Below are 57,671 nucleotides of genomic sequence, written 5' to 3'. Positions count from 1 at the left end.
ACAATACTTAGTAGAAAAGAAAAAAGAACCAATCTCGTTTTTATTATTTTAATCATTGTGAACGTGATCTACTTTAAACATCTTCGTTAAGTTATTGGTTACGCTCACCAAATGCTGACTAGAGCCCATCATCATGTCATTGATAGAAGTCAAAGTAAGTGGCGTTTCTCCGCTCAGATATTGATTAAGATCGGCCAAAATGTGGATGGAAGGCGTAATTGTACTCGTAACTCTTGCCGTAGTCGGAAGATTCAACGTAACTTCTCGGTAAAGATCTGGAGTATTATTGGCTGTGGTATTTCCCATGTTTCCGGTGTGATTCATAAATTCTGTAGTAGGAGAACTTGTTCCATATTTCCCTTCCAGTTTTACGAAAACATAACCGGCTGCCCAAGACCACGACATTCCTTTCTGTTTGGCTTTATTCCAGAATTCTGCCTGCCCGTCTTGTCCCAACAGATAAGCATTTTGACTGATTCCCAATCCGAACTTTATTTTTTTATAATTGTTTTTTGGAATTTCATTTAGGTTGAGATAAATAATTCCGGCTACTGCGTCGGCTTGATCTACGATGAAAGCACCTTTGTCAGGATTATTTTCATTGTATTTAAACTCGTTTCCGTTTTCATCGAATAAACTAATGTTGCTCACCACATACTTTAGATTAGAAAACTGATGCTTTTGTCCTTGTGAAGAGGTTTGAATAGTTTGATTTAAAACAATATCTCCCAGATTATTAAACCCATTTTCAAATTTTATCTGAAGATTTCCCGGTGTTTCATTGATTGAATCGTCTTCGTCATTATTTCGACAAGAGCTTAAAGTGAATAAAGTAGCAATACAGAATAATGATAAAAATTTATAAATTTTCATTGTTGATTTTTTTTTAGTGATATAATATGTTGATACGCCCATCGCGATAGGGATGGAAGCGGTTATCCTTTTTTTAGATTCTGACGTAAGGAAGGATCTAAAAAAAGATATGAGCGGACAGCCCGACCCAAGCGGCTGGAAAAGCCAGGGAAAGGGGATCGCCCAAAAAGTTAAAATTATATACTAAAAACCGGTGGTCTGAAAATAGAGGGTAAAAACAGAAAAGAATAGTCTGCTTTGTACGAAAACTTGAAGTCAAAGAGAGATATTTTCTCAGTGTTTTGAATTTCTGCAATTTCAGGAAGAATGTAAATATCCAATAATTTCTGTCCTGAATTTTTTGTTTTGTTTAAAGGCGAAGAATCGGTATCATTGGTTTTTGCAAGCTCTTTGCTTAGGTAACATTTTCCGTTACAGTGAAGCTCGGGTTTACTTTTGTTGATACATAGAACATTCGCGATATAATCATAATTTACAGCATACTCCACCAATGGCACCAGAGGTCTGAATACCACAAATAAAGTGAGAAATATGCTGCAAATTAAGTTCATGAATTATTTCTTGCTTATTGCATCTTCATATCTTTGGCTTACTGATTTCCAATTAAGCACATTCCAAATCGCGGAAAGATAATCTGCTCTTTTGTTTTGATATTTCAAATAATAAGCATGCTCCCAAACATCAATTCCTAAGATTGGAGTTCCTTTTTCTTCGACAACATCCATTAAAGGATTATCCTGATTTGGCGTTGAAGAAACGAATAATTTTCCGTTTTTATCTACAGAAAGCCAAGCCCATCCAGAACCAAAACGGTCTGCTCCCGCCTTACCCATTTTTTCTTTGAATGCATCCATACTTCCGAAGCTTTCAGTAATTGCTTTCGCTAATTTTGCTGAAGGCTGTGTATTTTTTTCAGGCGTAAGCATTGTCCAGAAAAGCTCATGGTTGTAATGTCCACCCGCATTGTTTCTTACAGCAGGAGTAGATTTCGAAACCTGAGAAAGAATCTGAAATAAGGTTTGTTTTTCCTGTGGAGTTCCCGCAATTGCTTTATTCAAATTAGCCACATACGCTGCTGCATGTTTTGAATAGTGAATCTCCATTGTTTGTGCATCGATAGAACCTTCCAACGCATTGTATGCATACGGTAAAGGCGTCTGCTTAAACTGTGCAAACGCAAACTGCGCCGCAAAAACTGCACTTAGAGCAGCTATTTTCATAATCTTCATAACGTTTTGTTTTATGGTTTATATTTGGCTGGAAGCTGGGAGCTGGAGGCTGGAAGTTATATACTAACTGTTACAACTTCCCTCTTCCTACATCTAACTTCCTACCTTTACTTCAATAATTTCTTAATATCCTCGATCAAAATTTCTCTGTCGGGGTGATATTTACCCGTCAATTTTGGGATCTTTCCTTCTGCATCTTCGTAATTTAAACCGGAATAATATAAAATTGGCATATTATCCTTATTGTATCTGCATCGAATATTACCTTCTTGGTCTACGAGAGCAATCATTCCGCTGTGATTGAGATTTTCGCCTTCATCTTCTTTATCACCTACATAAATATCGAACTGATCTGCAACTTTTCCGATATAATCTCTATTTCCTGTTAAGAAGTGCCAGTTAGGAGATTTCACCCCAATTCTTTTTGCATGCTGTTTCAATAATTCGGGAGTATCATTTTCCGGATCTATACTTATGGAAATAATTCCAAAATCAGGATTATTGATCTCATCTTCGATTGCTCTCATATTGCTGTTCATCACAGGGCAAATTGTCGGACATCTGCTGAAGAAAAACTCTACCAAATATACTTTTCCAAGCATATCTTTATTCGTAATTTTCTTGTTGTTTTGATCGATCAGTTCAAAATTCGGAACCTTCATTACTGTATAAAGGCTCTTTTTAAAATAACTCATTCCTACCCCGATTCCCAAGAAAAGTAAAGCAATAATAGCAAGCGGAATTATTACTTTGCGCTTTGCACTTTTATTGGTCTTATTATTTTTGGACATACTTCTCTGGATTTTTTTTGAACTCGTCCTTACAGTAAGCACTGCAAAAACCGTACGTTTTATTTTTATACACAAATGTATCTTTCATATTTGCTTCTGTTGGCATGTGACAAATTGGGTCTTCAACGTTGGCAAATTTTACTTTTGTTGTATTTGATTTTGAAGAAGCAGAACTCTTTTTATGCTTTACTTTAGGCGTTTCCTGGGCACAAGCCATTAATGAAACAGACAATAATGCTGTTAAAATAATTTTTGATTTCATTTTAAATTAAATTGAAATTAATGTTAGTATTGAATGAAATTGATTGATTTTTTAAACTAAATTTAATATTGAAATTATTTTAAACGCAAAGTTCGCAAGGTTTTTATAAACTTCACACTTACACGTTCGCAAAGGCGTTACACTCAGCAATTGATAGCTAAGTTTATTACAATATTAAATTCAACTAAAAATTCAGTTTAAAAAAAAATTAAGCTAAAGGAGGACGGAATATTCGGGAAGAATATTCTGAAATATGGAAATTATGATAATCCGAATCAGGATTTTTTATTGAAATATCTGATAAGTTTTTATTGGAGAATGAAAATATTTCGTTGGATAAGAAAACATCTAATCCCGCAATTTTAATATTTTGAGAACTGTTCGATTGTTTTTCTGTCTTTGCCAATTCCTTTTCAACATAACATTTTCCTTTACAGGTAGATTGTGGAACGTTTCTGTTTTCACAAAGATTTTTTACGATGTAATCATAGTTTACCGCATAATTCAGCAATGGCAAAACAGGTCGTAATGCAATGGTGAAAATAACGAATATGGAAATGAAAAACTTCAATGATCAATTATGTTCTACAAATATACTACTGAAATTTGTTTTTATGATTGATATATGATGAAAGTCATTTTTCTGGTTGGTGATTGTTTGTTGATGAAAGAATTTGGATTTTATTTCCCCACAGATTACACAGATTTACACAGATGTTTATGCATATTTTTATTTAATTAAACTTAAAGATTATGCGCAAACATCTGTGTAAATCTGTGTAATCCGTGGGAGATAATTTTTAAAACTTCATTTTCTGAATTCTGACCGCATTTAAAATAGCCAATAATGCAACCCCAACATCGGCAAAAACAGCTTCCCACATTGTTGCTAAACCTCCGGCTCCAAGTATCAAAACAACAGCTTTTACTGCAAATGCAAGAATAATATTCTGCCACACAATTTTCTTTGTTTGCTTTCCAATATTAATAGCCATCGGGATTTTACTCGGCATATCGTCCTGAATTACAACGTCGGCAGTTTCAATAGTCGCGTCACTTCCCAATCCACCCATTGCGATTCCGACATCACTTAAAGCAACAACTGGTGCATCATTTACCCCATCGCCCACAAAGGCTACAGTTTGATTTTTCGCTTTAATCTCTTTAACTTTATTCACCTTATCTTCGGGAAGTAAATCTCCAAAAGCATTTTGAATCCCCAATTGATTAGCCACATATTTCACCACTGAAGTTTTGTCTCCACTCAACATGGTGGTTTGTACATTTAAGGCTTTTAATTTATCAATCGTTAATTGAGCATCCGCTTTGATGGAATCGGCGATTGTAAGATAACCTACAAATTGTTTATCATAAGCAATGGCAATCAATGTGTAGACAATATTGTCAGGTTGGATGTCATATTTGATATTGAATTTATCCAATAACTTAAAGTTTCCAACTAATAAATCTTTTCCGTTGATTGTTGCTTTTAAGCCATGACCCGCAATTTCTTCTACATTTTCTAATTGAATAGAATGATCAATTTCTCCCACAAAATCATGAATCGCTGTTGCAACAGGATGAGAACTTTTACTTTCTAAAGCATTGACAAATTTTAGGATTTCATCTTTATTGAATTCAGTTTTAAAATCAACTTCCTGCACTTTAAAAACACCTTCCGTCATGGTTCCGGTTTTATCCATCACCACATTTTGAACATTCGCTAAAACATCTAAAAAGTTACTTCCTTTAAATAAAATTCCGTTTCGGCTGCCTGCTCCAATTCCACCAAAATATCCTAATGGAATGGAGATCACCAAAGCACACGGACAAGAAATCACCAAGAATACCAATGCTCTGTACAACCAATCTCTAAACTGATAATCGGCTACAAAAAAGTAAGGTAACAACGTAATTCCAATCGCCAAAAACACCACAATTGGTGTATACACTTTGGCGAATTTTCTTATAAATAATTCGGTCGGAGCTTTTTGAGCGGTCGCATTTTGAACCATCTCCAAAATTTTGCTCAGTTTACTATCTTTATACGCCGTTGTTACTTTTACCTGGCTCACCGTATTGAGATTGATCATTCCCGCTAATACCGTTTCTCCTTTTATTTTGGTATCCGGTTTACTTTCTCCGGTAAGCGCAGAAGTATTGAATGAGGCTTTTTCAGACAGCAATTCACCGTCTAATCCTAATTTTTCTCCAGATTTTAACTGAATGATTTCTCCAATATTTACCTTTTCTGCTTTTACAGTTTCAGGTTTTCCATCTTTCAAAATCGTAACCTCATCGGGACGCTGATCGAGTAAAGATTTGATATTACTTTTTGCCCTGGTCACCGCCATCGCCTGAAAAACTTCGCCCACAGAATAGAAAAGCATTACAGCAACTCCTTCCGGATATTCTCCTATTGAAAAAGCACCAACGGTTGCAATTCCCATTAAGAAAAACTCTGAAAAAACATCGCCTTTAGTGATGCTTTCGTACGCTTCTTTTAACACAGGAAGTCCTACCGGAATATAAGCAATCAGGTACCAAACTAAGCGAACCCAGCCTGTAAACCAATTGGTTTTAATATAATTATCTAAAGCTATTCCTATTAATAACAAAGAAAAAGAGATGATCGCAGGAAGGAACATCTGAAACGTAGATTGATCTCCTGTATCATGAGAATGGTCGTGGTCGTGACCTTCATGACTATGATTATGCTCTTTTTTTGGTTTTGTACTGCAACATTCTTCCATAACTGAATAATTTTAATCAAAATTAGGTCTAAACTTAATGCAATACTATTGCAAACTTTCCAGACAGTTTTCACAGATTCCTTTGGCGAAAAGCCTGATCTCATCAGTCCTGAAATTCGTCTGAACATTCTCAGGAAAAGAAATATCTTCTTTACAGGTGGTCTGTTTACAAATCTTACAGTAGAAATGAAGATGCCAGTCTTTATGCGTACTTTCATCACATCCATCGTGGCAAATCTTATATTTCGTCGTGGTATTTTCCTGTATGCTGTGAACAATTCCTTTTTCCTCAAAAGTTTTTAATGTTCGGTAAATTGTGGTTCGGTCGGCATTATCAAAATAATTTTCAATTTCTGATAATGACAAAGCAGCTTCCTGAGAACTCAAAAAATCATATACCAAAATCCTCATGCTTGTAGGTTTGGTATTTTTATCTATTAATTTATTTTCAATGTCTTTTTTCATAATATTTGAAAATTAATGTTCGTGTTCTCCAGAGTTTGTGAGTTTAGCATTAATAAAAAATGCTCCTTTTGTTGCGATTTTTGTTCCTTCCGGAATAGATTTCACAGGTGTAATTGCCGTATAACCCATTTCTGAAGTTCCTTTTACCACTTCTATTCTCTCAAAGTTAACAGTTTTTTCATTGTGTTTCTCCTGAGATTTTTCATCTTTATGATCTTCTGCCTTTTTATCACTTACAAGAAAAATATAGTCTTTCCCGTCAGCACTTGTAATGGCTGTGTTGGGAACCGCAGACATTAATTTATTATCTAAACTTATCACCGCGGTGGCATTCATTCCATCAATCAAACCGTTTTTATTTCCTTTTACTTTACAATGAATCGGAATAGTTTTACTTTGATTTTCAAAAGCTGTTCCAATGCTGTACACCTCAGCATCATATTCTTCCACCGGATTATTGGTTAACGTAAAATGAATTTTCTGCCCCACTTTTATTGATGGTAAATCTTTTTCAAAAACCTGTAAATCGAGATGCAAAGAACTGTTATCAACAATTTCTGCAACAGGCGATGAAACATTCATATAACTTCCGATCTGTAATAAAATATTACTGATTGTCCCACTAATTGGTGCTGTAACAGCAAGTCCGGTTCTTAAATTTTGGTTGGAAACATTTCCCGGGCTGATTCCCATCATCTGAATCTGTCTTTGCAAAGAAGCTCTTTTTGTTCTTAAGGTTTTTAACTCTGCATCTGCATTTTGTAGATTTTTTTTCGCTCCGGCATCATTATCGAAAAGTTCTCTCTGTCTTCTGTATTCCTGTTCTGCAAAAGTGATCCTACTTCCTGTTGTTAAATAATCTTCCTGCAATTGAATAAACTCAGGATTAGCAATTGTAGCAATTACCTGTCCTTTTTTTACAAAATCTCCCACCTGAACATTCAATGTCTTAATGACGCCTCCATATAAAGAAGTTGCACTGGCTTTATTATTATTGGGAACACTCAATCCTCCGTTGGCTTTAACGACAGAAGTAAGTTCCTTCATTTCAATTTGTCCTAACGAAATCCCCACCGCATTCATTTGCTCTTGCGTTAGTTCTGCAAACTCCGAACTTTCATGTTCTGAATGTTCTTCGGTTTTTTGTTTTGGTTCTTCTGTCTTTTCAGATTTCCCACAACTCGTTAGAAATAATGACAGAAGAATAAGTATGATGATATTAAATTTGAATTTCATTTTATTTGTTGATTAAAGAATTAATGTTGACAACAGTTTGATTTACCTGCTGAATAGATTGCAAGTATTTCAGTTCAATATTGGTTGCTGTTTGAAGCGCAAACAAATATTCTACATAAGAGATCTCTCCTGTTTTATAGCCTAACTGAGCGGCTTTTACAATACTTTTCGCATTAGGAACCGCCTGATCTGTATAATATTGATACTGTTGAAGATCTTGCTGATATTGACTGAACGAATTCTTTAGTTGAGCATCCAATTGTTGCTGCTGAAACTTCGCGTTCTTTTCTTCCATCTGCTTTTGGTAATCCAACGATTTTATTCTTGCTTTTGTAGCACCGAAAGTCAATGGAATAGCCACCCCAACCGTCACTGCATTGAATCTATTCTCAGATCCATAATATTTTTCCTGTCCATTTAAGGTATGAAAACCTATCAAGGACTGATTGGTATATCCAATACTGAAATCTGGTAATCCCTGTGCCTTTTCAACATTTTTATTCTTTTCCAGCACTTCCATATTCTGCTTAAAGATCTGGATCGACGGATGATTTTCAACCGTTGCACTCTCTAAAAGATATTCAACTTTTAAAGGTTCATATTTTTGAGAATCGGGAATGGAAATATCTTCATCTCTATTTAATAAGGTCTTTAAATTTTTATAAGCATTATTTAGATACACCTTATTCTGCTGAAACAAAAGATTGATCTCTCCTTTCTGTGTTTCCGCGGTGTTGATTTCTATTTTCTTAATATCTCCTGCTTTAAATCTCACTGTTGCAATTCTGATAAAATCGCCATACAAACTATCGAGGTATTGCAGTTTTGATTGATTATACTGCAAATATTCAATCTGATAAAAATAGGTTCTAACCTGTTTTATCAATTCATTTTCGGTAACCTGTTTTTCAATCTTTTTGGTTTTAATTTCTTCCTGAATCAATTCCTTTCTGGCTTTAAACAAAGTTGGAAAAGGAATTGTTTGAGAAATAGAAAAAGACTGGTCAAATTTTGGGCTGTTGTATTGTCCGAGTTGCGCACTGAAATCCAATTTAGGAATTTCTTTTGCGGTTGGCTTCAATGCCTCAGAAGACTGAACACTTAAATCCTTGGCTTTTATGGACGGGTTATTTTCCTGTAACAATTCTATCGCCTGATTCAAAGAAATTTCTCTTGAATTTTGCGCTTTCAAATTTTGACCTAACAATAAAGTCCCTATTAAAATGATTACTGTTAAAGGCTTTTTCAGCAATTTATCTTTAAGATTAATTTTAGAATTAAAAATAATATACAACATCGGCAACACAAACAAAGTAAGGAAAGTTGCGGAGAGCAATCCTCCGATAACAACCGTGGCCAATGGTTTCTGAACTTCTGCCCCCGCGCTTGTACTTATTGCCATCGGTAAAAACCCGAAAGAAGCTACCGTTGCTGTCATTAAAACGGGTCTTAATCTGGTTTTTGTTCCTTCAATTACTCTTTTAAATACATCGGTAACCCCATCTTTTTCTAATTGATTGAATGTTCCGATCAACACAATTCCGTTAAGAACTGCCACTCCGAACAATGCGATAAAACCAATTCCTGCACTGATACTGAAAGGCATTCCTCTTAACAAAAGAGCAAAAATACCACCGATCGCACTCATCGGAATCGCCGTAAATATCAAAGTTGCCTGTTTGAAAGAGTGAAATGTAAAATACAGCAACATAAAGATTAGTAGAAGCGATACCGGAACGGCAATCATAAGTCGCTGACTTGCTTCTTTTAAGTTTTCAAACTGGCCACCGTACGTAAAATAATATCCTGATGGAAGTTCTACCTCTTTTGTGAGTTTTGCCTGAATATCTTTCACTACACTTTCCACATCTCTTCCTTTCACATTAAAGCCAATGACAATTCTACGTTTTCCAGCTTCACGGCTAATTTGTGCTGGTCCCAATTTATATTCAATATTCGCCACCTGAGATAATGGAACCTGAGTTCCGGTATTGGTTGGAACCATTAAATTACTCACATCATCAATATCCGTTCGATACAGGCTGTCTAATCTTACCACCAAATCAAAACGTCTTTCATTTTCAAAAATCTGCCCGGCTGTTTTACCTGCAAATGCTGTACTTAAAACATTGTTAACATCTTCAACATTCAATCCATAATTGGCAATTCTCGTTCTGTCGTACGTTACATTAATCTGCGGAAGTCCGCCCACCCTTTCCACCTGCGGAGAAGTTGCTCCCTCAACATTTTGAATGACTTTGCTCACTTTATCGGCATAAATGGAAAGTGTATCCATATTTTCACCGAAGATCTTTACCGCAACATCTTGTCGGATTCCTGTCATTAATTCATTAAAACGCATTTGAATCGGCTGATTCGCTTCAAAGAAAACTCCGGGAATTACTTCCAGTTTTTCTGTAATTTCATCTGATAATTCAGTGTATGATTTTTTGGATTTCCATTCTTTTTGAGGTTTCAATACAATGATTAAATCGGTAGCCTCCGGCGGCATCGGATCTGTAGGAACCTCAGCAGAACCTGTTTTTCCAACGACCATTTTCACCTCATCAAATTCTTTAATAATTCGGGAAGCTTGCATGGAAGTTTCGATACTTTGGCTTAATGAACTTCCCTGTGGTAAAATACAATGAAAGGCAAAATCTCCTTCCTGCAACTGTGGAATAAACTCCCCACCCATTCTGCTAAAAATCAATGCTGAGATTGAGAATAAAACAACGGTAAGTCCAACAATTACATATTTAATTTTAATAGCTTTCTGTAATAAAGGTTGATATATTTTTTGCAACCAATTCATCATTTTATCCGAAAAATTTTCTTTGTGAGATGTTTTCTTTGAAAGGAAAAGTGCGCACATCATCGGAATGTAAGTCAGTGAAAGAATCAATGCTCCCAAAATTGCAAAACCTACTGTTTGAGCCATTGGTGAGAACATTTTACCTTCAATTCCTACCAACGTAAGAATCGGAATGTATACAATCAGGATGATGATTTCTCCAAAAGCAGCACTTCCACGAATTTTTGAGGCCGATAGAAAAACTTCTTCATCCATTTCGCTTTGCGTTAATCTCTGAACCGATTTTCTTAATCCTAAATGATGCAAAGTAGCTTCAACAATAATTACAGCACCGTCTACAATCAATCCAAAATCGATCGCTCCCAAACTCATTAAATTGGCACTTACTCCAAAAACATTCATCATTCCCAAAGCAAATAATAAAGACAAAGGAATTGCCGAAGCCACAATTAATCCTGCTCTGAAATTTCCCAGAAATACAACTAAAACAAAAATGACGATCAGTGCTCCTTCAATCAAATTCTTTTCAACTGTGCTGATCGCTCGATCTACCAAATCTGTTCTGTCTAAAAATGGCTCGATCACAATATCTGCCGGCAACGATTTCTGAATGGTCGGAATTTTTTCTTTAATTCTGTTGACAACATCATTGCTATTCGCACCTTTCAACATCATAACTACTCCACCAACCGCATCGGTTTGTCCGTTATACGTCATCGCTCCGTAACGCGTTGCATGCCCAAAACGAACATCTGCGACATCTTTAATAAAAACAGGAATATTCCCTGTATTTTTTACCGCAATATTTTTAACATCCTCAATAGAAGTTGCTAACCCAATTCCACGGATGAAATAGGCGTTCGGCTTTTTATCAATATAAGCTCCGCCCGTATTCTGATTATTTTTTTCAAGGGCTGTGAAAATATCGGCAACGCTTACGCCCATTGCTTTTAGGCGATTGGGATTTACGGCAACTTCATATTGTTTCAGCTCGCCTCCAAAACTATTGACCTCAGCAACGCCTTCGGTTCCATACAATTGTCGGGAAACAATCCAATCCTGCATGGTACGGAGATCTTTAGCATTATATTTTTTCTCACTTCCTTTTTTAGGATGTAAAATATATTGATAGACTTCTCCTAAACCGGTGCTCACAGGTGCTAATTCGGGAATTCCAATTCCTTTAGGGATATTTTCTTCCGCCTGTTTCAATCTTTCATTGATTAATTGACGGGCAAAATAAATGTCTACTTTATCTTTAAATACAACCGTAATCACCGATAATCCGAATCTTGAAATACTTCGGGTTTCTTCTATATCCGGAACCGTCGCAATACTTTGCTCAATGGGGAAAGTGACTAATTGTTCTATTTCCTGTCCTGCTAACGTGGGACAAACAGTAATAATCTGTACCTGATTATTGGTAATATCGGGCACGGCATCAATGGGTAATCTGGTGGCACTCCACCCTCCCCAAATGATCAAAAGCAATGTCATTATACCTATAATAATCTTGTTTTGGATACTAAATTTTATGATTTTATCTAACACAAATTGAGATTTAATTTGTGATTGTCTGTTTTTTAATGCTGCTTAATTTTTTAACGCAAAGAGCGCTAAGTTTCTTTGACAAACTAACTGTTTTTAAGTTCACAAAGGCATTTCACTCAGCAAAGTTCTCAGAGAGACAATCGATTAATTTTAATTGAGAATATTTTACATTTCATTTAAAAATGAGACGCAAAAATATCATGAAGCCCTCTGCAACGGTATTGCAAAGTTTCATGGAATATTTAAAATCAATAAATTAAATCTTAGGAGGCTGCCAAATATGGTCGTAAACCTGATAGGCAAAATTGTTTTTCTGAAATAAAATTTTCTTGGAAAAATACGCTTGAATCTTTTGAGGAATGTTCATTGAAACATCCATCTTAAAAGCCGCCACCGTAATCTGACAACAATTGCAAACACATAACGGAGAACAAATATCTCCTTTGTCTTTTGAATGAGATTCGTCGATATTTAATGACAATTCTGTCTTGCTGGAACCCGATTCTTTATGTATGTCTTCGCATGGCATTAAGGATAACACCACGAAATACATCGCTAAAATCAATCTGAATAGGTTCATTATGACAAAGGTAGAGTTTTTTTGTAAAATCAAATTGTATTTTTATATTTTTGAGGATCTCCAATTAGAAATGACTGATATCGCTGATAACAAATTAATGACCGCTAAATCCCAGATAAATAGTAAAGAAGCTATTATCGCTGTGATAATTCTATTATCGAGAGTACCTTTCATATTTAATAGTTTGGGACAGGATCTTGATGGGTGGAGAGAAGTTTATTCCGGCAAAATTTTAAGTGAATATCATATTTACAATGTTTCACGCTTTCCGGGTTATCCATTCCCTGAGTTTGTTTTTTCTTTATTTCATCAACAGCCTTATTGGTATTTGAATTCCTTATCGATCCTATTTACAATGGGTGCCTGTGTATTTTTTTATAGAATTTTAGAATATTTTAAAATTTCACTGTCTCTTTTATTGGCTATCACATTATCTTTTGTTCCCATTATTTATCTGAACAGTACGGTTGTGATGGACTACAATTGGTCGTTATTCTTTATGCTGGGAAGTCTTTATTTTATATTAATCAAAAAGAAATGGATAGCAGTTATTTTCTTTGGTTTAATGATAAGCTGTAGATTAAATAATGCTATTTTCTTCCCTGCATTTGCCTTTTTAGCATATTTTCAGTTGGGTGAAAATCTGAAAAAGACTATTATATTCTCAACACTTTTAGTTTTATCTGCGATTTTCTTTTTCCTTCCTGTTATTGTAAGATATGAAGGCAATTTTCTCCATAGTTACGGTACGGAAAGTGTTTCTCTATTCAGCCTTTTCAGTTTGAGCACATTGTATGTTTATGGCACAATTGGTACTTTGGGAATTTTGACTTCATTAGTTATACAATTTTTTACAGATAGATTTAAAAATATTCAGCTTTTATTGAAAGATCATTTTATTGTTTTCTGCTTTTTAATGATCTTTATCAACTTTATTTTCTTTGTGAAATATCCTTTGGAATCGGGATATTTAATTCCATCTATTCCTTTTGTTTTAATAATTTTACAAAGAATTCTTTCTGATAAACTGATGAAATTTACTTTATTATCATTATTAATTTCGCCGTTTCTTATTAGTGTTAATGCTAAAAATTTTCAGATAAAAGGTTCAATTTTCGTAAATGAAAATTATGAAGATCAGGAATTAAAATACTGTAAAAATTTAATCCAGAAAATAAAATCCGCTCCTGAAAATTCGGTTATTCATGTAGGAAACTTTTATGAGCAATTGGTTTTAATGGGAGATTTCGATTTAAAAAAGATCAAACTTGTTAACCATCTTTCACCGGAAAATATCAATTCGATAAAAAAAGGAGAAAAAAAGCTTTACTATATTGAAACATCTGGCAGTGAAGCAGAAAATGAAAAAACTCATCTTTTTGATGAATTTGGAATGCTGCTTTATCCGAAGTTTGAATTGATGAGATAAAAAAAGAGCCATCACATAATGCAATGGCTCTTAAAAAAATCTAATCTAATATTAAAGGTTAGGATTATTCTCAATCTCCTTCTGCGGAATTGAAAACAAATAATATCTGCTATTCGCTACAAACGCTGACTGATCAGGGAAAGCAAAGATCGTATGACCTCTCCCGTTAACCGTTTTCACGACCCCCGCTGGAGTTGTAATTTGCACCTGAATAGCCTGTCCGTTTGAGTTTGTGTAAGATTTTCTCGCGACAGTTCCCTGCGTTCTGATAATATCTGATAACGAGAATCCTTCTCCGAATAATTCTTTTCTTCTTTCAATTAAAACTTCTTTAATCACATCATTTTGTGCTAAAGATCCGCTGTAAACATTGGCATTTCTTGCAGATTTTAATTGATTTAAAACTGTTACTGCATTCGTAACATTTCCGTTTCTGGCTTCGGCTTCAGCTTCAATTAAATACATTTCAGCAGCTCTCATGAAAACGATGTCGGCAATTAAATTAGCTTTAAATTTAAACTTAGCATATCTCAAAAGCCCTTCTCTTCCGGGATTTCCATCCCATGAAAACAAAGAATACCTAATATCATTCGTATCAAATAAATCTTTGAAATAAGGATCTGCCATAAAGCTGTAATAATAACTTCCCGAAGACGAAACATCCAAAAAGTGGAAAGCATAACTTTCACCGGACTGCTCCTGTGTCTGCCCGTGTCCCCAGATCCATTCTCCGTTGCTGATGTCGTTGAAGCCGTCTTTGTATTTTTCGGCAGTCATTAAAGCATATCCGCTTCTGGCAATTTTTGCAGAAGCTACAGCTTTCGTCCAATCGCCTGTATTTAGATAAACTCTTGCTAACAAACCGTTTACAACAGATCTATCGATTTTATCTTTATTGTTTCTTGTATAATTTTGAAGTAAATTGTCGGCATCTGTCAAATCACTTTTAATTAAAGTATAAATTTCTTCCAGACTTGCTTTTTTCTTTCCGACTGAGCTCGTCGTTGTAGGTTCTGTATAAATTGGAGCCGTCAATGCATTTTTATCTTTAAAATAACTGAATTGATAAAAACTCGCCAAGTTAAAATAACAAAATGCTCTCAACGCTTTTGCCTGACCTTTCACTTGATTTTTCTTGTCTTGACTTCCTTCTGCGGCATCAATTTTGGCGATCACATTGTTCATATTATTGATCACAGAATATAAAGAATTCCAGATATAAAGAGGTCGGCTGCCTGTATTATTCACCAAATCTGTGAAAGCATACGCTCCGGGAAAACCGTATTTGTTGGTCAAAACTGCAACATCACTTCCCATTGCATCACTCGTTCTCAGCACCGTTGAATAACCGATATTGGCGTACGTTGGTCCGTCATCATTGAATTTCGCCCAAGTTCCATTAATTACTGTTTCTGCACTTTCTGCCGTTTTAAAAACCTCCGCTTCATCGGCTTGATTGGTCGGAGCTGTTTCCAGATCATTTTCACAACTTATGAATGAAAATAACGTGATTAAAGCAAAAGATAGATATTTTAAATTTTTCATTGTTTTAATTTTAAATGTTTAAAGAGTTGCCTGTAAACCGAAAGTTATCGTTCTCATCGCAGGATATCTGTAATAGGTTGTTCCGTCTAATGTTTGTTCCGGATCCATTCCTTTATGTTTGTAGAATGTTAAAAGGTTTTCTGCCTGAACATACACTCTGAATTTTTTCAACCCTAATTTTCCAAAATAATCTGATGGAAGCGTATAGCCTAAACTCACATTTTTAATCCTCGCATACGTTCCTGAGTATAAAAATCTTGATGAAGTTGAAGTCCAGTTATTGGTTGTTGTGCTTAAAATCGGAACGTCTGTGTTTGTATTTTCGGGTGTCCATCGGTTTAACATTTCTGCGCTCCAAGCTCGTCCTCCTGAACTTCCGTTATGCATTAACATCGTGTAATCGGTATCTAAAATTTTCCCTCCGATACTGAAAGTCACCAATGTTGAGAAATCAAAGTTTTTATACGCTAAACTTGTCGTTAAACCTCCCATCACTTTCGGAAGTGATGAACCCTGCAATGTTTTTGTAGCTTTTGCATATTCGGAAGTTGTTCCTTCCACGGTATTTCCATTGGCATCGGTTGTAATTGTTTTCCAAAGTGGATTTCCGTTGTTAGGATCTACCCCAACCCATTCCGGAATGAAGAAATCGTAAATTGATCCTCCCACCTGTAACAGTTTTGTTCCGCTTACAATTGAACCTTTTGGAAGTTTCGTGATTTCATTTTTTAAAGTACTTAAATTCACATCAACATTCCATTCAAAATCGCTTGTTTTAATGGGTGTTGTGAACAATGAAAACTCAAAACCTGTATTTTTTAATTCCCCAATATTCGCCTGATAATCAGTAAAACCAAGTGACGGTGCCAAAGGCATTCCAAATAAAAGATCCTTACTTTGACGTTGGAAATACTCTACATTACCTTTAATTCTGTTTTTTAAAATCGCAAATTCCAAACCTACATTTAAGTTAAGATTGGTTTCCCATTTCAAATCGGGAGTTGGTAATTTACTTGCAACCGTTCCTCCTTCACCTAAATTATTGTAAAAAGTATACAAGCTTTGGTAAGCATAATAAGTACTTAATTTATCATTTCCTTGTCCACCGTAACTTGCACGAAGCGTTAACTGGTTGAAGAGATTTAAGTCTTTAATAAAAGTTTCGTTGGATGCTTTCCATGAACCACCGACTGACCAGAATGTACCCCATCTGTTTTCGGGAGAGAATCTTGAAGACCCGTCCGATCTTACTGATCCTGAAAGGAAATATTTATTCTGATAATCATATTCTGCTTTTCCTAAGAAACTCAATAATCCTAATTTATCACTGCTTCCACTAAAACCACCTAACAACGCAGCAGCATCCGGTTCATAATAATACGGAAGTGAAAATTGACTTCTGCTTCCTGAAATCGTCTGATATTCATAATGATAAAATTCCTGTCCACCTAAAATATTAATGTGATGCTGTCCGAATTTTTTATCGTAAGTCAAAATATTACTCGTCGTATAAGAAAGCGTTCTCGAGTTGGTTTTCGTCACTGAACCTCCAATTTCCGCACCTTCTCCTAATAATGGATTGGTGTAATAATGACCATTGTAATTCACTAAATCAACAGAGAAACTTGTTCTGAATTTCAGCTCCGGCAAGAAAGTAAATTCTGCAAAACCTTTTCCTGAAAAGTTATCTTCTCTGTTTTCGTTTTTATCTAAAGGCAGCGTTGCGGCTGCATTTTCATTCTGCAAAGCACTTGTTGGTCTGTATTTTCCGAAGTCGTAAATATAATTTCCGTTGGAATCCAGCTTATAACTTCCATCTGCATTTCTTTCATAATACGGATAGAAAGACGGAATCACTCTCGCTGCATTGATCACGTTATCCGTTCTTGAATCTGATGATGGCGGTGCTTCCTGAAGACTGTTTGTGTAGGCTAAATTGGCTCCAACATTCAACCATTTTTTGACTTCAGAATTGATTTTTAATCTCGTACTGTATTTTTTGAAACCAGATTCTATCGCAATTCCTTTATCATCTAAATATCCTAACGAGAAAAAATAATTGCTTTTTTCATTTCCTCCACTGAAATCTAAGTCGACCTGACTTCTGGAAGCTGTTCTTTGCAAAATATCTTTCCAGTTGTCATTCCATAACGCGGTTGCGCCTGTTAAAAGCTTTCCGTCTGTTCCGACTGGGTTTGGATAACCTGCTCCGTAAGGATTAATTCCCAAAGCATTCACCAAATTATCGGTTGCCATTTGTGCTGCCTGTTGAGAAGAAACCTGACTTGATTTATATCCATTTCTCAGCGCCTCCCAATACAATTCGTAATATTGATCGGTTGATACCTGTTCATAATCTTTAACTGCTCTGCTAGAAAAACCCTGACTGATATTGAAATTCACTCGAGCCTCTCCTTTTTTACCGGATTTTGTTGTGATGATAATAATTCCGTTCGCTCCTCTTGAACCGTATAATGAACTTGCTGTTGCATCTTTTAAAACACTGATCGATTCAATATCGTTTGGACTGATGGAATTGATATTTCCATCAAAAGGAATTCCGTCAACGACAAATAATGGATTACTTGAAGCACTTACCGAACCGATTCCACGAATTCTGATCGAAGCTGTTGACCCCGGCTGTCCCGAAGAACTTACCGCTTGAAGCCCTGGAACTTGTCCTTCCAAAGCTTTTGTAATATTGGTAACAGGTCTGTTGTTGATCTTTTCACTTGAAATCGTTGCTACAGAACCTGTATAACTTGTTTTTTTAGCTTTTCCGTAAGCTACAACTACCACTTCATCTATTTCTTTCTCACGAAGTGTATCTTTTTTTGTTTCCTGACCGTGTACACTGATAATTCCTAAGAAAAATACAGCAACAGGTGGAATCCAAATTTTAGAATTAATTAAACCTTTGCTAATCATAATCAATTTTATTTATCAAATATTAAAAATTTACCCTTTGCAGAAAAGTCAGCAAAGGGCATCGATAAATACGATTAACCAAATGCTTATTGTTCCTTTAAAGGCTGAATGTAACACCTTGCCAAGAGCAGGTTGTTAAGATTTCATAGGGTCAGTTCCCTCCATCTTTCTTTATAAGCCGATCGAAATATGAATGCAAAGCTAAAAACAAATAGTCTACAAAACAAGTAGACTTTAAAATTTTCAATTATAATTTTATGAAAATAAAGTTAATTTAAGCTTAAAAAACACTAAAATAGACAGTTATAAAAAATGTTAAATTTTTAAATATGAGAAATATCATTAAAAATAATGTAAAAGAGTATTTTCACTTAAAATGAAAAAATTAAGTCTTAATAGAAAAAAAAAATTAATTTTATAGAATGAAAGTTTTAATCATCAATGGTCCTAATTTGAATCTTTTAGGCACAAGAGAACCAGAAATTTACGGAACAGTTTCTATGGAAGATTATTTGGAAAATTTACAATCTGAATTTCCTTCTCATGAAATACAATATTATCAATCAAATATTGAAGGTGAGTTAATTAACAGACTTCAAGAAGATGATTTTGAAGCTTTGGTAATCAATCCGGGAGCTTTTACGCATTATTCTTATGCCATAGCGGACTGTTTAAAGAATATTCAGAAGCAGAAAGTGGAAGTTCACATTAGTAATATTTACAAAAGAGAAGAATTTCGTCAGAAATCTGTGACGGCTGCAAATACTGATGCGGTTTTATCTGGTTTTGGGATGGATGGATATCGATTGGCTATTTTGAGTTTGAAATAATTTTATTAACCACAGATTTTCACAAATTTGCACAGATTCTATAACGCAAACATCTGTGTTGATCTGTGAAAATCTGTGATTATTATATAAAAAAATCCTCAACGCAATGATGAGGATTTTTATTTTTAGTTTGTTGTCTGTTGTTGTAATTGAGGTCCGGAAGCGATAAGCTTTTTCCCTTCTTCTGTATTACAATACTGATCAAAGTTTTTGATATATTTTGCAGCAAGATCTTTTGCTTTTTCTTCCCACTCAGTAACTTCGCTGTATGTATTTCTAGGATCTAAAATACCTTCAGAAACGTTTGGTAATTCAGTAGGAATCTCCAAATTCATAATTGGAATTCTAGTTTTTGGAGCATTCTCGATAGATCCATCAATGATTGCATCAATAATTGCTCTTGTATCTTTTAGTGAAATTCTCTTTCCGGTACCATTCCAACCTGTGTTTACCAAGTAAGCTTTTGCACCATGTTCTTTCATTTTTCCGATCAATGTTTTTGAATACATTGTTGGATGTAATGTTAAGAACGCTTCACCAAATGCTGGTGAGAAAGATGGTTCAGGTTCAGTAATTCCTCTTTCAGTTCCGGCTAATTTTGAAGTATAACCGCAAAGGAAGTGGTATTGAGCTTGGTTTTCATCCAAAACAGAAACCGGAGGCAATACTCCGAACGCATCAGCAGAAAGATAAACAATCTTGCTTGCGTGACCTGCTTTTGAAGGCAAAACAATTTTATTAATATGATAAATCGGATAAGAAACTCTCGTGTTTTCTGTGATTGATCCGTCTGTATAATCAGAAATTCCGTTGTTTACGACAACGTTTTCAAGAAGTGCATCTCTTTTGATTGCTCTGAAAATATCCGGTTCTTTTTCTTCAGAAAGATCGATTACTTTTGCGTAACAACCACCTTCGTAGTTAAATACACCATTGTTATCCCAACCATGTTCGTCGTCACCGATCAAATATCTTTTTGGATCTGCAGACAAAGTAGTTTTTCCAGTTCCAGAAAGTCCGAAGAAAAGAGCAACATCTCCTTCTTCACCTACGTTTGCAGAACAGTGCATAGAAGCCATCCCTTTCAATGGAAGGTAATAGTTCATCATGGCAAACATTCCTTTTTTCATTTCTCCACCGTACCAAGTACCTCCAATAATTTGAAGTTTTTCAGTAAGGTTGAACATTACGAAGTTTTCAGAATTTAATCCTTGAGCTTCCCAGTTCGGGTTTGTTGTTTTAGATCCGTTGATTACTGTGAAATCAGGCTCACCGAAGTTTTCTAACTCGTAATGAGAAGGACGGATGAACATATTCGTAACGAAATGCGCCTGCCAAGCAACCTCTACAATAAATCTTACTTTAAGTCTTGTATCCGCATTCGTTCCACAGAAAGCATCTACAACATAAATTTTCTTAGAAGTTGAAAGCTGGTTCAACACTAATTCCTTACAAGACTGGAAAATTTCTGAAGAAGTTGGTAAATTAACTTTACCATCCCAGAAAATCGTGTCTTTTGTAACATCATCCTGTACAATGTATCTATCTTTAGGAGAACGACCTGTGAAAATTCCTGTTTTTACTGATACCGCACCAGATTCTGTAAGCTCTGCTTTCTCAAAGCCTTGGTTTTCAGGAGAAATTTCAGCTTGATATAACTCTTCATAAGAAGGATTATATTGAATTTCATAGTCTCCTTTAATCCCTAATTTTTCTAAATCTTGGATGATTTTAGCGTGTTTCATTTTACTTATATTTTCTATTTCTTTTTTGGGTTCAACAAAATTAATATTAATTAATTGTTAAAGGTGGTTTAAATATAATGATATAAGTCAGATTGGCAAATAAAAATAGGACTTTGTAAAACGCTGATTACAAATTAATTATATCAGACCATTCAAAAACAGTAGTAAAACCTTTTCCCCAAAAATAGTCCTTAAAGCCATCAAATTTGGCACTCATGACAAAATCTCCACCCCAAGCACCCAAACTTTTCACAAATGAAGGGCAATCGGCGAAAAACTTTTGTTTAACTGTGGGAATTTCAAGAAAATCTGATATTTTTTGCTCATGAACTAACATTAGTTCGGAAAAATTTTCCAATTCGTTACATAGTAAAATATTTCTTGTAAGATTCGAAAATTCATCGACTAGTTTTTGAGACTTAATTTTTGACTTGTAAAAATTGATTCCCTCGCGACTATCTTGCTTCTGATTTAGGTGAATAAAAATAAGCTCATTTTTAAAAGAAGGATCAAAATTTACCCTTTCATATTTAATCTCAGGCTTGCTTTGAAAAAGGACGGCAGATTTCTCTTTTGCCACGGCAATATCATAACCGCTTCCACCCAAACTGATAGAATTTAATTGAAAAGGATCAATTTCAGCCCATTCACCAAGATTATTCATCAAAGTAGAACTGCTTCCAAGACCATAATCGGCAGGAAACTGAAGATTTGTTTTTAAATGATAAGAATGTGTGCTTTTGAATTTGGTTTCAGAAAGACTCTGAACGTTTTTTAAGGTTTTTAGAATAAATTCAGCACTAGAAGTAATGTTGGTTTCTAATATTTGCCAATTTTCGTAATCGATGACAGCTTTTAACCATAATTTGTTTTGATGATAGGCTTCCCAGATGATCAAAGATTTCCCATCCGGATTTTCATCAAAGAAAAACTCTTGTCCTAACTTGGTGGGTACCGCTAAGACAAGAGCTCCGTCTATCGCGAAATATTCTGAAGTAAGCATCAGCTTTCCCGGTGAAAATATCTCGCCCATAATTTTTTTATTTGATTAAATTGCAGAAGCAACGTCTACAGAACCATCAATTTTCTTGATTAGTCCTTGAAGCGTTTTTCCTGGTCCAACTTCAATAAAGTTAGTTGCACCGTCTTTAATCATATTTTGAACAGACTGCGTCCATTTTACTGGGCCTGTCAATTGTGCAATCAAGTTTTGTTTGATCTCGTCAGGGTTTGTCACCGCTGTCGTTGTGATATTCTGATAAACTGGAATCGTTGCGTTTCTGAATTTTGTCTTTTCGATTGCTGCTGCCAATCTCTCTTGTGCAGGTCGCATCAATGGAGAGTGAAATGCACCATTCACAGGTAACAATAAAGCTCTTTTTGCTCCAGCTTCTTTCAGTTTAATACAAGCCTCTTCAACAGCTGCCGTTTCACCAGAAATTACCAATTGTCCGGGACAGTTGTAATTTGCAGGAACAACAATTCCGCTGATTTGCGCGCAGATTTCTTCAACTTTAGCATCTTCTAATCCTAAAATTGCTGCCATTGAGCTTGGATTTGCGTTGCAAGCGTCCTGCATTGCTTTTGCTCTTTCAGAAACTAATTTCAGACCGTCATCAAAAGATAAAACTCCGTTGGCAACTAGTGCTGAAAATTCTCCTAAAGAATGTCCTGCAACCATTTCGGCTCCAAGACCGTTCACTGCTTTCAACGCAGCTACTGAATGTATAAAAATTGAAGGTTGGGTAACCTCCGTTTTCTTAAGATCTTCGTCCGCCCCATTAAACATAATGGAAAGGATATCAAACCCTAAAATTTCGTTGGCAGATTCCATCAGATCTTTTATGTCTTTTCTAGAATCGTACAATTCTTTTCCCATTCCTACGAACTGAGAACCCTGCCCAGGAAATACAAGTGCTTTCATGTATTGATTTAAAATATTATGCAAATATAAATATAATGTTAACGTTTTTCATTAAATTGATTCAAATCATTTATGGAACCAATCTAATCACACGATAACCTGTATTTACATAAGCTCCGTTTGCTTTAGATTTTACAAACTCAAATTTTGTTGCCAATTGAGTCTGAACTTTATTCATTTGCTTGAAAATCTCTCCTTTTTTGTTTTCTCTGGTCAACATATCATTTACGACATCAAAACCTACGATTGCATATTTCGGTGGAGTTTTGCAATATTTACTTTTATACGCTGCAAGGATTTCTTTTTCAAAACCACCATCGGCATTGATTTTTCTATCCATTAAATACACCAAATTAGCCTGACTCAAATCATCCACTTTCTTTTCGAAAACTGGAGAATAGTACATACTGAAAGCTTTTACTCCCTGAACTTCTTTAGACAAAGCAATCACTCTATTAGCAAAAGCATCACCTAAAGCGTCATTATCATTAGCTAAGATCGCAATAACCGGAGCAGATTGTCCTGTCATCATATTTTGGTCAACCTGAATATCTGCAGGAGAGTTTACAATAATTACATTAGGATTTTTAACCGCTTTTTCTAAACCAGCTTTAATGTAATTCGCATTGTCTTTTTTAGTATCTGCAACTACATAAATTTTTTGGTCAGAATAAACACCTTTTACTTCCTCAATAATTTTATCCGCGTATGTCTGATCGTTTGTTTCAACAATAATTAAATTGCTGTAATTATATAATTCCGGAGAGTTGGCAAATGGTGCCACAACCGGGATTTTTTGATTTTTAGTAAAGTCTAGCACATCAATAACGTTAGACTTAAAGAATGGACCGATAATTAAATCCGTATTGTTAGGATTGATCTGAGTCATTGAATTTTTAAACGACGCCTCATTTCCTGAATCAACAATTTTAATATCTAATTTCTGACCGTTTCTTGCATTTCTTTCAATCGCTAATTTAGCGCCTGTAAGGAAATCCAAAGCCATTGTTCTGTATTGAGTTTCGTTGGTGCTGTAACCAAAAGGAAGCATTAAAACTACGCTCAACGCATCGCCATTTTTCTTAATATATGCAGGATCTAGTTTTTTAATCTTTAAAACCATTCCTGTTTTTAATCCGTGAGATAAATCTGGATTTAAGGCAATAAGCTCATCAATCGAAACTCCGAATTTATTTACAATGGAGAAAACAGTATCTCCCTGCACAACTGTATACGTTACATATTCATCATCTGAAGCAACGCTAGTATTTGATGAATTTGAAGAAGATTTTTCACTTCCTGAATCCATTGTAGTTTTTGTGTTAGCTACCGGTTCAGCAACTGATGTATTTGATTTTTTTATTTTAATAGACTCACCAGGTTTCAAACCTTTATCCTCTAATCCAGGATTTAAAGCAAAAAGTTCTTCTTTAGTGACATTAAACTGTTTTGAAATTCTGTAATAATTATCTTTTGCCTGAACAACATATAAAATATTATTCTCAGCAGGAACATTAGAAGTATCAACAGCCGTAATTTTCTCTACAGGTTTTACTTCTGTATGATTTGTCGCGGCAACTTGAGCCTGCTCACCACCATATTTTTTGATGCTGTCAAGAGGCAATGTGATCTCATCTCCGATCTTTAAATGAGAATCCAGTTCAGGATTTAATTTTCTCAAATCAGTTTCTGAGATGCGGTATTGTTTTGTGATGCCGTAAACTGTTTGTTTAGGCTGTAAAATAATTTTGCCCGTCTGAGAATTAGGCTTAGCTTTTTCTACAACAGCCGCAGTTGTTTTAGGAACTGAAGGTGTAGTTGTTTTATCCGATTTAACCGTAACAACGTCTCCGATCGCTAGTTTGCCGTCTTTAAACTTTGGATTTAGTTTTAGCAATTCATCTACAGTTATTCCGTATTTTTTTGCAATATTGTAAGGGTTGTCCCCTTTTACAACGGTGTGAGATTTCTGAGCAGACGCGCCCAAAAACATACATAAACTGGATAGAATAAAAAACCTCTTTATCATAGTCGATAATTATAATTTACAAAAATACTTCTTTAAAATTAAATGGCAAGAATTATTAATTTGGATTCTTCAACCACCATTTCTTCCAAACAAGTTTCAAGCCACGAATATCCATAATCTGCAAAGATTACACTAAAATTATAAACCCTTTCCTGCCAAGTCTTAGAAGGATGTACATCTAAAAATAGTTTTTCCAGTCTTTCTAACAATTCGCTTTGTTTGATTTTTTCAGCGTGAAGAAGACGTTTTTTCATCCTTTTGAATGATTTTAACTGTCTTATTTCTTCAGCTTTTACCATATTCCCAAAGGATTTTTCTGTGGTTTCTGCGATTGATTTTAATTCAGAGAAATTATTTGTTAAGATATTTTCTTTCTTTTCTAATAACTCTAAGATAGCATTATTGCTTAAAATTTTATTATTGGTAATTGTTGTGAAGTTTTGGAAAAAATCTTCAATTTTCAAATCTAATTTTTCAACTTTCCCGATTGTTTTCTCCTTTAAAAATAACATTGAATTTCTTGGAATCAAAACAGGAAACGGAATGTTGATCTTGGCGAAATAATCTTTCAACTCCAGCCAATACATGATCTCGGCATTTCCTCCGATGTAAGCCAAATTCGGCAGCACTTTTTCCTGATAAACCGGACGCATCAAAGCATTCGGGCTGAATTTTTCAGGATTATTTTCCAATTCATTCAAGATTTCTTCTTTAGTAAATTGAATATTTTTATCTACAACGATATATTTTTGCCCGTCAAATTCAATTCTGTCTCTCGTTTCTGAAAAATAGAACAAATTAATTTCGCGAGGATTTACCTGAACCTTACCGTATTTTTCAGTTAGAAAATCAACTTTATCTTTTGATGTTTCATGTAAGCTGAAATTAAGAAGTTCATCTTTAAAAACATCTTTAATCTGCGTTTTAAGCTCTTTAGAATCCCCATCAACAATCAACAAACCTAAATCCGAAAAAAGTCTGTTAACTAAAGTTTTGATGGCTTCAGTTAAGGTATTTCCGACTTTATAGGCTTCTTTCAACATCAAAATCAATTCAGTTCCAAAAACAGAATCTTTAAATTCTTTTTCAAATTCAGAAATGAAAAATGTATCGTTGATCTTTATTCTTCCAACCGGCCCGCCTGACTTTTCATTGATTTCGTAATAATTATTCTCGGTTTTAAAATGGTTGATTTCGGCAAAATCATGATCTTCCGAAGCCATCCAATATACAGGGACAAAATTAAAATCAGGGAAGTTTTGTTTTAAATAAGTACAGGTTTTAATCGTCTGCAAAATTTTATATACAAAGAAAACGGGACCTGAAAACAAATTCAACTGATGACCCGTTGTGATTGTAAAAGTATTAGGCTGTTTTAAATTATCTAAATTTTCCTTTTGCTTTGATGAAAGTTTAAGATCTTTTAGCTGGTCTTGAAGCGCATCAAATAAAACGTTTCTCTGATCTTGCGAAAAAGAATTTTGTTTTAGATGAATCTGCTTTTTAAAATTATCAAAAGAAAATGTATTTCCCTCAAAACCTTCAATTTTATGGCTCAAAAAATCTTTGATTAATTGAGGAATGCTTTCTATATCGTTAAATGATATTTTATTAATTGTTTTCAACTTTGATGTATAATATTAGTTGAACAAATACCAAACAATCCCAAGATTCAATCTAAAATCATAGACCGGATAATGTGGAAATGCATAGGCTTGATTGTGTGCAATAAGTGTCCCGATTTGCTGACCTTCAACAAAGAAGAACATTTTTTTAACCTTCATATTGAAATAAACGTCTGCGATCGGCTGTCCGCCAATCGAAAATGAACTTGAGTTGGGTAAAAGATATTCGTTAAGTATCGGGAAATAATCTCTTGATGCAAATTTTGAGAAATAATATACTTTGATTCCAGCCTGAATTTCTGCAGCATTTTTGAAAGCTTTAGACTGATAAAAAATATTCGCTCTACCAATAAAGCTTGGCATTGGAAGCAATTCTTTATTTGTTAAGGCGTTTTGGAACTGAACTCTCGTATTCAGATGAAAACGTCCGTAAGTGAAGGTAGCGTCACCTCCTATTTGAGAAATATTCAATGAGCTATCGCTTTGTCTAGGCGCTGCAAACTGATCGAAATACGTATAATTATCAATTCTGAAATAGTTTACAAATAACTCTGTTTTGAACCATTTTAAATTTACATTTCCTCCGATTTCGGTGATCGCCTGATTTTTTGCATTTTGAAGATAATAATTAAAATTATTATAACTCGATGTATTTAAAAGATAATTGAATGATGGATAAACACTTTGGAAATTAACTTTAGCATTTACGAAATAGTCTTTTATCGGTTCAAACTTAAGGTTATTTGTTGTCTTTAAATAGGTTCCGAATTGGCTTCCATTTGAAAATTCAAGGAATGAATTTAACTGTATTTTATCTAAAAGTTTTACCTGAAGATTTCCTACCGCTCCAATTCTATTTTCTTTGATCTCATTTGGAATTTCTAGGATTGGAAGCATAATCGGAGTTGCTCCAAACTTCAACATTTGATAACGTACTCCTGCATCAAGCTTGAATTTTTCATTATCCCAAACCAAACTAACCGTATTGCTTAAATTATCTGAATTTTTTTTTGTTGAAAGAGGAAAACCTGCAACAATTTCCTGTGGTGCATCGTACCAGTAGGGTTCCAAAGCTCCTTGAGCATAGTAATATTTGTTCCCTTGATGAAAGATTGTATGTCTAATTCTAAAAGGATATTTTTCTGAATTGAAAGGCGAAAACTGATGGCTTAAATAGTATCTTCTATACGAATATTGCGAGCTTGAAGACGCTAAATTAACCTGAGCATTTTGCCTGTTTTTATAATCACTGTCTCCACTTTGGAAAAGATCATCTTCAATGATTCCTCCATTTTCCTGATTGTTTACATTTTGGTGTAAATAATGGGCAAACAATTCATAATTTCCGCTTTTAGAAACATAGTGTCCGGAAAATAAAGTGTTATTATTGGCAGCCAAGAAATTCCTGTACATACCCTGCGAACGCAATCCTGTATACTCCAAAGCAAAATTGAATCTTTTACCTATGTTTTGAGTATAGGTTGATTTCAGCGCTGCTCCATTCTTCATCGCATTATGGTAAACAAATGTAGCGGTAGGTGTTTTTACATCGTAATACTGAACATCATTGATGCCTATAATTCCGTACGATTTATTCTGTGGTAATAAAGATAAGTTCTGTTCAGCATTCACTTCATAAGAAAGTGGATTAAAGCCAGCTCCAATATTAGCAAACTGTACTCTCCCAAAATTATCTTTGTTATTATACTGCGAAAAAATATAAGTCTTTTCAAAAGTCATAACCGTATCAAACACCTTTTTTTCTGAAAACTGTGTTTGATGCAGATAATCATTAATGGTAGGCTTAAATATTTTTAAAGAATCTTTTGTTCCAGAGTCAACCACTAAGGTATCCGAAGGATTTTCTTTAAGTTTATTAGAATCTGTTTTATTAACAACCTGAGCTTTAGAAATAAGGCTGAAGAAGATTATTATAAAAAGTATGTACTTCATATGTTCGTTTATATTATTCAAAAAGTCACATGCAACATGAAGTTCCCACATCAAATTTTGTACAGCAAAAATAAGAAATAAAAGGAAATAAAAAACCCTGCTTAGAGCAGGGTTTAAATTATATGATTATTGTTTGATTAATAACCAGGGTTTTGTGGTAATCCAGCATCTTTATTGATTGAAGATTGAGGGATTGGCCATTGCCATTTATTACTAGAAGCAGGAACGTTTTGTGTAGCTGCAGGAACTCCTGTTCCGTCAGCATTAGCACCTTCTCCAGTTCTTTGTAAACCTAAACCTAAACGCTTAAGTGTATAGAATCTATCAGTCTCAAATGCAAGCTCAAGTCTTCTCTGTAACATTATTTCGTTCCATAAAGCAGTACCTGAAAGAGTAACTGGCGCATAACCAGTATATCTTTGTGCTTTTAGAGTATTTAGCAATGTATTTGCCAATGGCTCATTTCCTGCTTTGAAAGCTGATTCAGCAACATTTAAGTAAACCTCTGCAGTTCTTAAATATTTAATTTCAATAACGTTAGCAGGTGTACCACCACCAGTGTTAACAGCATATTTTATAACACTATTACCAGTTAAGCTTGAAGAACCAGAAGTATATGTACTCTGTCTCATATAAGCTGCTTTTCTAATATCAGTTGATGTAAATAAGCTATAAACAGATTTAGGAACTACATACTCTGCACGAATATTTCCACCAGTTGCTGTTGCTCCTTGCTGATATACTACACCTGTTGTGACAGATTCGTTAAGAGAATTAAGTACTTTGAATAGAACTCCATCAGTATTGTTTGATGACCAAACTAAAGGAAAATTAGTTAATGAACCTACACTTGAAGACAAAGTGATTGACTGCTGTCCGTAAGTGATAGAGTTTTGGTAATCTCCTTTATACAAATATACTCTAGATAGTAATCCTAAAACTGCAGCTTTTGAAAGTCTTCCTTTATCAGTTGTAGAAGAGCTAATATTATTTGCAGCAAAAGTTAAATCATCGATAATTCTATCATAAACTTGAGCAACAGTTAATTTACGTCCTTCAGAAACAGCACTTGGATCATATTTATCTACGTAATCAATACCCATTGAAGCATTTGCATCAGCACTTTGCGTAGGTATTTTACAATATGCTCTCACCAAATCAAAATGAACCATACCTCTAATTGCTCTAGCTTGAGCAGCGATATCATTTTTATCAGCTCCAGCTGGTAATTTATCAATATATTTTAATGGAAGGTTAGCATAACTAATTGCCTGATAACCTACAATAAATAAATTTGTTACCGAACCTACATTTCCAGCATGATTCCAGTTATAAGCTAAAAAGTTAGTAGCTCTTCCTAGAGGGCTTATTACTAGGTTATCAGAAATTTCGTCCGGAACTCCTAGTTGACTAGTATCTCCTGCAAAGTAACCGCTATTTTTAAGAGCGTCATAAGCAGCATTTACTCCTGCCTGAAATCCACTTACAGTTTGGAAAGCATCTTCAACAGGAACTTTTTGAGGAGAAGTTTGGTCTAAATCTCTCTCGCACGAATTTAAAACTACTATTGCAGCTAGTGCTGTAATTAAATATTTTATCTTTTTCATTTTTGACTATTTAAAATTTAATATCAAAACCTATTGAATAAGTTTTTACAATTGGATAAGTATAAGCGTAGTAAGATCCAGGTACATAATTAGCTGTATTTTCGCTTAATCCAACAGCAGCTTCTGGATCTCCTTTAAATTTAGTCCACACATAAAGATTCTGACCTTGAACATATACTCTAAACGAGTTGATGATAGAGTTTTCTCCTAAGAACGATTTATCAAAAGTATATCCTACACTTAAGCTTCTGAATCTGATATAATCTGTTTTTTCTAAGAAATAATCAGTAGTCGTTAACCCTTGATCTGTTGGAGCAGGAAGTACATTTGTATCCCCTGGCTTCTGCCAAAAGTTTGTAGCATCTGTACTCTTATTGCTTGTATATTGAGCAGGATCTAATCTGTCTAACTCAGCATAGTTAAGAGCCCAACCTCCAAATTTATATGAGAATTCAGCGCTAATATCGAATTTTTTATAGCTAAATGATGTTCCAAATCCTCCAAATACTTTTGGAAATGGAGATTTATCTGTAATATTCTGAGCATCTGAAGTATTATAAACATTCGTTGCTTTTCCTCCTTCTAAATTATAGAAAGTTTCACCTGCATTTGCAGTCGCTCTATTTGTGTAGTATAACGCCTCCCCATTAGCCGGGTTAACACCTGCATATTTAACTAATTTAAACAGGTAAGGTATTTCACCAACAACCAAAGCACTATTTCCATAAGGACCAGTTACTCTTTCTGTTTCACCATTTTTTAATGCTAATAATTTATTTTTAATACTAGCTATGTTCCCATGTAGGTTCCATGTAATACTACTATTTTTAATAACATCATAAGATAGTTCAGCTTCGATTCCTTTATTCTCTAAATCACCAACATTGGCATATTGTGCATAACCTCCAGTAACATCAGATCCTGAAACCTGTTGGATAAAGTCATTTCTCTTTGTGATAAAATATTCAAATGAACCTCTTAATCTACTTCCGTATACGAAATCTACTCCATAATTCTGCATTTTTGCAACCTCCCATTTTAAATCAGGATTTCCAGCAGTTACCACATAGTTTGTTGGTGCAGCTCCGTATAATCCAAAAGAAGCATAATCAATATTTACATAATCAGGAAGTGGAGCATCATTTCCTACAGTACCGTATGAAGCTCTTAATTTCAATGTAGTTAATTTAGTATTAGCTAAGAAATTTTCTTTAGCAATATTCCATCCACCACTTACACTCCAGAATGTACCAAATTTATTATTTTCACCAAATCTTGAACTACCATCTCTTCTGATTGAACCACTTACAAAATATTTTTTCGCGTAGTTATAGTCTAATAATCCAGCAAATGAACTTAGTGTATAAGTAGTCTGAGTACCAGTTGTTGTAAGAGGAGTTGCGTAGTTTGTTAATTGGAATGGACTTAATAAAGCGTTATTTAAGTTTTGTTTTGCAGCAGTCATCGTATTTGATCTACCATTGTAGAACTCATGAAATGCAGTTGCACTAACATTGTGCTCTCCAAAACTCTTATCAAAGTCTAATCTATTATTGATTGTATAATTAAAAAGATCATTATTACCTTGAGATAACCATCCATTTGGATAACCTAGAATACCTCCTAATGTAGATCCTGGGAAAATAGCGGACCAACCTTTTAGTTGCGCATAAGTTCCTAATGCAGTTGATCTAAATTTTAAGAAATCAAATAGTTTATATTCTGCAAAGATACTTCCGTTTAACCTAAGGTTCTTATTGAAGTTTGGATTTGTATGTACAGCTTCCAAGAATGGGAATCCAGCAGACGTTTGGTTATACGACCCATCCGGGTTAAATACTGTCTCATATGGATTTGCAGCATACATAAAAAGGAAAGGATTCTGAGCATTATAGTTATCTCTTTGATTTTCTACAATTTGATACTGTAATGATGTATTCAATCCTAATTTTAATCTGTCAGATAATTGGCTTTCAAAATTAAATCTTGCTGTATATCTCTTTAAACCATCTAAATCACGAATAATACCTGAGTTATGGTCATAACCTAATGAATAATAGTATAAATCTTTTTTAGTACCTCCACTAGCACTAAACAAATATGACTCTTCTGATGAACTTTTCGTTACATCATTTTGCCAATTATGATTTAATGCAGATAGTTCGGCAATTTCTTCAGGCGTTCTCTGCCCTATACCTACTCCATCCGCAACTGAATTCTCCCAATTCAATTTATGGTTAGCGTCCATCATTTGGAAATTAAGCTCCTTATCAGAAACTTTTTTAGAGAATCCAAATCTAGTCTGGAACATATATGTTGGCTTACCACTAACACCTTTTTTAGTTGTAACCACTAGAACACCACCTGCTGCACGAGAACCGTACTGAGCAGTAGAAGCAGCATCTTTCAAAATAGTTACAGACTCAACGTCACTAGGGTTCAATGCATTATACTGAGCTATTGAAGAGTACATTCCATCAATAACAACTAAAGGATCTGAATTTGATAATCCAGAAAAACCTCGTATTTGAATCGATCCACCATCACCTGGCTTACCACTATTAGCCTGTACAAAAACCCCAGGAGCCTTACCCTGAAGCATGTTTGTCATAGACAAAGTTGATTGTTGTTCAGAGAACTCTTTAGAAGAAATAACAGATTGAGCCTGAATAATTTCATCAGCCTTTTTAGTACGGTAACCTGTAACTACAACCTCTTCGATTTGCTTTTCTTTAGGTAGAGTATCATTTTTAGCCTTTTGCGCGAAAGCTGTTTGTCCTAAGAAAAACAAAGCTCCAGCACTTAATACACGTAGTTTAACATTCATATTAACAAATTTTAATATATTTTAATGGGCAAATATGTTAATAAATATTAACACTTGCAAGTTTTTTAACTATATATGTGTTACTTTTTTTTAAGGGAAACTCTAAATTTCCTATAAAATAAATAGGATTCAACAATAATAGGCAGTTATTATTTCATAAAATGTATTTTTTTCATATCAAAAAAAACATTTAACATATTTTTTTTAAAATTTTAAATATTATTTAGAATTATTATAAATTAAAATCATTTAAGAAATAAAAAAACCACTTTATAAAAAAGTGGTTTTCATATAGTTAAAAACTATTTATTTCAATTTCTTCTTAACAGCAACTTCTTCGTAAACTTCTAGAATATCACCGTTTTCGATGTCATTATAACCTTTTAAGTTCAATCCGCACTCGTAACCTTTTGTTACTTCTTTTACGTCATCTTTAAAACGTTTTAAGCTTTCAAGCTCGCCATCAAATTTCACGATACCGTCACGAAGTACTCTTACTTTAGACTGTCTCGTAACTTTTCCTGAAAGAACCATACAACCTGCAATTGTTCCAACTTTAGAAATCTTGAAGACTTCTCTAATCTCAACATTACCAATTACCTGTTCTTTAATTTCAGGAGAAAGCATACCTTCCATTGCTTCTTTAACTTCGTCAATAGCAGCATAAATTACAGAGTATGTTCTGATCTCGATTTCTTCTCTATCTGCCAATTCTTTAGCATTACCACCGGCTCTTACATTAAATCCGATAATAATTGCATCTGAAGCAGTTGCTAGGTTAACGTCAGACTCAGTGATCTGTCCAACACCTTTATGAAGAATGTTTACATTGATCTCAGCAGTAGATAATCTCTGTAACTGATCTGATAATGCTTCAACTGAACCATCCACGTCACCTTTCAAGATAATATTCAATTCCTTGAATTCACCTAGAGCAATTCTTCTACCAAGTTCTTCAAGTGTTGTATGTTTCTTAGTTCTGATAGAAAGTTCTCTTTGAAGCTGCTCTCTCTTGTTAGCAATAGTTTTAGCTTCACCTTCATCTTCATATACTTTAAACTTATCACCAGCTGTTGGAGCTCCGTCTAATCCTAAAATAGTTACCGGAATAGATGGGCCTGCTTCCTTAAGGTTTCTACCTCTTTCGTCAAGCATTGCTTTTACCTTACCGTGGTTTTTACCTGCAACAACATAATCACCAACTTTTAAAGTACCTGTTTGTACTAAAATGGTAGCAACATATCCTCTTCCTTTATCTAATGAAGCTTCAATAACAACACCTTGAGCATTTCTATCTGGATTAGCCTTTAAATCAAGCATTTCCGCCTGAAGTAATACTTTTTCTAATAAAACATCCATGTTATTACCAAATTTCGCAGAAATCTCTTGTGCCTGAACATTTCCTCCCCATTCTTCAACTAAAATATTCATTCCAGAAAGTTGTTGACGAATGTTATCAGGATTTGCGCTCGGCCTATCCACTTTATTCAATGCAATAATCATTGGTACACCTGCAGCCTGTGCGTGAGAAATTGCTTCTCTCGTTTGAGGCATCACATCATCATCTGCCGCAATTACAATAATTGCAATATCTGTAACCTGAGCACCTCTGGCTCTCATCGCTGTAAAGGCTTCGTGACCTGGTGTATCTAAGAATGTAATTCTCTGACCATTTTCCAATTTCACGTTGTAAGCACCAATATGCTGTGTAATACCTCCAGATTCACCAGCGATAACGTTTGTTTTTCTGATGTAGTCAAGTAATGACGTTTTACCGTGGTCAACGTGACCCATTACTGTAACGATTGGAGCTCTTGGAGAAAGATCCTCCTCAGTATCCATATCTTCTTCAGATTCTACCTCTTCTAGGTCAGCATCTGAGAATTCTATTTTATAACCAAATTCGTCTGCAACTAATAATAAAGTATCAGCTTCAAGTCTTTGGTTCATTGTTACCATTACTCCTAGAGAGAAACAAGCAGAAATTACTTCTGTTGCACTTACATCCATCAAACTTGCCAATTCTCCGACAGTAATAAATTCTGTAACTTTTAATGAAGTATCTCTTGCATCTGCTTCCTGCTGACGCTCATCTTGTTCTCTACGGTAAGTTCTTTTATCTTTTCTGTGTTTAGCAGATTTAGATTTACCTCCTTTATTGGTTAATTTCTCAAGGGTTTCCTTGATCTGGTTTTTAACTTGCTCGTCGGTTAATTCAACAGGCATTGTTCTTTGACCAGGTCTGTTGTTGTTTCCTGGGCCGCCTGGGCCTTTTTTGAAACCACCACCTTGTCCTGGAGGACGGTTACCTTGGTTATTTCCAAAACGAGGACCACCTTGACCACCTTGTCCCGGTGGACGGTTTCCTTGACCACCTTGTCCTGGAGGACGGTTCCCACCTTGTTGGTTGTTTCCTTGCCCTGGAGGACGGTTTCCTTGAGGACCGCCTTGGTTGTTATTATTTCCTCCTTGTTGATTGTTTCCTGTGTTTGGCTGATTAGGGCCACCAGGTTTTTCAATCCTTTTTCTTTTCTTTTTAGCCCCAGAATTTGGTTTTGGTGCAAACTGACTTAAGTCGATTTTTTCACCAACAATTTTAGGTCCATCAAGTTTTTGATAAACCGTTTCAATTTTTTGAGACTCTTGAGGTTGTTCAGCTTCTACTATTTTAGGCTCAGCTTTTACCTCAACAGGTTTAGCTACGGGCTCTACAACGGGTTTTGGAGCTTGTTTCACAGGCTCAACTGGTTTTTCCTCCGCTTTTTTATCTTCCACTTTAGGTTTATCTTTTTTTACAGGTCTATTTCTAGATTCTATCTGAGACAAGTCTATTTTATCCAGAACTTTGAATTCCTGTTTTTCTTTTTCAGGAGCTGCCTTCACTTCTGGTTCAGGTGTTGGCGTTGGTATTGGGGTTTGTGGCACTACTACTTCTTCAACTTTCTTTTCTTCTACCACTACCGGTGCTACTGCTGCTGGAGCAACAGGAACTTCTTCAACTTCAGGCTTTTTAGGCTCCAGGTCTATTTTACCTAAAATCTTAGTTTCCGGTTTATTAGCTTTAGCTCTTATTACTTCAGGGGTTTTCTTTTCTTCAATTTCCAGTTTTTCTTCCGGAACTTTTGTGATCACCACCTCATGGGAAGCTTTACGTTGCTCGCCATCTTTGGCAAACTCAGCTTCCAATGCAGAATATGCCGCTTCTTCTAATTGAGCGTTAGGATTGCTTTCAACCTCGATACCCTTAGCCTGTAAAAATTCTACTAATCTGGACATCGAAATATTGAATTCCTTAACCGCTTTATTTAATCTTATTTTTGGCATCTATTATATTTACTATTTTTTTAATTCTTAAAATTAAAGTATTTCTTTTTACTGATTATTAAAATTTATTTAAAAATCTTAACTTTCGAATTCTTCTCTTAGAATACGTTTAACATCTTCAATCGTCTCCTCTTCCAAGTCAACCATTTTAATAAGACTTTCTGTATCTTTATCTAATACTGATTTCGCAGTAGTAAGACCTACTTTCTTAAATTCATCCAGAATCCACTGTTCGATATCGTCATTAAATTCTCTCAATTCAACATCATCATCTTCGCTAGACTCTCTAAATACATCAATTTCATATCCCGTTAACCAAGAAGCCAGTCTGATATTCTGTCCTTGCTTACCGATAACTTTAGAAATCTCTTCAACTGGGGTATAAACCAAAGCATAATTGGTTTCCTCGTTGATGTCAATTTTATTGATGGTAACATTTCCTAAAGCTCTCTTCACTAAAATCTCAGGGTTTTTAGACCACTGAATAACATCGATGTTTTCATTTCTCAACTCTCTTACAACTCCGTGAATTCTTGATCCTTTTACTCCTACACAGGCACCAACAGGATCTATTCTGTCATCATAAGCATCTACTGCGATCTTCGCCTTTTCACCAGGAATTCTTACTACCTTTTTCAACATAATAGTACCGTCTTGGATCTCAGGAATTTCCAGCTCTAATAACTTCTCTAGGAATTTAGGTGCAGTTCTGGAAATAATAATCTGAGGTTTTGAACCTTTAAAATCTACTGATTCTACAATAGCTCTGATATTTTCACCTTTTTTAAAGAAATCGGAACTGATCTGATTTTCTTTTGGCAAAATAAATTCATTCTCTTCATCATCCAACAAGATCACATGTTTGTGACGGATGTGGTGAATTTCTCCAATTACGATCTCACCGATTCTGTCTCTAAACTGCTCGTACAACATTGCGTTGTTGTGCTCCTGCAATTTAGTCGCTAAAATCTGCTTCAAAGTAAGGATATTTCTTCTTCCTAACTGAGCAACAGGAATTTCCATCGTAAAATCCTCACCCACTTCGAAAGTAGGGTCTATTTTCTTCGCCTCAGAGATTTCGATTTCCAAATCATCGTCTTCCGACATTTCGTCCTCTACAATCGTTTTATTTAAAAATATCTGAAAATCTCCTTTATCCGGGTTCACAATTACATCAAAATGATCATCTGAATCAAATCTTTTTCTCAAAAGAGTCTTCAGTGAATCTTCAATAATCGCCATAAGATCAATCTTACTGATCCCTTTTTCGTCTTTAAAATCACCAAAGGATTCAATCAACGCTATATTATCCATTTATTCTTTTTTCTTTTTAAAATTTAATTGCTACTAATGCTTTCTTAATCTCAGAGTAAGGAATTTCTTTTTCCTCCTCCACATCTACTTTACCTTTACCTACTTCTTTCGGTTTTCGGTAACGTAAAATAAGAGTGATCTTTTCGTCGTCTACTTTAGACAGTTCACCCTCAATCTCAGAAGAATCTGTAAGTAAAACTTCGATGTCTCTTCCTAGATTTTTATTGAATTGTCTTGGAGTTGCCAATGGCTCGCTTAATCCCGCAGACATCACCTGTAAGCTGAAATCATGTTCTTCGCGATCCATATTGAATTCTATTGCACGACTCGCATCAAGGCAGTCTTGCAAAGTAACTCCGCTGTCTCCATCCAAAATCACCGTAATATCATCCCCTGCCGAAAATTTTAAATCAATAAGAAATAAATCTTTTCTTGTGTCAAGGAATTCATTTAATAATTCTTCAATTTTTTTTCTAAACTCCATAAATAATATTAACCTTGGTTTACCTGTACGAAAAAAGGCTTTCTTCCGAAGCCTTCTCATTTTTTTCCGTAAATCCAATGCAAATATACAAATTTTTTCTAAAAAAGCAAAATCTCTTATAATCAAGCAGGTAAGTTAATATAGATTTACATTAAATTAAAAGTCGTGATGAAAGTATTTTTACTATTTTTGTCCTGAATTTTTAAAAACATACATTTTGAATATAACGATTGTAGGTACAGGTTATGTAGGATTAGTTACAGGAACTACCCTAGCAGAACTTGGCAATTCAGTATACTGTGTAGATATTGATGAAAAAAAAGTAGAAGGTATGAAAAACGGCGTAGTTCCCATCTATGAGCCGAACCTTGAGGAAATGTTTCTTAGAAACATTCAATCTGAAAGATTATTTTTCACTACCAATTTAAAAGAAGCCTTAGACAAAAGTGAAGTTGTATACTTAGCATTACCAACTCCTCCGGGAGAAGATGGTTCTGCAGATCTTTCTTACGTTCTGAAAGTTGCGAATGATATCGGCGAATTAATGACAGAATATAAAGTTGTTGTTAATAAAAGTACCGTTCCCGTTGGTACTGCAGACAGAGTAAGCGAAGTAATTGCGTCAAAAACAAAGATTCCTTTTGACGTAGTTTCTAATCCTGAATTTTTAAGAGAAGGCTTTGCTGTTGAAGACTCAATGAATCCCGCAAGAGTAGTTGTAGGATCAAGTTCTGAGAAAGCGAAAGATATTATGGCTAAAATTTATCAGCCATTTACCAACACTGGTATTCCTATTATATTTATGGATGAGAAATCATCTGAATTAACTAAATATGCGGCCAATTCTTTCCTAGCTGTGAAAATCACATTTATGAACGAAATTGCAAACTATTGTGAAAAAGTAGGTGCAGACGTTGATAAGGTAAGACTAGGAATGGGAAGTGACGACAGAATCGGTCACAGATTCTTATTCCCTGGAATCGGATATGGTGGAAGTTGTTTTCCTAAAGATGTAAAAGCATTAATAAGATCAGGAAAACAGGAAGATTTCAATTTCCAAATCTTGGAAGCGACTGAAAATGTAAATATTGCCCAAAAAGTAATTTTAGTTTCAGAAATTGAAAAATATTTCGGAGGAAGTGTTGAAGGAAAAACAATCGCCATGTGGGGATTAGCTTTTAAGGCCAATACAGACGACATCCGTGAAGCTTCTTCGTTAGATAACATTGATCTTTTACTAAAAAAAGGCGCGAAAATTGTTGCATACGATGCTGTTGCTGAAAATAATGTTAAAAAAATCCTTGGCGATAAAATACAATACGCTAAAGGAATGTATGATGCCTTAGAAAACGTAGATGCTTTATTTATCGCAACAGAATGGCCTGAGTTTAAGAACCCAAACTTTGAACTGATGGCTAAAAAAATGAAAAATAAAGTTATTTTTGACGGAAGAAATATGTATCCATTGGAAATCCCGGAACAAAACGGATTCCATTATAAGAGTATAGGAAGAAAGACCATTTCAAAATAATCAGATGAAAAATATAATTATTACCGGAGGAGCCGGATTTATAGGATCCCACGTTGTAAGAGAATTTGTGAAAAATAATCCCAACACAACTATCATTAATCTTGATGCTCTTACTTATGCCGGAAATCTGGAAAATTTAAAAGATATCGAAAACGAACCTAATTACGTTTTCGAAAAAGCAGATATCACAAACCCGGAAGAATTAAGAAAAGTATTTGAAAAATACAATCCTGATGCTGTAGTTCATTTAGCCGCAGAAAGTCATGTTGACAGAAGTATTACAGATCCAATGGCGTTTATTAATACTAATGTAAACGGAACTGCCAACCTTCTTAATCTTTGCAAAGAATTCTGGACATTAAACCCAGATCATACGCACGGAAGATTCCCTGATGAAAAAAGACAAAACTTGTTCTATCACGTGTCAACCGATGAAGTGTACGGAAGTTTAGGAGAAACAGGATTTTTCTTAGAAACAACAGCTTACGATCCACAATCTCCATATTCAGCTTCAAAAGCTGCTTCTGATCATTTGGTTAGAGCGTATGGAAACACTTACGGAATGCCTTTTATCGTATCAAATTGTTCAAACAATTATGGTCCGAACCATTTCCCTGAAAAGTTAATTCCACTTTGTATTTCAAATATTATCAATGAAAGACCTTTACCAATCTATGGTGACGGAAAATATACAAGAGACTGGTTATATGTGATTGATCACGCAAAAGGTATTCATCAAATCTTTAATGAAGCTAAAACTGGAGAAACTTACAACATTGGAGGTTTCAATGAGTGGCAAAATATCGACTTGGTGAAAGAATTAATTAAGCAAATGGATGCCAAATTAGGAAAGCCTGAAGGTCATTCTGAAAAATTAATCACTTTTGTAAAAGACAGACCGGGGCACGACAAACGTTATGCGATCGATGCTACTAAACTTAATGCAGATCTTGGATGGAAGCCCTCAGTAACTTTCGAGGAAGGTTTAGGAAAAACAATCGACTGGTATCTTGAAAATAAAGAATGGCTTGAAAATGTAACAAGCGGAGATTATCAGAAATATTACGATAATCAATACAATTAAACACACAAAATGAAAGGAATAATATTAGCCGGAGGTTCCGGAACAAGACTTTACCCTCTTACAATCGCCGTAAGCAAGCAACTAATGCCTGTTTATGACAAACCGATGATCTACTACCCTCTTTCAACATTGTTGTTGGCGGGAATTAAAGACATCTTAATTATTACAACTCCACACGATCAGGCAGGATTTATCAAGCTTTTAGGTGATGGTTCACAAATTGGATGTAACATAGAATATATCGTTCAGCCGAGCCCGGATGGTTTAGCCCAAGCCTTTATTTTAGGTGATAAATTTATCGGTGATGATTCTGCTGCCTTAGTTTTAGGTGATAATATTTTCTACGGTTCCGAAATGGGAACTTTATTGAAAAACAAGACCAACCCTGACGGAGGTGTTGTTTTCGCTTATCACGTTGCAGACCCTGAAAGATATGGTGTTGTAGAATTTGACAAAGACTTCAAGGCCGTTTCCATAGAGGAAAAACCTACAACCCCAAAATCAAACTACGCCGTTCCCGGCCTATATTTTTATGATAATGAGGTTGTAGAAATCGCTAAAAACATACAGCCTTCTCCAAGAGGTGAACTTGAGATCACTGATGTAAATAATGTTTATTTAAGCAAAAACAAGCTTGAAGTAGGTGTTCTTGACAGAGGAACCGCTTGGTTGGACACAGGAACATTTGATTCTCTGCATGATGCGTCGGAATTCGTAAGCGTTATCGAAAAAAGACAAGGCTTCAAGATAGGCTGCATCGAAGAAATTGCTTTCAGAAATAAATTTATCAACGAAGAAAAGCTATTAGAAACTGCCGTAAAATATGGCAAAAGTGGATATGGCGAATATCTTAAGCAACTGGTAAAATAAACAGAACGATATTAATAATTACGAAAACTATTGACTTTATGGTCAATAGTTTTTGTTCATAACGATATTTTTCAATACATTAGTTGTTATTTTTAGGTCAATATGAAGAATAATTCATAATCTAAAAATTTTCGGATAAATTAATTATTATAAATTTGCATAAATTTCTACACAGATGAATGAACCACAACAAAAGTGGACAGAAACAATAGGTTCCAGCCATTCTTTATTTGATTTACAATTAAAAGAAGTCTGGAGGTACAAAGACCTTATTTATATGTTTGTAAAACGAGACTTTATATCAAGTTTTAAACAAACTATTTTAGGTCCAATTTGGTTTTTTGTCAATCCCATTTTTACGACAATTACCTATTTGATTATTTTCGGCAGATTTGCCAAGCTTCCTACTGATGGAGCTCCGGGTATATTATTTTATCTTGCAGGGGTTACATTATGGAATTATTTTTCAGGATCCTTACTAGGAACATCCAGTACATTTACAGGAAATGCAAATATTTTTGGAAAGGTTTATTTCCCAAGGCTGGTTACCCCTATTTCAATTGTAATCTCAAACCTGATGCGTCTTGGGGTTCAGTTTATTTTATTTATAGTTGCTTGGATTTATTATCTTGCTAATAAAGAAATCACTCCAAACTGGTGGATATTGGCAACTCCTTTTCTATTTATTCTCATGGCTTTATTTGCTTTAGGTGTCGGAATGATATTCTCTGCACTTACTACCAAATACAAAGATCTAAGTATGTTACTAGGTTTCGGTATAAGCTTATATATGTATGCAACGCCCGTTATCTATCCTGTATCTATGCTCCCTGGATATTTTAAAAATTTAGCTAAATTTAATCCGCTAACCGGTATTTTTGAATGTTTCAAATATGGCTGGCTTGGTGTTGGGGATTTTTCACCTACAATGTTAATAGTAAGTACAATTATAACGATCATTCTTCTATTTATAGGTATTGTTACCTTCAATAAAGTAGAGAAAACATTTATGGATACAGTATAATTGAACTAAAAACACTTGATAAAAATTAAAATTTAAAAACATGCTAGCTTTAAAAGCAGAAAACATATCAAAACAATATCGTTTAGGACAAGTGGGAACAGGTACTCTTTCTCATGACCTTAATAGATTTTGGCATAAAGTAAGGGGAAAAGAAGATCCTTATTTAAAAATTGGAGAAGCTAATGACAGAACCTCCAAGGGGAATTCTGAATACGTTTGGTCTCTTCGTGACATTGATTTTGAAATTCAACAAGGTGATGCCGTAGGAATTATTGGAAGAAATGGTGCCGGAAAATCGACTTTACTAAAACTGTTAAGTAAAGTTACAAAGCCCACTACCGGAACAATTCATACTAACGGAAGAATTGCTTCTTTGTTGGAAGTAGGAACAGGTTTCCATCCTGAAATGACAGGGCGCGAAAATGTTTATCTTAATGGAGCAATCCTCGGGATGACAAGAAAAGAAATCACAAGAAAATTTGACGAAATTGTTGCCTTTTCAGGCGTAGAAAGATATATTGACACTCCCGTAAAAAGATACTCTTCAGGGATGTATGTACGTTTGGCATTTGCTGTTGCAGCTCATTTGGAATCTGAAATTTTAATCGTAGATGAAGTTTTAGCAGTAGGTGATGCCGATTTCCAGAAAAAATGTCTTGGAAAGATGGGAGACGTTACCAAAGGAGAAGGAAGAACGATTTTATTTGTAAGTCATAATATGACTGCTATAAAAGAGCTTTGCACAAAAGGAATTTTGCTTAATCAAGGACAATTGGTATATTCTGGTAATATTATTAATACGATTACTGAATATCAAAAAAATAACGAGCAAAGCTCACACTTTTTACATGAAGGTCCTTTAGAAACCGCTCCGGGAAATGAAAATATCAGAATTTTAGAATTCTCCGCAGAACCAAACGAAGGATCATTGATTGATATAGAATCTGGTGTACGAATAAAACTAAGGTTTTTTAATTATAAAGCAGGAATAAATTTAGATACTACTTTTGAATTAAGAACTTATGAAGAAGTAGCTATTTTCCATACCGGAACTTTGATTTCTACGAACAATAATTCTGAAGCTAAGGAATATTCTGTAGAATTTACTCTTCCAAAAAACCTTCTCAATGCAGGAAATTATTACTTTAAACTTATTTTCGGAGAAGATCAGAGAATTCCGCTATATGTTGCTCCAAACCTTATTGGTTTTGAAGTTGAAAACGTAAAATTAGGGCAAAATTTGAATCTCCTTCCAGGAATCATAAGACCACAATTAGATTTTAAAATCTTCTAACATGGATCCAAAAATAATAAATCTACCGAAAATTTTAGATAAACGAGGAAATCTCTCTTTTTTTGAACATCCTAATCAATTACCCTTTCAGATAGAAAGAACATATTGGATTTATGATGTACCGGGCGGCGAGGTCAGAGGAAGTCATGCATTCAAAGAACAGCAAGAATTTATCATTGCACTCTCAGGAAGTTTTGATGTAATAATACATGACGGAAAAGAAGAAAAATCATTTTCTCTAAACAGATCTTATTACGGGCTATATGTTCCGAAAATGTATTGGCGCAAATTAGAAAATTTTTCTACCAATTCGTTAGCACTGATAGTTTCAGATAAGACTTATAATGAGAGTGATTATATCAGAGATTTTGATGAATTTAAAAAATTGGCAAATGAAAAATAACCTTTCTGTATTTGACTGCAGCACTATAGATTTAGGCAAAATTAATTTTGACGAAGGTAATCTTACAGTCGTTGAGAATAACTCTGGATTTCCATTCAACATAAAAAGAATTTTTTATTTATATGATATCGCAGGCGGAGAAAGCAGAGGAGCTCATTCTCACAAAGAATGTCATCAGTTTCTAATTGCCGCAAGCGGAAGTTTTGAAGTTTCATTGGATGATGGAAAATTCAAAAGACAGATTTTTCTTAATCGCCCCGATTTAGGATTACACATTCCTCCAGGAATATGGGCTTCAGAAATTAATTTTTCTTCCGGAGCCATTTGTCTTGTTTTAGCTTCTCATCAATACAATGAAGCAGATTATGTAAGAGATTATTCAACTTTCTTAAGCTTACAAAATGAAAAATAAAATTCATGATTTAGCAGATGTGCAAACAGAAAACATAGGTGAAGAAACCATGATTTGGCAGTTCTGCGTTGTTTTAAAAGGTGCTAAAATTGGTAATAATTGTAATATTAACTGTAACGTCCTTATTGAAAATGACGTAGTTATAGGAAATAATGTTACCATAAAACCAGGAGTACAGGTTTGGGATGGAGTAACATTAGAAGACAATGTATTTATTGGCCCCAATGTTACCTTTACTAATGATTTAATCCCTCGATCTAAGCAATATCCATTAGAATTTAGCAAAACTTTGGTAAAGAAAGGAGCTTCAATTGGAGCAAACTCTACCATTATCGCAGGAAATACTATTGGAGAAAGTGCTTTAATTGGTGCAGGAAGTGTTATCACAAAAGATATACCTGCAAACACTGTATGGTATGGAAATCCTGCTAAACACCGAGGTTTTATAACTAAAGAAGGAGTTCTTTTAAATCTAGATTTAAAGGACGAATCAGGAAAAGAATATATTTTTGAAGACACACAATTAGTTGTGAAAAATCCCGGCATATAAAGACTATTTAATATTACACAAATGGAATCAAAAAAATTATCTTTAATTCTGCTTTCTTATTATAGTGAACACCGAATTCTGGGAGTTTATAGTAATATTAAAAAATTACTGAACGAACACAATATACCATTCGAGTTTATTATAGTTGATGATGGTTCTAAAGATAATTCATATCAAGTAGCTTTAGATTTAGAAAAGCAAGAGCCCAATGTAAAGGCTTTTCAATTGAGTAAAAACTATACAAGTCATTATTCAATTTTCGCAGGACTTTCTATTTGTGAAGGTGCGTGTGCATTGCCTATTGTAGATGATGAGCAACAGCCTTATGATACTATCGTAGACATGTACAATCTATGGTTAAAAGGAGAAAAAATCATTATTCCTCACAGGATTACTCGAGATGATGATTGGAAAAGCAGTCTCTTTTCTGAAACATATTACAAAATAATGAATCAATTAACGGAGGTTCAATTTCCTACCGGAGGTGCTGATCTATTTTTTATTGACAGAGAAATTATTGATATACTTAATAAAAAGATCCATCCCATAAACACATCAACGGTTATTGAAATTTTAAGGTTAGGTTTTAATCCCTATTTTTATGGATATCACAGACCTTTGGGAGTCAACGAAAAGTCTCGTTGGACGTTGAAGAAAAAAATAAGACTAGCAAAAGATACTTTTTTTTCGTCTTCATCATTTCCTATCAAATTTATTTTTAACCTTGGACTTTGGGTTTCTTTGATCTCATTTTTAATGATCATTTTTTATTCTTACATCAAATTGTTTGGTGATCCTTATTGGGGAGATATGTTGCCAAAAGGATGGACAAGCATCATACTTTTCATATCATTTTTTGGAGGATTAATTCTATTTTCATTAGGAATTATTGCAGAATATATTTGGAGAATTTTTGAAGAAGTGAAAAATCGTCCAGGATACATTATTAAAAATAAATAGCACCTTTTTAATTCTAATTAATAATGTTGAAAAATATAAAATCCATTCATTATCTGTTATCCATTTTCTTATTAAGCTTATTATATGCTTTTATAAGTATGGATACTCTTCCTTTTAAATATGCTGACATTTTTGATGAAAAAAATTACGTTGCGATCGTAAAAAACTTCTCTCATCTTCTTCGCTCTCAAACTTTTACACCGTATTACAATTCAAGACTATTAATTCCTGCAATAGGTCATTGTCTATTCCGGATTTTAAATATTGAATATACTTTAACTAATATTGAAGCTGTATTTTTAGCATTAAATTTTTTAAGTATTATAGTTGCAATTTATTATTATTTTAAAATAGTTCAAATAAAAAAATATTCGCAAAACACGACTATTCTTGGTTTCTGCTTTTTATTTGTTAATTTTTTTATTTTAAAATTTTCTAATTTTTATCCAATTTTAATGGATGTTTTTGGCTTCACATCCGGCTTAATATTATATTATTACTATCTCGCTAAAAACAAGGTTAAGTTTTATACTTCTCTATTGATTTTCATGTTTATTTTTCCAACAACAATTCTTATTGTTTTGGCTCTGATTACGACTAATTTTATTGTTTTTAATGAAAAAGGTATTGAGATTAAAAAACATATTAAAACTTATAGGTTAGTTATATTTATTCCTATTATTTCATCATTACTATACTTTTATTATCATAATTATGACCTGTTGATTCTAAAAACTGCATCTGATTTCAGTATACAGTCAGCAGCTGGATTAATCCCGGTTACAATATTCTTACTGGGTGGTTTTATTTTTCTCGCTCTGAAATATATTTTACCTTTATTGGATAAAATTTATTTAAATTTAAAAGGTTACTATTCATCACAGTTTATTTTTCCTGTTGGTATATTAGTTATCTATTTTCTGGTTAGTAAATATTTAAGCTTTAATTTCCATGGACAAAATACACTTTCGTTAGAAAAATTCTCGTTTAATATAGCCCAACAGGCGACCTCATTTCCATTAAAGTTTTTAATAACCCATTTTATCTATTATGGAGTTTTTATAATTTTTATCTTATACTTTCATCGAATCTTTTTTTCCTACATGAGAAAAACAGATTCTTTTCAAAAAATTATACTAATTATCTTCATACTTTTCTCTTTAGGAACAGAAACTAGGCAATTTTTGCAGCTATACCCTTTCGTTGTCATTCTATTTTTAGATTCTATTAAAGAATATAAATTCGACACCAAATTACTGATAGGCATATTTGCATTTCAATTGGTCTGGTCGCGTTTTTGGTACACCATTAATTCACCAAAAGGCTTTTTAACAAATGCTTTTCCAGGGCCTAATTTTTTAGAATTCCCTTCACAACGTTATTTTCAATTTCAGGGACCTTGGCTATCTACGAATAATTCAATGATATACGGCAGTATTTTATTAATTACTTATATCATATTCAGAAAAATATTAAAGCTTTATCTTGCCGAGCCTCAAAATAATACTATGATTAAGGATTCTGAATAATTTATATATTTATAAACACTTTTAAACTAAATAAAAATACATCAAATGATAAAGTTTCTCGACTTACAAAAAATAAATTTACAGTACCAAGAAGAAATTGAAACCCAACTTTTAGAAGTTTTCCGTTCTGGATGGTATCTGATGGGAGAAAGATTGGCAAATTTTGAAAAAAATCTTTCCAACTATATTGGAGCTAAGCACGCTATTGGCGTTGCTAATGGTCTAGACGCATTACGCCTTATTTTAAGAGCATATATTGAGATGGGAGTAATGAATATCGGAGACGAAATAATTGTACCTTCAAATACATATATTGCTTCTATATTGGCAATTTCAGACAATGGTTTAGTTCCCGTTTTAGTAGAGCCAGATATTAATACATATAATATAGACATTACTAAAATAGAAGAAAAAATAACTTCTAAAACCAAAGGAATCCTTATTGTACACCTTCAGGGAAAAATTGTTTTTTCTAATGAATTGAAAGAAATAGCCCAAAAGCACAATTTAAAAATCATCGAAGATAATGCACAAACCATCGGGGCAAAATGGAATGGCATACGATCTGGAAACTTAGGTGATGCAGCTGGATTTAGCTTTTACCCTGGTAAAAACTTAGGAGCTTTGGGTGATGCAGGAGCCGTGACAACTAATGATGATGAGCTGGCAAAAGCAATTAGAACTTTAGCAAATTATGGTTCTAATCAAAAATATGTCAATATTTATAAAGGTTTGAATTCAAGATTAGATGAAATTCAAGCTGCTGTATTAGACGTAAAATTAAAATATATCGATACAGAAAATGAAACCAGAAGGCTTATTGCCAAACGTTTCATTAATGAAATCACTAATCCTGAAATAGTACTTCCTGAGTATCCCGAAAATGAGGAAGAACATGTTTGGCATGTTTTCGTTATAAGAAGTGAAAAGCGAGATATACTTCAAAAATATCTTACGGAGAACGGAATACAGACGATTATTCATTATCCTATTCCGCCTCATAAACAAGAAGCATATAAAGAATGGAATACTCTTTCTTTTCCTATTAGCGAGAAAATCCATGAAGAAGTTTTAAGCTTACCCATCTCTCCTGTAATGACTTTGGAGGAGGTTTCAAAAGTTATAGATATTTTAAATAATTTTTAATCAATATTTTTTTGAAAAGAAAAATTTAAGTAAAATAAATATAAGTAATCATTAGAAAGTCCCTATTTTGGAAAAAAAAGATTTAGTAAGTATCATTGTCTGCAGCTACAATCAAGGAAAATATATCACGGAATGCCTTGATAGTGTTAAAGCACAGACCTATCCGAACATTCAGCTTATTGTTGCAGATGATGCTTCACCAGATAATTCTGTTCAGGTTTTTGAAAACTGGCTTTCAGAAAATAATTATCCGGCGATTACTAATTTTCACAAAAAAAATACAGGTCTTGCCACTGTTCTTAATGAATGTATAGAGCTTATAGAAGGAAAATATGTAAAAGTTATTGCAGCTGATGATTTTCTCCATCCCGAAGCCATAGAAAAGTGTGTGGCAGAATTGGAAAAATCAGGTCAAGATTACGGAATGGTATTTACCGACACTTATGGAATTGACGAAAACTCAAACAGTATTCCCGATATTGCAGACTACAACTCATTAGGAAATATTGATAAAGATGATTTTAGAAAATTATTAATAAAAGGTAACAGAGTTGCTGCATTAACAGTTGTAATGAGAAAAGAAGCTTTGATAAAAACCGGAGAATATAAATCTGACTATTTAGTCGAGGACTATTACCGATGGCTGAAAATCAATACCTTATATTACATTGCCTATATTCCTGAAAAGCTGGCTTATTACAGAATTCATGGAGAAAATATTTCTACATCTAAAAAACAAAGAATTGATACTGAAACATTGATTCTCCAAATGATGTTCGATAAAAACGGCGATGCAAAAGATAAAATAAACGACAGAACACAGAAATCCTATTTTACCGGAGAAGAAATTTCATCAGAATATAGTAAGGCATATCAAAAATATCCTTATCATATTAAAAGATTAAAAATCGCTATACAGTATAAATTGCCTGTTGTTCTGTATAAATTTTTAAGTAAAATTATTTAGAAATGAATCCAAGAATTTCCATTATCGTTCCATGCTACAATCAGGCTGAATATCTTGATGAATGCCTGCAGACAGTTCTTGAGCAAACATATCAGGACTGGGAATGTATTATTGTAAATGATGGTTCTCCTGATAATACAGAAGATGTTGCCAAGAAATGGACTGAAAAAGACAATCGTTTCAAATATCTGCATAAAGCAAACGGAGGCTTATCTTCCGCAAGAAATGCAGGAATAGAAATAGCCAATGGAGAATGGATCTTACCTTTGGACTGCGACGACAGAATTGGAGATCAGTATTTGAAACTTGCAGAAGAAAAATTTAACGACGGCTATACTGTTATTTATTGTAAAGCGGAGTTTTTTGGTACAACAGATGAATCCTGGAAATTAGCTGATTATAATTATGACCATCTATTATTAGAAAACCTTATTTTCTGTACTGCTTTTTTTAAAAAAGAAGATTGGAAAGCTACGAAAGGTTATGATTCAAATTTAATCTACGGAAAAGAAGATTGGGACTTTTGGCTGTCTATTTTAGACGAAAAAAAGACGGTTCTATGTTTAGATTACTTAGGTTTTTTCTATCGTAGAAAAGAAGAATCTATGGATGTTGAAATCAATCAAAATAAAGCTAAAAAAGACTTTTCATTAAATTATATCTATAAAAAACATTTAGAAAAGTACCTTCCAAAAGATATGAACGCTATTGATAATTTTATACAGCAAAAAAACATCGAAAGAAGCCTAAACTTTTACAATCAGATCGTTAATAAAAATTCAATTAATAAATTTTTGTTTAAATTAATTAATAAAACACCTTAAAATGCTCTCTATTATAATTTCATCATATCAGCAACTCTATTATGATCAGCTTGTTAAGAATATTAACGAGACGATTGGTGATGGTATTGTGTATGAAATTATACAAATGTGGAATCCTAATGTAATGAGCATCACAAAAGCTTACAATCTTGGGGCAGAGAAATCACAATATAATAATCTTCTGTTTATTCATGAAGATCTGATTTTTCACACACAGAATTGGGGTGAAAAATTAATCGCTCATCTCAACAAAGAAAATGTTGGAGTTATTGGTTTAGCAGGTTCATCTTATGTTCCCGCGGCACCTGCAAGCTGGACAGTTGCAGAAAAATATAATTTTATAAATATTTTACAGGGCAGCAAAGAAAATATCCAATCGGTTTATATAAAAACCACACAGCAAAATATGACTGAAGTATTTGCTGTTGATGGTGTTTTTATGGCAATTAAAAAAAGGGATTATTCTGAGATTAAATTCAATGAGGATTTATCCGGTTTTCACGGATATGACCTAGATTTTAGTCTTAGATGTTCAAAAAAATTCCAAAATTATATTGTTGATGATATTCTGATCGAGCATTTTTCAAAAGGAAATCAAACTAAAGAATGGTTTGACACTAATATAAAAATCAAGCAAAATTTAAAATTTAATTTTAATAAAAAAAATGATTCCGAAACCGAAAAAAATAACTTTTTAGGATTTCTCTATAAATATTTTGAATATTATCTTATTAATAAAGAAAATATGCTTTTCACCTTAAAATTTTATCCGCTAAATAGAATTAATTTTAAAGATCATATTGTAATCGCAAAAAAGTATTACCATTATCTAAAGTATGCTTCGGATATTAATAAAAAACTAAAGCCTTAAAAATAACATAAATGATTATAGGAAACGGACTTATCGCAAGCTCATTAAAAAATATAGATTCAGAGGACATGCTGTTCTTTGCTTCCGGCGTTTCAAACTCCCTCGAAACCAGAAGCTCTGAATTTGAAAGAGAATTCACTCTTTTAAAAAATGCTTTAGAAAATAATCGCGACAGCAAGCTTATTTATTTCTCTACATTAAGTATTAATGATCAATCTAAACAAAACAGTCATTACGTTTTGCATAAAAAGGAAATTGAAAATTATATCCAGGAAAATTCTGAGAATTACCTAATCCTGAGAATCGGAAATATTGTCGGAAAAGGAGGAAATCCAAACACTCTTTTCAATTATCTGAAAGCACAGATCTCTAACAGTAATAAGTTTGCATTGCACACTAAAGCAAGAAGACTATTAATAGATATCGATGATATTGCTCTATTTTTAGACACTAACTGTTCTCAAATAAAAAACAAAACAATTAATTTTGCGTATCCTTATTACTATGATCTGAAAGAAATCATTAATGCCATCCAGCTAAAAATGAATAAAAAAGCAAACTTTGATGAAGTAAACGAAGGAGATTTTTATAAAGTGGATTTTGATGAAAATACTAATAATTTTTTCTCAAAAACTACCTCCGAAGATTATATGAAGGTTCTGACAGAAAAATATATCTAAAATCAAATTTTAACACAAATGCCCAAGATTTATATTATAATTGTCACTTATAACGCCATGAAATGGGCAGAAAGATGCTTTACAAGCTTAAGGCAGTCAACCGTTCCCTTAAACTGTATCGTGATCGATAACGGTTCCCAAGATGGCACTCAAGAATATATAAAAAATAACTTTTCTGAAGTAGATTTCATCCAATCTCCGGAAAATTCAGGATTTGGGAAAGCAAATAATTTAGGAATAGAAAAGGCTTATAAAGCCGGTGCTGATTTTGTTTATCTGATGAATCAGGATGCGTGGATTTTCCCAGATAGTGTTCAGGAATTATTAAATGTATACAATAATCATCCTGACAATCATCAAATTGGTATCTTAAGCCCGATGCATATAGCTGGAAACGAAAGGCAGCTTGATATTTTTTTAGATAAATATATTGCACATAATTTCGAAAAAACAAGATTGATTTCCGACTTGTATTTTCAAACATTACAATCTTATTATGAAATAAGTTTTATTAATGCTGCACATTGGTTTATTCCCAAAAAAACGATTGAAATAGTAGGAGGTTTTAACCCTTATTTTTTCCACTATGGAGAAGATAATGAGTATGTAAACAGGCTTCACTTTCACAAAATGAAAATTTTACTTGCTCCAAAAAGTAAAGTAATACACGATGGAAAGCAACTTCTTGGTAAGGTAGATTATAATAAATATCCGGATCTCAGTACTGAAACTAATATTATTAACCCGAATCTTAGCAATGCATTAAAGTTGGAAAAAAAAGCATTAATGCAAAGTATCATTAAGAACTGTATTTTAAGAAATTTTAGTATCGCGAAACAATTATTTAATAAATACCGTAAAATATCAGCAGAATCTGAAACGTTTAATGAAATAAGGACAAAAATCAGCAAAAAAGGAACAACATTTTTGAAAATATAAATGTTTTATGTATTTTTGACAACCCTTATTAAACACTATGAATCGAAAAATAACTCTTGTAATTCCTGTATATAATTCTTCCAAATTTCTTCATAAAACTGTAAAAGCTGTAGATGATCAAAAGAAAGAATCAAACTGGGATCTAGAATTGGTATTGGTAGAGGATGGCAGCCCAGACAGAAGTTTTGAAACTATTGAAAGGCTGGCCGAAGAATACCCTTATATTAAAGGTATTAAACTTTCTAGAAATTTTGGGCATCAAATCGCTGTAAAAACTGGATTGAGCTATGCCACTGGGGATTACATTGCTATCATTGATGATGATTTACAAGACCCTCCTTCTTTACTTCCTGCTTTTTTCGATCAACTAGATCTCGGTTATGAAGTTGCTTATGGCGTTAGAAAAAAAAGAAAAGAAGGAAGATTGAAGAAACTAGCTTATACAGGTTTTTATCGATTGCTTGATTCTATAAGTGAGACAAAAATACCCCTTGATTCGGGAGATTTTTGTGTAATGACCAAAAATGTAAAAGATAAAATGCTTATGCTTAATGAGCAAAACCCTTATCTAAGGGGAGTCAGAGCATGGATCGGTTTTAAACAAATTGGTCTGGAATATGAAAGAAGTGGCAGAATAGAAGGAGAATCAGGTTACTCATTGAAAAAACTGATCAAAATTGCCAAGGACGGCATCTTTTCCTTTTCTTCTCTACCTCTTCAAATCATTAGCATATTAGGAAATATAGGTTTGGTAACTTCTATTTTATTTACTGCTTTTACTATTATCAGATATTTTTTAAATGAAATTGAGGTTGCTGGTTATACCACAATTATTATTATTATACTTTTCTTCAATTCTATTCTCTTGATTAGTTTAGGCATTATCGGAGAATATATATACCGTATTTACAATGAGGCCAGAAACAGACCTTATACCATAATTGAGAAAACTATTAATACTAAAATAGTAGATCAAAAAAATTAAGCTTTAAAATTTATTAATTATTTCAATACAAAAATGAAAGAAAAAATACAGTCAATCATTGACACCACAAACTTCAAGTACGAATACAAAAACGAAAAATTCGTATTTCTTGACTTTAATGAAGATATTGTTTCCGACTCTCTCGATAAAATAAAGACTTTTTTTAAGAAATATGTTTGGTTGTATGAATTGCTTATCTACATCATAGCACCTTTATATCCTTCAAGATATTTTTTCTTAAGAAAAGTTTTAAGAGAAACTAAAAACTCTGATAAAGTTGTAGTAAACCTTGGAAGCGGATATACAGATCTGAGAGATGACATTATTAATGTTGATCTTATTCCCTATAATCCTGTAAATGTTGTATGCGATATTACTAAACTTCCTTTTAAAGATAATTCTGTAGATCAAATTATTAATATTGCTGTTTTAGAACACGTTCCGGATCCTCAGGCTGTTATCGCAGAAATACACAGAGTCTTGAAACCTGGAGGAAAATTATTGTGTGAAATCCCTTTTATGCAGGCTTTTCATGCTTCACCATATGATTTTCAAAGATATACTTATGAAGGTATAAAAGTACAGTTTAAAGACTTCAATAATCTTAAAATACATTCAATAAGTCCTACAGGAGGTATGCTTTGGCCTTTACAGGAGTGGTTTGTAATGCTATTTTCTTTTGGTATCAGACCTTTACATAATATTTTATTGATTATCGTAATGTGTCTTACATTCCCAATTAAATTTTTGGATGTTATTTTACAGTATCACCCTTTGAGTAAAAATATTGCTTCAGCATTTATTTTTGAATGTGAAAAATAAAGTATAATGAAGAAACTACTTCAAAATCCAGCTCAAACATTATCTTGTTTTGTATTCGTCATAGGAGCAGCCTTGCTAGCCTATCTTACTTATATGAACCTTGACAAAGGTTTTATTTTTAATGATGAAGCATACTATTTATCCTACTATAAAAACAAGGGAGAAAGTTTAAGTTTTGACAGAACTAATTTTTTTAGAATTTTTAAATTCCTTTATACTCCTAACATTTATCATTTCAGGATTATTTCTATTACGACGCTGGTACTAAGTAATTTCTTACTTTGCTTTACTGTTTTCAAATTTTTAAAATTTAAAAATAACATTTTATTTTTCAGTCTTTTAGGTATTTTTATTGGATTTGAAAGCTGGAATATCAATAACCTTATTATTCAACAATACATTGGAAATACAATTCTAGTGAATTTGGGAGTTTCATTAATGCTCATATCATTAATAGTTAAACGACCTTTCATCATTATATTTTCGGGATTTATTTTATCTTTCGTATTATTTAACGGTAACTCACATACAATTGTGATTATTCCTATAATTGGTTTTCTTATTTTAAGTAATAGCAGCCAATGGAAAACCAACCTGATTTATTTTTCTTTAGGAAGTATTTTAGGCGTAGTTCTTTATTTTACCGTTTTGGATACTATCGATAACTTTATCTATCAGCTTAAATTCCTTAAAGAGTACCTTAGTTTTCACAGGAAACAACACTCTAAAACTTTCATGGTTTTGTGGTGTGTATATCTTTTTTTAAATGCAATTTTACCATCAGCAATAGCATTTTTCTTATTGTGGAAAGCGAAATTTTCTGAAAATTCGATTAAAATTTTAAATAAAGTATTGGCCGTAATAGGTATAATTACCTTTGGATTTTTCATTTTCTTGGGCGATTATTTTGTATTTTCATTTATTGTTTTTACTCATCTATTAGCAATAAGATTTTGGGTAGACAAAGACGAATCCAAGCAAAATAAATACCTAATCATTCTTCTTTTGGTAATACCTTATTGTCTATCATTTGGTTCTCAGACTTGGTTTCATTTACGTTTAAATGCTTATAAATTTTATTATTTCCTTCTTATTTTTATTTGTATCATCAGATTATACAAAAATTTATTTTGGATATTGGGCTATTTATCAGTTGTATCTTTAATGATTATTAATTTCCCTAATATTCTTCATGACAAAGGCTGGAAAGATTTTGTATTTACAGAACAAACCGAAAAAGTAAAAATAAACGGATATGATCTATATTTAGACAAAGGCAGGAAAAAAGATATTGATGACCTTCGTCCTTATCTGCAAAATCAACGTAATGTAATATATTCAAGTAATCACTTGATGGGATACTTGTATATTTTAGATGCTTCGCCTCCTATTTATTATTATTTTACATTAAAAGATTATATTAAGTTTATAATAAAAAAAGAAGGAAAGACTCCTGATGACTATATTTATATTGAAAGTAATGATTATCCTTTCTCTCCTAAAGAAATAGTACCATTAAAGTTTGTAAGTCATCCTGAAAAATATAAGGTAGTTAAAGCTGGAAGATTTATATTGTATCTCCCCTCAAATTATCAAAAAAAATAAAACACATGTGTGGAATAGCCGGAATCATAGCTAATAATGCAAGAAATTATCAGGAGGAAATTCAAAAAATGACGGATGCCATGGCGCATCGCGGTCCGGATTCTTCACATTACGAATTTTACGAAAACGCAGCCTTAGGTCATAGAAGACTCTCTATTATAGATCTTTCCGAGAATGGAAAACAACCCATGTTTTCTAACACTAAAAATGAATGTATTGTTCTGAATGGTGAGATTTATGGTTATCAGGCAATAAAAGATCAATATCAGGACTATCCGTTTCATGGAAGTTCTGATACAGAGGTGATTCTTGCCATGTATCAGAGAAAGCAGGAAAAACTTATCCATGACCTTCCGGGTATGTTTGCCTTTGCTATTTGGGACAATGAAAAAAAGGAACTTTTCTGCGCAAGAGACCGTTTCGGAGAAAAACCATTTTTCTACGCTATCGGAAAAAACAACGAATTTATTTTCGCATCCGAAATCAAAGCCATTTTGGCTTCAGGATTAATTCAGCCTCAGGTTAATAATAATGCTCTTTCCCACTATCTTCAATATGGATATGTGAATACGTATCAAAGTATCTATAAAAACATTCACACTCTACCTCCAGCTCATCAATTAATCTGGAAAGAAGGAAAAGTTACTATTTCCCGCTACTACAGTCTGCCTGCTAAGGATAGATCCATAAGTTTATCCGATGCAAAGGATGAATTTATTTATCTTTTAAAAAATGCAGTTAAAAAACAGCTGATTGCTGATGTAGAGGTAGGAAGTTTTTTAAGTGGCGGATTAGATTCATCTTCAATCGTTGCTTTGGTAAGCGAGTTTTTACCTAGACAAACAACCTTAAGTTTTGGATATGATCATGAAGCAAGTGAATTAAAATATGCTAAAGAAATCGCCGAAAAATACAATACCAATCATATTGAAATTCACGAGAAAAAGAAGGATCTCGCAGCATCTTTACTACATGTAACGCCATTTTTGGATGAACCTTTTGCCGACAGATCTTTTCTTCCTCATTATGAAATCTGTAAAAGCGCCAGAGAAAACC

47 protein-coding genes and 1 riboswitch (2 of these 48 running past the window's edge) are annotated in these 57,671 nt (G+C 33.7%); of the genes, 22 read left to right on the top strand and 25 right to left on the bottom strand.

Annotated elements, in window-relative coordinates; translation table 11 throughout:
* From AC1Q7L_RS09620 to AC1Q7L_RS09565, 12 genes are all read right to left on the bottom strand, one after another.
* On the bottom strand, positions 1-56 hold the 5' portion of the coding sequence (locus AC1Q7L_RS09620; RefSeq protein ID WP_492305240.1) for a cytochrome-c peroxidase. It extends 991 nt beyond the left edge of the window; the window shows 56 of its 1,047 coding nt (coding positions 1-56); the start codon lies at positions 54-56; the stop codon falls past the left edge of the window.
* Positions 49-873 carry an MbnP family protein gene (locus AC1Q7L_RS09615; protein WP_492305239.1) on the bottom strand — a complete coding sequence of 275 codons (825 nt, stop codon included), beginning with the start codon at positions 871-873 and terminating at the stop codon, positions 49-51. Before AC1Q7L_RS09615 ends, AC1Q7L_RS09620 begins: the two co-directional genes overlap by 8 nt.
* 176 nt (positions 874-1,049) lie before the next feature.
* Positions 1,050-1,424 carry a hypothetical protein gene (locus AC1Q7L_RS09610; protein WP_492305238.1) on the bottom strand — a complete coding sequence of 125 codons (375 nt, stop codon included), beginning with the start codon at positions 1,422-1,424 and terminating at the stop codon, positions 1,050-1,052.
* 3 nt (positions 1,425-1,427) lie between these two features.
* Positions 1,428-2,102: a superoxide dismutase gene (locus AC1Q7L_RS09605; protein WP_492305237.1), complete on the bottom strand. Its 675-nt coding sequence runs from the start codon at positions 2,100-2,102 to the stop codon at positions 1,428-1,430.
* 107 nt (positions 2,103-2,209) lie between these two features.
* Entirely contained in the window at positions 2,210-2,893 is a 684-nt protein-coding gene (locus AC1Q7L_RS09600; RefSeq protein ID WP_492305236.1) for an SCO family protein, read from the bottom strand.
* The gene (locus AC1Q7L_RS09595; protein ID WP_492305235.1) at positions 2,880-3,155 is read right to left on the bottom strand and encodes a YHS domain-containing protein; all 276 of its coding nucleotides are present in this window, start codon (positions 3,153-3,155) and stop codon (positions 2,880-2,882) included. The genes AC1Q7L_RS09600 and AC1Q7L_RS09595 overlap by 14 nt, the downstream gene beginning before the upstream one ends.
* A 208-nt stretch (positions 3,156-3,363) precedes the next feature.
* Positions 3,364-3,726, bottom strand: a complete 363-nt coding sequence (locus AC1Q7L_RS09590; RefSeq protein ID WP_492305234.1) for a hypothetical protein — start codon at positions 3,724-3,726, stop codon at positions 3,364-3,366.
* A 229-nt stretch (positions 3,727-3,955) separates the two neighbouring features.
* Entirely contained in the window at positions 3,956-5,908 is a 1,953-nt protein-coding gene (locus AC1Q7L_RS09585; RefSeq protein ID WP_492329383.1) for a heavy metal translocating P-type ATPase, read from the bottom strand.
* Between the two features lie 45 nt (positions 5,909-5,953).
* Positions 5,954-6,373: a Fur family transcriptional regulator gene (locus tag AC1Q7L_RS09580; protein WP_492305233.1), complete on the bottom strand. Its 420-nt coding sequence runs from the start codon at positions 6,371-6,373 to the stop codon at positions 5,954-5,956.
* Between the two features lie 12 nt (positions 6,374-6,385).
* Positions 6,386-7,609, bottom strand: a complete 1,224-nt coding sequence (locus tag AC1Q7L_RS09575) for an efflux RND transporter periplasmic adaptor subunit (protein ID WP_492305232.1) — start codon at positions 7,607-7,609, stop codon at positions 6,386-6,388.
* Between the two features lies 1 nt (position 7,610).
* Positions 7,611-11,975 (bottom strand): CusA/CzcA family heavy metal efflux RND transporter, encoded by a 4,365-nt coding sequence (locus AC1Q7L_RS09570; RefSeq protein ID WP_492305231.1) that lies wholly within the window; start codon positions 11,973-11,975, stop codon positions 7,611-7,613.
* A gap of 256 nt (positions 11,976-12,231) precedes the next feature.
* Positions 12,232-12,555, bottom strand: coding sequence for a DUF6660 family protein (locus AC1Q7L_RS09565; RefSeq protein ID WP_492305230.1), 324 nt, complete (start codon positions 12,553-12,555; stop codon positions 12,232-12,234).
* A 70-nt stretch (positions 12,556-12,625) separates the two neighbouring features.
* Between AC1Q7L_RS09565 and AC1Q7L_RS09560 the strand changes: the two genes are divergently transcribed.
* The gene (locus AC1Q7L_RS09560) at positions 12,626-13,984 is read left to right on the top strand and encodes a hypothetical protein (protein WP_492305229.1); all 1,359 of its coding nucleotides are present in this window, start codon (positions 12,626-12,628) and stop codon (positions 13,982-13,984) included.
* A gap of 51 nt (positions 13,985-14,035) precedes the next feature.
* Here the strand turns inward: AC1Q7L_RS09560 and AC1Q7L_RS09555 are convergent, their stop codons facing one another.
* Together AC1Q7L_RS09555 and AC1Q7L_RS09550 are read right to left on the bottom strand one after the other, a co-directional pair.
* Positions 14,036-15,529 carry a RagB/SusD family nutrient uptake outer membrane protein gene (locus AC1Q7L_RS09555; RefSeq protein WP_492305228.1) on the bottom strand — a complete coding sequence of 498 codons (1,494 nt, stop codon included), beginning with the start codon at positions 15,527-15,529 and terminating at the stop codon, positions 14,036-14,038.
* Between the two features lie 18 nt (positions 15,530-15,547).
* Positions 15,548-18,457 (bottom strand): SusC/RagA family TonB-linked outer membrane protein, encoded by a 2,910-nt coding sequence (locus AC1Q7L_RS09550; RefSeq protein WP_492305227.1) that lies wholly within the window; start codon positions 18,455-18,457, stop codon positions 15,548-15,550.
* Positions 18,458-18,540: 83 nt separating this feature from the next.
* Positions 18,541-18,637, bottom strand: a riboswitch (SAM riboswitch).
* Between the two features lie 242 nt (positions 18,638-18,879).
* On the opposite strand from AC1Q7L_RS09550, the gene AC1Q7L_RS09545 reads away from it, so the two are divergent.
* Positions 18,880-19,287 carry a type II 3-dehydroquinate dehydratase gene (locus tag AC1Q7L_RS09545; protein ID WP_492305226.1) on the top strand — a complete coding sequence of 136 codons (408 nt, stop codon included), beginning with the start codon at positions 18,880-18,882 and terminating at the stop codon, positions 19,285-19,287.
* 125 nt (positions 19,288-19,412) lie between these two features.
* Here the strand turns inward: AC1Q7L_RS09545 and pckA are convergent, their stop codons facing one another.
* The 11 genes from pckA to rimP form a co-directional block, all read right to left on the bottom strand.
* Complete coding sequence (gene pckA / locus AC1Q7L_RS09540; protein ID WP_492305225.1) at positions 19,413-21,032, bottom strand: phosphoenolpyruvate carboxykinase (ATP); 1,620 nt, start codon at positions 21,030-21,032, stop codon at positions 19,413-19,415.
* A gap of 127 nt (positions 21,033-21,159) precedes the next feature.
* Positions 21,160-22,065, bottom strand: a complete 906-nt coding sequence (locus tag AC1Q7L_RS09535) for a GYDIA family GHMP kinase (protein ID WP_492305224.1) — start codon at positions 22,063-22,065, stop codon at positions 21,160-21,162.
* A gap of 15 nt (positions 22,066-22,080) precedes the next feature.
* The gene (fabD, locus tag AC1Q7L_RS09530) at positions 22,081-22,956 is read right to left on the bottom strand and encodes an ACP S-malonyltransferase (RefSeq protein WP_492305223.1); all 876 of its coding nucleotides are present in this window, start codon (positions 22,954-22,956) and stop codon (positions 22,081-22,083) included.
* Between the two features lie 70 nt (positions 22,957-23,026).
* A complete protein-coding gene (locus tag AC1Q7L_RS09525) occupies positions 23,027-24,985 on the bottom strand; it encodes a LysM peptidoglycan-binding domain-containing protein (RefSeq protein ID WP_492305222.1) in 1,959 nt (652 codons plus the stop codon).
* A 38-nt stretch (positions 24,986-25,023) separates the two neighbouring features.
* Positions 25,024-26,610 (bottom strand): bacillithiol biosynthesis cysteine-adding enzyme BshC, encoded by a 1,587-nt coding sequence (gene bshC, locus AC1Q7L_RS09520; protein WP_492305221.1) that lies wholly within the window; start codon positions 26,608-26,610, stop codon positions 25,024-25,026.
* Positions 26,611-26,625: 15 nt separating this feature from the next.
* On the bottom strand, positions 26,626-28,563 hold the full coding sequence (locus AC1Q7L_RS09515) for a putative porin (protein WP_492305220.1): 1,938 nt from the start codon (positions 28,561-28,563) through the stop codon (positions 26,626-26,628).
* A 137-nt stretch (positions 28,564-28,700) separates the two neighbouring features.
* Positions 28,701-30,170, bottom strand: a complete 1,470-nt coding sequence (locus tag AC1Q7L_RS09510) for a RagB/SusD family nutrient uptake outer membrane protein (RefSeq protein WP_492305219.1) — start codon at positions 30,168-30,170, stop codon at positions 28,701-28,703.
* 10 nt (positions 30,171-30,180) lie between these two features.
* Entirely contained in the window at positions 30,181-32,997 is a 2,817-nt protein-coding gene (locus AC1Q7L_RS09505; protein WP_492305218.1) for a SusC/RagA family TonB-linked outer membrane protein, read from the bottom strand.
* 306 nt (positions 32,998-33,303) lie between these two features.
* The gene (gene infB, locus AC1Q7L_RS09500; protein ID WP_492305217.1) at positions 33,304-36,321 is read right to left on the bottom strand and encodes a translation initiation factor IF-2; all 3,018 of its coding nucleotides are present in this window, start codon (positions 36,319-36,321) and stop codon (positions 33,304-33,306) included.
* 78 nt (positions 36,322-36,399) lie between these two features.
* Positions 36,400-37,635 (bottom strand): transcription termination factor NusA, encoded by a 1,236-nt coding sequence (gene nusA, locus AC1Q7L_RS09495; protein WP_066753336.1) that lies wholly within the window; start codon positions 37,633-37,635, stop codon positions 36,400-36,402.
* Positions 37,636-37,651: 16 nt separating this feature from the next.
* On the bottom strand, positions 37,652-38,119 hold the full coding sequence (gene rimP, locus AC1Q7L_RS09490; RefSeq protein ID WP_492305216.1) for a ribosome assembly cofactor RimP: 468 nt from the start codon (positions 38,117-38,119) through the stop codon (positions 37,652-37,654).
* Positions 38,120-38,336: 217 nt separating this feature from the next.
* On the opposite strand from rimP, the gene AC1Q7L_RS09485 reads away from it, so the two are divergent.
* From AC1Q7L_RS09485 to asnB, 20 genes are all read left to right on the top strand, one after another.
* Positions 38,337-39,650, top strand: a complete 1,314-nt coding sequence (locus AC1Q7L_RS09485; protein ID WP_492305215.1) for a UDP-glucose dehydrogenase family protein — start codon at positions 38,337-38,339, stop codon at positions 39,648-39,650.
* A gap of 4 nt (positions 39,651-39,654) precedes the next feature.
* On the top strand, positions 39,655-40,734 hold the full coding sequence (gene rfbB / locus AC1Q7L_RS09480; protein ID WP_492305214.1) for a dTDP-glucose 4,6-dehydratase: 1,080 nt from the start codon (positions 39,655-39,657) through the stop codon (positions 40,732-40,734).
* Positions 40,735-40,743: 9 nt separating this feature from the next.
* Entirely contained in the window at positions 40,744-41,604 is an 861-nt protein-coding gene (gene rfbA, locus AC1Q7L_RS09475) for a glucose-1-phosphate thymidylyltransferase RfbA (RefSeq protein ID WP_492305213.1), read from the top strand.
* Between the two features lie 175 nt (positions 41,605-41,779).
* Positions 41,780-42,628 (top strand): ABC transporter permease, encoded by an 849-nt coding sequence (locus AC1Q7L_RS09470; protein WP_492305212.1) that lies wholly within the window; start codon positions 41,780-41,782, stop codon positions 42,626-42,628.
* A gap of 40 nt (positions 42,629-42,668) precedes the next feature.
* Positions 42,669-43,922 carry an ABC transporter ATP-binding protein gene (locus tag AC1Q7L_RS09465; protein ID WP_492305211.1) on the top strand — a complete coding sequence of 418 codons (1,254 nt, stop codon included), beginning with the start codon at positions 42,669-42,671 and terminating at the stop codon, positions 43,920-43,922.
* A 1-nt stretch (position 43,923) separates the two neighbouring features.
* Complete coding sequence (locus AC1Q7L_RS09460) at positions 43,924-44,325, top strand: sugar 3,4-ketoisomerase (protein ID WP_410691406.1); 402 nt, start codon at positions 43,924-43,926, stop codon at positions 44,323-44,325.
* A complete protein-coding gene (locus AC1Q7L_RS09455) occupies positions 44,315-44,737 on the top strand; it encodes a sugar 3,4-ketoisomerase (RefSeq protein WP_410691407.1) in 423 nt (140 codons plus the stop codon). The genes AC1Q7L_RS09460 and AC1Q7L_RS09455 overlap by 11 nt, the downstream gene beginning before the upstream one ends.
* A 19-nt stretch (positions 44,738-44,756) precedes the next feature.
* Positions 44,757-45,287 (top strand): acyltransferase, encoded by a 531-nt coding sequence (locus AC1Q7L_RS09450; protein ID WP_492329382.1) that lies wholly within the window; start codon positions 44,757-44,759, stop codon positions 45,285-45,287.
* Positions 45,288-45,308: 21 nt separating this feature from the next.
* On the top strand, positions 45,309-46,247 hold the full coding sequence (locus tag AC1Q7L_RS09445; RefSeq protein WP_492305210.1) for a glycosyltransferase: 939 nt from the start codon (positions 45,309-45,311) through the stop codon (positions 46,245-46,247).
* Positions 46,248-46,273: 26 nt separating this feature from the next.
* Positions 46,274-47,776, top strand: coding sequence for a hypothetical protein (locus AC1Q7L_RS09440; protein ID WP_492305209.1), 1,503 nt, complete (start codon positions 46,274-46,276; stop codon positions 47,774-47,776).
* Between the two features lie 45 nt (positions 47,777-47,821).
* Positions 47,822-48,922 carry a DegT/DnrJ/EryC1/StrS family aminotransferase gene (locus tag AC1Q7L_RS09435; RefSeq protein WP_492305208.1) on the top strand — a complete coding sequence of 367 codons (1,101 nt, stop codon included), beginning with the start codon at positions 47,822-47,824 and terminating at the stop codon, positions 48,920-48,922.
* Positions 48,923-48,989: 67 nt separating this feature from the next.
* Complete coding sequence (locus AC1Q7L_RS09430) at positions 48,990-49,889, top strand: glycosyltransferase family 2 protein (protein ID WP_492305207.1); 900 nt, start codon at positions 48,990-48,992, stop codon at positions 49,887-49,889.
* 2 nt (positions 49,890-49,891) lie between these two features.
* Positions 49,892-50,713 carry a glycosyltransferase family 2 protein gene (locus tag AC1Q7L_RS09425; protein WP_492305206.1) on the top strand — a complete coding sequence of 274 codons (822 nt, stop codon included), beginning with the start codon at positions 49,892-49,894 and terminating at the stop codon, positions 50,711-50,713.
* 1 nt (position 50,714) lies between these two features.
* Positions 50,715-51,584 (top strand): glycosyltransferase, encoded by an 870-nt coding sequence (locus tag AC1Q7L_RS09420; protein ID WP_492305205.1) that lies wholly within the window; start codon positions 50,715-50,717, stop codon positions 51,582-51,584.
* A gap of 11 nt (positions 51,585-51,595) precedes the next feature.
* Complete coding sequence (locus AC1Q7L_RS09415) at positions 51,596-52,264, top strand: NAD-dependent epimerase/dehydratase family protein (RefSeq protein WP_492305204.1); 669 nt, start codon at positions 51,596-51,598, stop codon at positions 52,262-52,264.
* A gap of 18 nt (positions 52,265-52,282) precedes the next feature.
* The gene (locus tag AC1Q7L_RS09410; protein ID WP_492305203.1) at positions 52,283-53,203 is read left to right on the top strand and encodes a glycosyltransferase family 2 protein; all 921 of its coding nucleotides are present in this window, start codon (positions 52,283-52,285) and stop codon (positions 53,201-53,203) included.
* A gap of 37 nt (positions 53,204-53,240) precedes the next feature.
* On the top strand, positions 53,241-54,188 hold the full coding sequence (locus tag AC1Q7L_RS09405; RefSeq protein WP_492305202.1) for a glycosyltransferase family 2 protein: 948 nt from the start codon (positions 53,241-53,243) through the stop codon (positions 54,186-54,188).
* Between the two features lie 33 nt (positions 54,189-54,221).
* Positions 54,222-55,010 (top strand): class I SAM-dependent methyltransferase, encoded by a 789-nt coding sequence (locus AC1Q7L_RS09400; RefSeq protein ID WP_492305201.1) that lies wholly within the window; start codon positions 54,222-54,224, stop codon positions 55,008-55,010.
* A 6-nt stretch (positions 55,011-55,016) separates the two neighbouring features.
* On the top strand, positions 55,017-56,615 hold the full coding sequence (locus AC1Q7L_RS09395; protein ID WP_492305200.1) for a hypothetical protein: 1,599 nt from the start codon (positions 55,017-55,019) through the stop codon (positions 56,613-56,615).
* A 5-nt stretch (positions 56,616-56,620) separates the two neighbouring features.
* On the top strand, positions 56,621-57,671 hold the 5' portion of the coding sequence (gene asnB, locus AC1Q7L_RS09390; RefSeq protein WP_492305199.1) for an asparagine synthase (glutamine-hydrolyzing). The gene runs 746 nt beyond the window's last position; 1,051 of the gene's 1,797 nt are visible here — the first part of the coding sequence; the start codon lies at positions 56,621-56,623; its stop codon lies beyond the right edge, outside the window.

Source organism: Chryseobacterium sp. GW823-FHT05E08 (genome assembly GCF_058795655.1).
This window is presented reverse-complemented; position numbering and strand designations above follow the sequence as displayed.

Bases quoted from the DNA above. Each gene is read 5' to 3' on its own strand.
- AC1Q7L_RS09460 (WP_410691406.1), top strand. From the start codon at position 43,924: ATGGATCCAAAAATAATAAATCTACCGAAAATTTTAGATAAACGAGGA.
- rfbA (WP_492305213.1), top strand. From the start codon at position 40,744: ATGAAAGGAATAATATTAGCCGGAGGTTCCGGAACAAGACTTTACCCT.
- AC1Q7L_RS09505 (WP_492305218.1), bottom strand. From the start codon at position 32,997: ATGAATGTTAAACTACGTGTATTAAGTGCTGGAGCTTTGTTTTTCTTA.
- AC1Q7L_RS09605 (WP_492305237.1), bottom strand. From the start codon at position 2,102: ATGAAGATTATGAAAATAGCTGCTCTAAGTGCAGTTTTTGCGGCGCAG.
- AC1Q7L_RS09555 (WP_492305228.1), bottom strand. From the start codon at position 15,529: ATGAAAAATTTAAAATATCTATCTTTTGCTTTAATCACGTTATTTTCA.
- AC1Q7L_RS09510 (WP_492305219.1), bottom strand. From the start codon at position 30,170: ATGAAAAAGATAAAATATTTAATTACAGCACTAGCTGCAATAGTAGTT.
- AC1Q7L_RS09560 (WP_492305229.1), top strand. From the start codon at position 12,626: ATGACTGATATCGCTGATAACAAATTAATGACCGCTAAATCCCAGATA.
- AC1Q7L_RS09610 (WP_492305238.1), bottom strand. From the start codon at position 1,424: ATGAACTTAATTTGCAGCATATTTCTCACTTTATTTGTGGTATTCAGA.
- AC1Q7L_RS09585 (WP_492329383.1), bottom strand. From the start codon at position 5,908: ATGGAAGAATGTTGCAGTACAAAACCAAAAAAAGAGCATAATCATAGT.
- AC1Q7L_RS09465 (WP_492305211.1), top strand. From the start codon at position 42,669: ATGCTAGCTTTAAAAGCAGAAAACATATCAAAACAATATCGTTTAGGA.
- infB (WP_492305217.1), bottom strand. From the start codon at position 36,321: ATGCCAAAAATAAGATTAAATAAAGCGGTTAAGGAATTCAATATTTCG.
- AC1Q7L_RS09445 (WP_492305210.1), top strand. From the start codon at position 45,309: ATGGAATCAAAAAAATTATCTTTAATTCTGCTTTCTTATTATAGTGAA.
- AC1Q7L_RS09415 (WP_492305204.1), top strand. From the start codon at position 51,596: ATGATTATAGGAAACGGACTTATCGCAAGCTCATTAAAAAATATAGAT.
- AC1Q7L_RS09455 (WP_410691407.1), top strand. From the start codon at position 44,315: ATGAAAAATAACCTTTCTGTATTTGACTGCAGCACTATAGATTTAGGC.
- AC1Q7L_RS09600 (WP_492305236.1), bottom strand. From the start codon at position 2,893: ATGTCCAAAAATAATAAGACCAATAAAAGTGCAAAGCGCAAAGTAATA.
- AC1Q7L_RS09435 (WP_492305208.1), top strand. From the start codon at position 47,822: ATGATAAAGTTTCTCGACTTACAAAAAATAAATTTACAGTACCAAGAA.
- rfbB (WP_492305214.1), top strand. From the start codon at position 39,655: ATGAAAAATATAATTATTACCGGAGGAGCCGGATTTATAGGATCCCAC.
- pckA (WP_492305225.1), bottom strand. From the start codon at position 21,032: ATGAAACACGCTAAAATCATCCAAGATTTAGAAAAATTAGGGATTAAA.
- AC1Q7L_RS09565 (WP_492305230.1), bottom strand. From the start codon at position 12,555: ATGAACCTATTCAGATTGATTTTAGCGATGTATTTCGTGGTGTTATCC.
- AC1Q7L_RS09550 (WP_492305227.1), bottom strand. From the start codon at position 18,457: ATGATTAGCAAAGGTTTAATTAATTCTAAAATTTGGATTCCACCTGTT.
- AC1Q7L_RS09595 (WP_492305235.1), bottom strand. From the start codon at position 3,155: ATGAAATCAAAAATTATTTTAACAGCATTATTGTCTGTTTCATTAATG.
- nusA (WP_066753336.1), bottom strand. From the start codon at position 37,635: ATGGATAATATAGCGTTGATTGAATCCTTTGGTGATTTTAAAGACGAA.
- AC1Q7L_RS09400 (WP_492305201.1), top strand. From the start codon at position 54,222: ATGAAAGAAAAAATACAGTCAATCATTGACACCACAAACTTCAAGTAC.
- AC1Q7L_RS09425 (WP_492305206.1), top strand. From the start codon at position 49,892: ATGAATCCAAGAATTTCCATTATCGTTCCATGCTACAATCAGGCTGAA.
- rimP (WP_492305216.1), bottom strand. From the start codon at position 38,119: ATGGAGTTTAGAAAAAAAATTGAAGAATTATTAAATGAATTCCTTGAC.
- AC1Q7L_RS09615 (WP_492305239.1), bottom strand. From the start codon at position 873: ATGAAAATTTATAAATTTTTATCATTATTCTGTATTGCTACTTTATTC.
- AC1Q7L_RS09545 (WP_492305226.1), top strand. From the start codon at position 18,880: ATGAAAGTTTTAATCATCAATGGTCCTAATTTGAATCTTTTAGGCACA.
- fabD (WP_492305223.1), bottom strand. From the start codon at position 22,956: ATGAAAGCACTTGTATTTCCTGGGCAGGGTTCTCAGTTCGTAGGAATG.
- AC1Q7L_RS09410 (WP_492305203.1), top strand. From the start codon at position 52,283: ATGCCCAAGATTTATATTATAATTGTCACTTATAACGCCATGAAATGG.
- AC1Q7L_RS09535 (WP_492305224.1), bottom strand. From the start codon at position 22,065: ATGGGCGAGATATTTTCACCGGGAAAGCTGATGCTTACTTCAGAATAT.
- AC1Q7L_RS09575 (WP_492305232.1), bottom strand. From the start codon at position 7,609: ATGAAATTCAAATTTAATATCATCATACTTATTCTTCTGTCATTATTT.
- AC1Q7L_RS09405 (WP_492305202.1), top strand. From the start codon at position 53,241: ATGAATCGAAAAATAACTCTTGTAATTCCTGTATATAATTCTTCCAAA.
- AC1Q7L_RS09525 (WP_492305222.1), bottom strand. From the start codon at position 24,985: ATGATAAAGAGGTTTTTTATTCTATCCAGTTTATGTATGTTTTTGGGC.
- AC1Q7L_RS09470 (WP_492305212.1), top strand. From the start codon at position 41,780: ATGAATGAACCACAACAAAAGTGGACAGAAACAATAGGTTCCAGCCAT.
- AC1Q7L_RS09580 (WP_492305233.1), bottom strand. From the start codon at position 6,373: ATGAAAAAAGACATTGAAAATAAATTAATAGATAAAAATACCAAACCT.
- AC1Q7L_RS09420 (WP_492305205.1), top strand. From the start codon at position 50,715: ATGCTCTCTATTATAATTTCATCATATCAGCAACTCTATTATGATCAG.
- AC1Q7L_RS09515 (WP_492305220.1), bottom strand. From the start codon at position 28,563: ATGAAGTACATACTTTTTATAATAATCTTCTTCAGCCTTATTTCTAAA.
- AC1Q7L_RS09395 (WP_492305200.1), top strand. From the start codon at position 55,017: ATGAAGAAACTACTTCAAAATCCAGCTCAAACATTATCTTGTTTTGTA.